The sequence below is a fragment of the Billgrantia hypersalina genome, assembly GCF_052584175.1.
The window spans coordinates 55669-113339 of sequence record NZ_JBMIQI010000020.1 but is presented as its reverse complement, the minus strand read 5'-3'; the positions used below and the strand labels follow the sequence as shown (position 1 = coordinate 113339).

At 64.9% G+C, this 57671-nt stretch carries 52 protein-coding genes (1 of these 52 running past the window's edge); 37 read left to right on the top strand and 15 right to left on the bottom strand.

Translation table 11 applies throughout. The features are described 5' to 3' along the window. The 20 genes from tagH to ACOJCM_RS19200 form a co-directional block, all read left to right on the top strand. Positions 1–101 carry the end of a type VI secretion system-associated FHA domain protein TagH gene (tagH, locus tag ACOJCM_RS19295; protein WP_445213710.1) on the top strand. Its footprint begins 1288 nt before the window's first position, so 101 of the gene's 1389 nt are visible here — the last part of the coding sequence; its start codon lies off the left edge, out of view; it ends in the stop codon at positions 99–101. Positions 102–127: 26 nt separating this feature from the next. Further along, the gene (gene tssJ / locus ACOJCM_RS19290) at positions 128–682 is read left to right on the top strand and encodes a type VI secretion system lipoprotein TssJ (protein ID WP_445213709.1); all 555 of its coding nucleotides are present in this window, start codon (positions 128–130) and stop codon (positions 680–682) included. Then, positions 682–2016: a type VI secretion system baseplate subunit TssK gene (tssK, locus tag ACOJCM_RS19285; protein WP_445213708.1), complete on the top strand. Its 1335-nt coding sequence runs from the start codon at positions 682–684 to the stop codon at positions 2014–2016. Before tssJ ends, tssK begins: the two co-directional genes overlap by 1 nt. Positions 2017–2019: 3 nt before the next feature. Next, the gene (gene icmH / locus ACOJCM_RS19280) at positions 2020–2865 is read left to right on the top strand and encodes a type IVB secretion system protein IcmH/DotU (RefSeq protein WP_445213707.1); all 846 of its coding nucleotides are present in this window, start codon (positions 2020–2022) and stop codon (positions 2863–2865) included. Between the two features lie 8 nt (positions 2866–2873). Then, entirely contained in the window at positions 2874–5546 is a 2673-nt protein-coding gene (tssH, locus tag ACOJCM_RS19275) for a type VI secretion system ATPase TssH (RefSeq protein WP_445213706.1), read from the top strand. A gap of 3 nt (positions 5547–5549) precedes the next feature. Further along, entirely contained in the window at positions 5550–7154 is a 1605-nt protein-coding gene (locus ACOJCM_RS19270; RefSeq protein ID WP_445213705.1) for a sigma-54 interaction domain-containing protein, read from the top strand. After that, positions 7151–7801, top strand: a complete 651-nt coding sequence (gene vasI, locus ACOJCM_RS19265; RefSeq protein WP_445213704.1) for a type VI secretion system-associated protein VasI — start codon at positions 7151–7153, stop codon at positions 7799–7801. Before ACOJCM_RS19270 ends, vasI begins: the two co-directional genes overlap by 4 nt. Before the next feature lie 7 nt (positions 7802–7808). Then, entirely contained in the window at positions 7809–9239 is a 1431-nt protein-coding gene (gene tssA / locus ACOJCM_RS19260; protein WP_445213703.1) for a type VI secretion system protein TssA, read from the top strand. Positions 9240–9327: 88 nt separating this feature from the next. Then, positions 9328–12993, top strand: a complete 3666-nt coding sequence (gene tssM, locus ACOJCM_RS19255; RefSeq protein ID WP_445213702.1) for a type VI secretion system membrane subunit TssM — start codon at positions 9328–9330, stop codon at positions 12991–12993. Then, the gene (locus tag ACOJCM_RS19250; protein WP_445213701.1) at positions 12977–13555 is read left to right on the top strand and encodes a GNAT family N-acetyltransferase; all 579 of its coding nucleotides are present in this window, start codon (positions 12977–12979) and stop codon (positions 13553–13555) included. The genes tssM and ACOJCM_RS19250 overlap by 17 nt, the downstream gene beginning before the upstream one ends. Positions 13556–13577: 22 nt before the next feature. Beyond that, a complete protein-coding gene (locus ACOJCM_RS19245; RefSeq protein ID WP_445213700.1) occupies positions 13578–14480 on the top strand; it encodes a type VI secretion system PAAR protein in 903 nt (300 codons plus the stop codon). Continuing rightward, positions 14480–14950, top strand: coding sequence for a hypothetical protein (locus ACOJCM_RS19240; protein ID WP_445213699.1), 471 nt, complete (start codon positions 14480–14482; stop codon positions 14948–14950). Before ACOJCM_RS19245 ends, ACOJCM_RS19240 begins: the two co-directional genes overlap by 1 nt. Positions 14951–15010: 60 nt before the next feature. Continuing rightward, complete coding sequence (locus ACOJCM_RS19235) at positions 15011–17071, top strand: type VI secretion system Vgr family protein (protein WP_445213698.1); 2061 nt, start codon at positions 15011–15013, stop codon at positions 17069–17071. After that, entirely contained in the window at positions 17064–18023 is a 960-nt protein-coding gene (locus tag ACOJCM_RS19230; protein WP_445213697.1) for a DUF4123 domain-containing protein, read from the top strand. Before ACOJCM_RS19235 ends, ACOJCM_RS19230 begins: the two co-directional genes overlap by 8 nt. Continuing rightward, on the top strand, positions 18016–21351 hold the full coding sequence (locus ACOJCM_RS19225) for a T6SS effector BTH_I2691 family protein (protein WP_445213696.1): 3336 nt from the start codon (positions 18016–18018) through the stop codon (positions 21349–21351). The genes ACOJCM_RS19230 and ACOJCM_RS19225 overlap by 8 nt, the downstream gene beginning before the upstream one ends. Positions 21352–21357: 6 nt before the next feature. Further along, positions 21358–22119 (top strand): hypothetical protein, encoded by a 762-nt coding sequence (locus ACOJCM_RS19220; RefSeq protein ID WP_445213695.1) that lies wholly within the window; start codon positions 21358–21360, stop codon positions 22117–22119. Between the two features lie 238 nt (positions 22120–22357). Then, positions 22358–22615, top strand: a complete 258-nt coding sequence (locus ACOJCM_RS19215; protein WP_445213694.1) for a hypothetical protein — start codon at positions 22358–22360, stop codon at positions 22613–22615. A 99-nt stretch (positions 22616–22714) separates the two neighbouring features. Then, entirely contained in the window at positions 22715–23116 is a 402-nt protein-coding gene (locus ACOJCM_RS19210; RefSeq protein ID WP_445213693.1) for a hypothetical protein, read from the top strand. 238 nt (positions 23117–23354) lie between these two features. Then, positions 23355–24119 carry a hypothetical protein gene (locus ACOJCM_RS19205; RefSeq protein ID WP_445213692.1) on the top strand — a complete coding sequence of 255 codons (765 nt, stop codon included), beginning with the start codon at positions 23355–23357 and terminating at the stop codon, positions 24117–24119. A 150-nt stretch (positions 24120–24269) separates the two neighbouring features. Beyond that, positions 24270–24452, top strand: coding sequence for a hypothetical protein (locus ACOJCM_RS19200; RefSeq protein WP_445213691.1), 183 nt, complete (start codon positions 24270–24272; stop codon positions 24450–24452). A 1164-nt stretch (positions 24453–25616) separates the two neighbouring features. Here the strand turns inward: ACOJCM_RS19200 and trhA are convergent. Then, complete coding sequence (gene trhA / locus ACOJCM_RS19195; protein WP_445213690.1) at positions 25617–26288, bottom strand: PAQR family membrane homeostasis protein TrhA; 672 nt, start codon at positions 26286–26288, stop codon at positions 25617–25619. A gap of 38 nt (positions 26289–26326) precedes the next feature. Further along, positions 26327–26962, bottom strand: coding sequence for a GTP cyclohydrolase II (ribA, locus tag ACOJCM_RS19190; protein ID WP_445213689.1), 636 nt, complete (start codon positions 26960–26962; stop codon positions 26327–26329). Positions 26963–27130: 168 nt separating this feature from the next. Here ribA and hemE point away from each other — a divergent pair, with 168 nt between their 5' ends. Together hemE and ACOJCM_RS19180 are read left to right on the top strand one after the other, a co-directional pair. Next, positions 27131–28213, top strand: coding sequence for a uroporphyrinogen decarboxylase (gene hemE, locus ACOJCM_RS19185; RefSeq protein ID WP_445213688.1), 1083 nt, complete (start codon positions 27131–27133; stop codon positions 28211–28213). After that, positions 28206–28598, top strand: a complete 393-nt coding sequence (locus ACOJCM_RS19180) for a VanZ family protein (protein WP_445213687.1) — start codon at positions 28206–28208, stop codon at positions 28596–28598. Before hemE ends, ACOJCM_RS19180 begins: the two co-directional genes overlap by 8 nt. Before the next feature lie 88 nt (positions 28599–28686). On the opposite strand, the gene ACOJCM_RS19175 is transcribed toward ACOJCM_RS19180, so the two are convergent. Next, positions 28687–29238 (bottom strand): peptidylprolyl isomerase, encoded by a 552-nt coding sequence (locus tag ACOJCM_RS19175; RefSeq protein WP_445213772.1) that lies wholly within the window; start codon positions 29236–29238, stop codon positions 28687–28689. 338 nt (positions 29239–29576) lie between these two features. Between ACOJCM_RS19175 and ACOJCM_RS19170 the strand changes: the two genes are divergently transcribed. From ACOJCM_RS19170 to ACOJCM_RS19130, 9 genes are all read left to right on the top strand, one after another. Beyond that, on the top strand, positions 29577–31574 hold the full coding sequence (locus tag ACOJCM_RS19170) for a heme lyase CcmF/NrfE family subunit (RefSeq protein WP_445213686.1): 1998 nt from the start codon (positions 29577–29579) through the stop codon (positions 31572–31574). Continuing rightward, positions 31574–32137 (top strand): DsbE family thiol:disulfide interchange protein, encoded by a 564-nt coding sequence (locus ACOJCM_RS19165; protein WP_445213685.1) that lies wholly within the window; start codon positions 31574–31576, stop codon positions 32135–32137. Before ACOJCM_RS19170 ends, ACOJCM_RS19165 begins: the two co-directional genes overlap by 1 nt. Beyond that, positions 32134–32625 carry a cytochrome c-type biogenesis protein gene (locus ACOJCM_RS19160; RefSeq protein ID WP_445213684.1) on the top strand — a complete coding sequence of 164 codons (492 nt, stop codon included), beginning with the start codon at positions 32134–32136 and terminating at the stop codon, positions 32623–32625. Before ACOJCM_RS19165 ends, ACOJCM_RS19160 begins: the two co-directional genes overlap by 4 nt. Beyond that, the gene (ccmI, locus tag ACOJCM_RS19155; protein WP_445213683.1) at positions 32622–33521 is read left to right on the top strand and encodes a c-type cytochrome biogenesis protein CcmI; all 900 of its coding nucleotides are present in this window, start codon (positions 32622–32624) and stop codon (positions 33519–33521) included. Before ACOJCM_RS19160 ends, ccmI begins: the two co-directional genes overlap by 4 nt. A 25-nt stretch (positions 33522–33546) precedes the next feature. Further along, positions 33547–34299, top strand: a complete 753-nt coding sequence (locus tag ACOJCM_RS19150; protein ID WP_445213682.1) for a Crp/Fnr family transcriptional regulator — start codon at positions 33547–33549, stop codon at positions 34297–34299. 256 nt (positions 34300–34555) lie between these two features. Then, a complete protein-coding gene (locus tag ACOJCM_RS19145; protein WP_445213681.1) occupies positions 34556–36166 on the top strand; it encodes a cytochrome D1 domain-containing protein in 1611 nt (536 codons plus the stop codon). Positions 36167–36326: 160 nt separating this feature from the next. Next, entirely contained in the window at positions 36327–38003 is a 1677-nt protein-coding gene (locus tag ACOJCM_RS19140; RefSeq protein WP_445213680.1) for a NapC/NirT family cytochrome c, read from the top strand. 25 nt (positions 38004–38028) lie between these two features. After that, positions 38029–38376: a cupredoxin domain-containing protein gene (locus ACOJCM_RS19135; RefSeq protein ID WP_445213679.1), complete on the top strand. Its 348-nt coding sequence runs from the start codon at positions 38029–38031 to the stop codon at positions 38374–38376. A 73-nt stretch (positions 38377–38449) separates the two neighbouring features. Further along, positions 38450–38995 (top strand): hypothetical protein, encoded by a 546-nt coding sequence (locus tag ACOJCM_RS19130; RefSeq protein ID WP_445213678.1) that lies wholly within the window; start codon positions 38450–38452, stop codon positions 38993–38995. Positions 38996–39053: 58 nt separating this feature from the next. Here the strand turns inward: ACOJCM_RS19130 and ACOJCM_RS19125 are convergent, their stop codons facing one another. The 11 genes from ACOJCM_RS19125 to ACOJCM_RS19075 all read right to left on the bottom strand — a co-directional run bounded on the left by ACOJCM_RS19125 (position 39054) and on the right by ACOJCM_RS19075 (position 49451). Continuing rightward, positions 39054–39434 carry a DUF6164 family protein gene (locus ACOJCM_RS19125; protein WP_445213677.1) on the bottom strand — a complete coding sequence of 127 codons (381 nt, stop codon included), beginning with the start codon at positions 39432–39434 and terminating at the stop codon, positions 39054–39056. Next, positions 39434–39976, bottom strand: coding sequence for a hypothetical protein (locus ACOJCM_RS19120; RefSeq protein ID WP_445213676.1), 543 nt, complete (start codon positions 39974–39976; stop codon positions 39434–39436). The genes ACOJCM_RS19125 and ACOJCM_RS19120 overlap by 1 nt, the downstream gene beginning before the upstream one ends. Before the next feature lie 64 nt (positions 39977–40040). After that, on the bottom strand, positions 40041–40622 hold the full coding sequence (locus ACOJCM_RS19115) for a nitrous oxide reductase accessory protein NosL (protein WP_445213675.1): 582 nt from the start codon (positions 40620–40622) through the stop codon (positions 40041–40043). Positions 40623–40651: 29 nt separating this feature from the next. Next, positions 40652–41476, bottom strand: coding sequence for an ABC transporter permease (locus ACOJCM_RS19110; protein WP_445213674.1), 825 nt, complete (start codon positions 41474–41476; stop codon positions 40652–40654). Next, a complete protein-coding gene (locus tag ACOJCM_RS19105; protein ID WP_445213673.1) occupies positions 41473–42408 on the bottom strand; it encodes an ABC transporter ATP-binding protein in 936 nt (311 codons plus the stop codon). The genes ACOJCM_RS19110 and ACOJCM_RS19105 overlap by 4 nt, the downstream gene beginning before the upstream one ends. Continuing rightward, complete coding sequence (locus ACOJCM_RS19100; protein WP_445213672.1) at positions 42405–43715, bottom strand: nitrous oxide reductase family maturation protein NosD; 1311 nt, start codon at positions 43713–43715, stop codon at positions 42405–42407. The genes ACOJCM_RS19105 and ACOJCM_RS19100 overlap by 4 nt, the downstream gene beginning before the upstream one ends. Before the next feature lie 105 nt (positions 43716–43820). Next, entirely contained in the window at positions 43821–45695 is a 1875-nt protein-coding gene (gene nosZ / locus ACOJCM_RS19095; protein ID WP_445213671.1) for a TAT-dependent nitrous-oxide reductase, read from the bottom strand. 4 nt (positions 45696–45699) lie between these two features. After that, positions 45700–47841, bottom strand: a complete 2142-nt coding sequence (gene nosR / locus ACOJCM_RS19090) for a transcriptional regulator NosR (protein WP_445213670.1) — start codon at positions 47839–47841, stop codon at positions 45700–45702. A gap of 283 nt (positions 47842–48124) precedes the next feature. Then, positions 48125–48436, bottom strand: a complete 312-nt coding sequence (locus ACOJCM_RS19085) for a c-type cytochrome (protein WP_445213669.1) — start codon at positions 48434–48436, stop codon at positions 48125–48127. Positions 48437–48539: 103 nt separating this feature from the next. Further along, positions 48540–48986 carry an Rrf2 family transcriptional regulator gene (locus ACOJCM_RS19080; protein ID WP_445213668.1) on the bottom strand — a complete coding sequence of 149 codons (447 nt, stop codon included), beginning with the start codon at positions 48984–48986 and terminating at the stop codon, positions 48540–48542. 42 nt (positions 48987–49028) lie between these two features. Beyond that, positions 49029–49451 (bottom strand): YbaN family protein, encoded by a 423-nt coding sequence (locus ACOJCM_RS19075; protein WP_445213667.1) that lies wholly within the window; start codon positions 49449–49451, stop codon positions 49029–49031. Between the two features lie 51 nt (positions 49452–49502). Here ACOJCM_RS19075 and ACOJCM_RS19070 point away from each other — a divergent pair, with 51 nt between their 5' ends. Together ACOJCM_RS19070 and hemN are read left to right on the top strand one after the other, a co-directional pair. Further along, the gene (locus ACOJCM_RS19070; RefSeq protein ID WP_445213666.1) at positions 49503–50687 is read left to right on the top strand and encodes an NnrS family protein; all 1185 of its coding nucleotides are present in this window, start codon (positions 49503–49505) and stop codon (positions 50685–50687) included. 98 nt (positions 50688–50785) lie between these two features. After that, positions 50786–52171, top strand: a complete 1386-nt coding sequence (gene hemN, locus ACOJCM_RS19065) for an oxygen-independent coproporphyrinogen III oxidase (protein ID WP_445213665.1) — start codon at positions 50786–50788, stop codon at positions 52169–52171. 150 nt (positions 52172–52321) lie between these two features. On the opposite strand, the gene ytfE is transcribed toward hemN, so the two are convergent. Beyond that, positions 52322–52975 (bottom strand): iron-sulfur cluster repair protein YtfE, encoded by a 654-nt coding sequence (ytfE, locus tag ACOJCM_RS19060; protein ID WP_445213664.1) that lies wholly within the window; start codon positions 52973–52975, stop codon positions 52322–52324. A 149-nt stretch (positions 52976–53124) separates the two neighbouring features. Here ytfE and norR point away from each other — a divergent pair, with 149 nt between their 5' ends. From norR to ACOJCM_RS19040, 4 genes are all read left to right on the top strand, one after another. Next, complete coding sequence (norR, locus tag ACOJCM_RS19055; RefSeq protein WP_445213663.1) at positions 53125–54654, top strand: nitric oxide reductase transcriptional regulator NorR; 1530 nt, start codon at positions 53125–53127, stop codon at positions 54652–54654. An 88-nt stretch (positions 54655–54742) separates the two neighbouring features. Beyond that, complete coding sequence (locus ACOJCM_RS19050) at positions 54743–55519, top strand: ABC transporter ATP-binding protein (protein WP_445213662.1); 777 nt, start codon at positions 54743–54745, stop codon at positions 55517–55519. Then, the gene (locus ACOJCM_RS19045; RefSeq protein WP_445213661.1) at positions 55516–56499 is read left to right on the top strand and encodes an ABC transporter substrate-binding protein; all 984 of its coding nucleotides are present in this window, start codon (positions 55516–55518) and stop codon (positions 56497–56499) included. The genes ACOJCM_RS19050 and ACOJCM_RS19045 overlap by 4 nt, the downstream gene beginning before the upstream one ends. Before the next feature lie 2 nt (positions 56500–56501). Next, positions 56502–57269 (top strand): ABC transporter permease, encoded by a 768-nt coding sequence (locus tag ACOJCM_RS19040; RefSeq protein WP_445213660.1) that lies wholly within the window; start codon positions 56502–56504, stop codon positions 57267–57269. Positions 57270–57671 lie beyond the last annotated feature (402 nt).

The window sequence follows — 57671 nt, the reverse complement described above, 5'->3', positions numbered from 1 at the left end:
TCAACTCAGGCCGTCAGCAAGGCTTCGCCAAGCTGTTCTGGGAGGTGTTCGAACAGGCGTACGACCAGTCGGTACGTCGTCAGCAGCGCGAAGCCAAGTGAACACAACAAGACGGGGCGCAGAAAACATGAACGATAGATTTTGGCGCACAAGCAAAACCCCGGCGCGCTCCTTGACGTGGCTGCCGGTGGTGCTGCTGGCGCTGGTGCTCAGTGGCTGCACCACCATAGGCAAGACCTGGCAAGTGATCCGTGACCCCTCGGTTCCGGTGGGCCATCCCGAAGAGCGACCGACCCGAGTCGACCTGGCCATGCTCGCCGAGCCCGACGTCAACCCCAACTTCGAGGGCGAGGGCACCCCGCTGCGCTTCCAGATTCTGCAGCTCAAGGACGACTCGATGCTGATGGCGGCTGACCACTACCAGTTGCGTAACGATCTGGAAGGCGCCCTGGGAACCAACTACCTGACTCACGACGACTTCACCCTGCTGCCGGGTCAGTGGAAGTTCTACGAGCCGTTCGAGATAGACGAGGAGACTCGTTACATCGGGCTGATCGCCTTCTACAGCAATCCCGACCAGGCCGAGTGGAAGAAGGTGGTTCGGGTCGCTTCGCGCAGCGAGGACTACCACCTTCTGGTGCACCTGCGCGCCGGCGAGGCCGAGCTGAGGAAGGAAGACTAATGGCCAGCCGCAACCGAGTGGTTTGGAGTGAAGGCCTGTTCATCAAGCCGCAGCACTTCCAGCAGCAGCAGCGCAGCCTCGAAGGTCTGCTCGAGGCGCGCCTGCGGGGCATCAGTCACGCCCTGTACGGCTTCCAGACCCTGGAGCTTAACGCCGAATACCTGAGCTTTGGGCGCATTGCCATCAGTCGCGCCAGCGGGGTGCTGCCCGACGGTACGGCCTTTCTACTGCCCGATGATGACATCGAGCCAAAGCCGCTGGAGATCGACGACGCCGGTATTGCCAACCAGCTCGTCTACCTGTGCCTGCCGCTGGCCACCGATGCGGTGGGCGAGGTTCGCTGGCCCGACGACGACCTGCCGACTCGCTACCGCCTGGCGCAACGCAGCGTTCGCGACCTGCACTCCCGCGATGGTGATACCGCGGTTCTCGATGTCGCCCGGGTCGCCCCCCGCCTGCTGCTCGAACGCGACGATCGCAGCGCCTACACCTGCCTGGCGGTGGCGCGCATCCATGAGCGGCGCCCCGACGGCAGTCTGGTGCTCGATGAACAGTTCATCCCCACGCTGCTTAACGTGCAGGCGGCGCCGGTGCTGCAGCGCTTCGTCGGCGAGATGGCCGGGCTAATGCGGGAACGTGCGCGCAACATCGCCCATCGCCTCGCCTCGCCGCACCAGGCCGGTGTGGCCGACGTTTCCGACTTCATGCTGCTGCAGCTGCTCAACCGCGCCCAGCCGCGCTTTCAGCACCTGGCGCGTCTGGGCCACCTGCACCCGGAGCGACTGTTCGCCACCATGCTGGAAACCGCCAGCGAGCTTACGACCTTCACCGACGAGTCGCGGCTACCGCCTGAGTGCCCGGCCTACGACCACGACCACCCCGAGCGGGCCTTCCGGCTGTTGATGCAGAGTCTGCGTCAATCGCTCTCCACCGTGCTCGAGCCGCGTGCGCTGGCGATCCAACTGCAGTCGCGACGCTACGGCCTGCTGGTGGCACCGTTGGCCGATCCGGCCCTACTCGAAAACGCCGATTTCATCCTTGCGGTGCGTGCCGACATGCCCCACGAGCGGCTGCGCAAGCTGTTTCTGCAGCAGACCAAGGTGGCCAGCGTGGAGCGCATCCGCGACCTCATCAGCCTGCAGCTGCCCGGTGTGCCGCTGGAGCCGCTACCGGTGGCCCCGCGCGAATTGCCCTACCACGCCGGCTACAGCTACTTCCGCCTCGACCGGCAGAGCCAGGCCTGGAGCATGCTCGACGGTGCCAGCGGTTTCGCCTTCCACGTGGCGGGCGAATTTCCCGGGCTCGAAATGCAGTTCTGGGCGATCAGGAGCTAAGCCATGCAAGAACTTGCCACCACGCGATACGAACCCGAGGCTGGCGCCGTGGCGCGCTATGCCCCCACCCGCCATGAGGACCGCATCGACGAGCGTGGGCTGGAGCGGTTGATCCACAGCCATGCCGAACAGCTCGACGCCGACGAGGAGTACTGGTTCCGCCTGCGCGGATACAACCTCAACCCGCTGGCCGACGCCGCCAGTTCGCTGCTAGGCATGGTGCTACGGGTGCGCCAGCTCGACGGCATGAGCGACCTCGACCGCCTTTACCGCCAGGTGGTCGACGAAATCGCGGCCATCGAGGTGGAGCTCACCGAGCAGGGCTACGATCGACCCACGCTGCTGGCCTTCCGCTACGTGCTCTGCTCGTTCGTCGACGAGGCGGTGATGGCCACTTCCTGGGGGCATCAAAGCAGCTGGGCCGAGCACTCGCTGCTGACGCGTTTCCACAACGAGACTTGGGGCGGCGAGAAGGTCTTTTCGATCCTCACCCGGCTGCAGCAGGAGCCGCAGCGCTACCGCGACATGCTCGAGTTCATCTACCTCTGCCTGTGCCTCGGCTTCGAAGGACGCTACAAGGTCATGGACCACGGCCGCGAGGAGTACGAGCACATCGTGCGCAGCCTCGGCGACCAGTTGGCGGCCCTCAGCGAAACACCGGAAGACAGCCTGACCCGGCCGCTCGACAACGTCATGCCGGGGCGACGCCACCGCGGTCGCGGCATGCCGGTCTGGGGTGTGTTCGCGCTGTTCGCCGTCGCCATGGTCGGCGCCTACCTGGGCTTCGCCTGGACGCTCGATCAGCAAGCGGCCCAGGTCGGTACCCTTCTCGATCAGATTTACCGTTAGGAGATCCCATGCTCAGGGTAGAGCTTCCCGCGCTCATCGGCCGTCTCAATACCGTTTCCCGTCAAGGCCTGGAGCAGGCTGCGGTGCTGTGCGCCGAGCAGCAGGCCCCTGAGGTCACCGCCGGCCACCTGCTGCTGGCGCTGATCGATCAGCCGCTGTGCGACCTGCGTTGTCTGCTCGAAGGGCAGGGCGTCGACCTTCACGAGCTGCGTGCGCGACTGGCCGAGGAGACCCGCCCGCCGCGGGACCTGGCCGTCACCACGCCGAGCTTCTCGCCGCTGCTGGTCGAGCTATTGCAGGACGCCTGGCTGCTGGCCACGACCGAGTTCAGCTATGACAGCCTGCGCAGCGGCCTGATCTTCACCGCCCTGCTGCACAACACCGGGCGCTATGTGGGGCCGCGCAGCGCCGCGCTGCTGGCCGAGATCAATCGCGAGGGGCTGCGCCGTGGCTTCGAGCGGCTGGCCGCCGACTCCGCCGAGGCGCCCCGCGCCGAGTCCGGTGACGCCGGTCGCCGCCCGGCCCAGGCCGTCCAGGGCGACAGCGCCCTGGCGCGATTCGCCACCTCCCTCACGGAGCAGGCCCGCCGCGGCGAGCTCGACCCGGTGCTGTGCCGCGACCCGGAAATCGACCAGATGCTCGACATCCTCGGTCGTCGGCGCAAGAACAACCCCATCGTCATCGGCGATGCCGGGGTGGGCAAGAGCGCCGTGGTGGAGGGCCTCGCCGCGCGCATCGTCGAGGGCCGCGTGCCGGCGGCGCTGGCCGACGTTGAGCTGATGAGCCTCGATCTCGGCGCGCTGCAGGCCGGTGCCGCGGTGAAGGGCGAATTTGAGAAGCGGCTCAAGGCGGTGATCGAGGAGGTCAAGGCTTCGCCGCGGCCGACCCTGCTGTTCATCGACGAGGCCCACACCCTGATCGGCGCCGGCAACCAGGAGGGCGGCGGCGACGCCGCCAACCTGCTCAAGCCGGCCCTGGCCCGCGGCGAGCTGCGCACCATTGCCGCCACCACCTGGCGCGAGTACAAGAAATACTTCGAGAAGGACCCGGCGCTGTCGCGGCGCTTCCAGCCGGTGGCCCTGGCCGAGCCCAGCGTCGACCAGGCGCTGGTGATCCTGCGCGGCCTGCGCGACACCTACGAGAACGCCCATGGCGTGCTGGTCGGCGACAGCGGCCTGCGCGCTGCCGCCGAGCTTTCGGCGCGTTACTTGGCCGGCCGCCAACTGCCTGACAAGGCCATTGACGTACTCGACACCGCTTGTGCACGTCTCTCCCAGGCGCTGGACACCCCACCGCGCCGGCTCAGTCACCTCAAGAGCGAGCACATCTCCGCCCGGCGCGAGCGGGAGCAGCTCGATCGTGAGCGTCTGTTGGGGCGCAGCCCCGACCCGGCCCGCGAAGCCGAGCTCGACACCCGTCTCGCACGTCTGGAGGAAGAGGTCGAGCGGCTCGAGGCGGCTTGGGTCGACCAGCGCGAGTGCGTCGACGCCATCATCGCCCTGCATCGTCAGCTGCTCAAAGCGGGCAACACCGAAGTCGAGCCTGCGGCTGCCGAGACCGACGTGGCTAGCGAAGGCGTGACGGCAGCGGATGCCGCCGTCGCAGCGGAGGACCCGCACGAAGCTCTGGCCCGCCACGAGGCGCGCCTGGCCGAGCTGCAGCAGGAGTTCGCCCTGGTCAACGCCAGCGTCGAGGAGGCGCAGATCGCTCAGGTCATCGGCGACTGGACCGGCGTGCCGGTGGAGCGCATGACCAGCGACGAGCTGACCCGTCTCACCGAGCTGCCTGAGCATCTCGGCCGGCTGGTGCAGGGTCAGGAGATGGCCATCGAGCGCGTGCATCGCCACCTGCTCACCGCCCGCGCCGACCTGCGTCGCCCCGGTCGCCCGCTGGGCGCCTTCCTGCTGGTCGGCCCCAGCGGCGTGGGCAAGACCGAGACCGTGGTGCAGATCGCCGAGCGCCTCTACGGCGGTCGTCAGTTCCTCACCACCATCAACATGTCCGAGTACCAGGAGAAGCACACCGTGTCGCGGCTGATCGGCTCGCCGCCGGGTTACGTGGGCTTCGGCGAGGGCGGCCTGCTGACCGAGGCGATCCGCCAGCGACCCTATTCGGTGGTGCTGCTCGACGAGATTGAGAAGGCCCATCCGGACGTGCTCAACCTGTTCTACCAAGCCTTCGACAAGGGCGAGCTAGCCGATGGGGAAGGGCGACTGATCGACTGCAAGAACGTGGTGTTCTTCCTTACCTCGAATCTGGGCTATGAGGCCATCGTCGCCCACGCCGAGGAGCCCGCAGCGCTGGACGACGCGCTCTACCCGGTGCTGGCGGGCTTCTTCAAGCCGGCGCTGCTGGCGCGTATGGAGGTGGTGCCCTACTTCCCGCTGGGCGCCGACACCTTGCGCGACATCGTGGCGGCCAAGCTCGACACCCTGGCCGAGCGTATCCGCTCGCGCCATCACCAGGCCGAAGTGGTGCTCGACGAGGCCCTGCGCGACGCCATCTGCATCCGTGCCACCCGCAGCGAGAACGGCGCGCGTATGCTCGAGTCGGTGATCGACGGCGAGCTGCTGCCGCCGGTGTCGCGGGCGCTGCTCGACCGCATGGCGCGGCGCGAGACGGTGGCCCGGGTGGCGCTGGGCGTCGACGAGGCGGGCGCCTTTACCGTGGAGGTAGTGTAGGCAATGACGGCGAAGGTGTTCGACACGCGCTGGTGCGAGGGCGACTTGCCGACGGCGCCCGGCCTCGACGGCATGGCGCGTGCGCTGGCGATGGTCGAAAGCGCCTCGCCCGCCGAGCTGCGCACTTGCGCCAGCGGCATTCTCCAGGCCAGCCACCAGTTGGCCTGGGTCAGCTGTCTCTATCTCGACGGCAGCGGCCGCTGGCTGGGCGGTGACGGCATTGATAGTCGCTTCGACTGCGACGACTTCCGCCATCCCTATGCCTATGCCATTCGCCAGGGCAAGCCGCTGCGTCTTGGCCTGCTGGAGGCGCGCTCGCGGCTCGACCACGCCGATTTCCAGGCCCAGGTGGGGAGGCTTCCCGGCGGGCTGCAGCTGGTGGTGCGTCCGCTGCGGGCGCTGGACAGGAAGCGTGAGTGGCTCGGTGCCCTGGCCATGGCCGGGGAAGCCGAACGCCTGGCCGTGCTCGAGGCGGATGGCGAGTTCGCTGCCTTCGAGGCGCTGCTGTGCCGGCTGTGGGCGGGGCTAACCCGCCACCAGGGCGAGCGTCAGCGTGAGGCGAGCCTGCGGCACTCATTGGCCCAATTGAGTGACGGCGCTCGTCGACAGGCGCTGGCCGCGCGGTTGGCCGCCGATCTACTGGGCGATTCGAAAGCCATGCAGGCGCTGCGCAGCCAGGTGGTACGGGCGGCGGAGACCAACCTGGCGGTGCTGCTTCAGGGTGAAACCGGCACCGGCAAGGACCGGGTGGCGCGTGCCATTCACCAACTCTCGGGACGGCGTGAGGGCGCCTTCATGGCGATCAACTGCGCGGCAATTCCCGAGTCGCTGCTGGAATCAGAGCTGTTCGGCCACGCCAAGGGCGCCTTCTCCGGCGCCGACCGGGCCCGGGAAGGGCTGATTAGCCAGGCCGACGGCGGCACCCTCTTCCTCGACGAGATCGGCGACATGCCGCTGCCGCTGCAGGCCAAGCTGTTGCGGGTGCTGGAGAACGGCGGCTATCGGCCGCTGGGATCGAGTGAGGAGCGCCGTGCCGACCTGCGCCTGGTGGCCGCCACGCACCAGCCGCTGCGCGAACGCATTCGCGATCAGCGCTTCCGCGCCGATCTCTACTACCGGCTGGGACAGTTCCCGCTGACCCTGCCGCCGCTGCGCGAACGCAGCGAGGACATTGCCGAGCTGGCCGAAGCCTTCATTGCCGATTTCTGTACCCGCGAGGGGCGCGATGAGATGGGCATCACCCCGGCCGCACTGCGCCAGCTGCGTGAGCGCGACTACCCGGGCAACGTGCGTGAGTTGAAGAACCTGATCGACTACGCCTGCGCCATGACTCGCCCCGGCGAGGATGTCGCCCCCGAGGCGCTGCCCGCCCAGGCCGATGCCGAGGCTCAGACCGATGACGATGTCAGTGCCGCGACAGCGCCCACCAAGGCAAACGACGCAAGCGTGAAGGACCTGCGTCGTGCCTTGCGCGAATACGAGGCGGAACTGATCCGCCAACGGCTGCAGCTGTTCGACGGCAACCGCGCCCTGGCGGCCGAGAGCCTCGGCCTGCCCAAGCGCACCCTGGCACACAGGTGCCGTTTGTTGGAACTGGACGCCAAATGAGTTCGACCACTGTTTTCTTTGCGCCGTGGCTGGCGCTGGCCATGAGTTTGATCCCAGTCGCCGACGCCTGGGGCGATGCCGCCGAGGCCGTAGTGGCCCAGGCCCACGAGTGTGCCGCCGAGCCCTCGCGCCTGGAGCGGCTGGGCTGCTACGACGCCCTGTTCCTTGCCCACGTCGAAGCGGCGGCAAGCGAGGATGTTCGTCCCGCGCTGTGGCATGCGATCAATGCACAGGAGGCCGAGCGCGACGGCGATGACATGGGTTTGTTGATCCGCGAGGACGGCGGGGGAGTGCAAATCAGCGTGCCGGCGCTGGGCAGTGTGCCGCCGCGACCACAGCTGGTGATCGCTTGCGAGAAGACCATTACCCGCTTCCAGTTCCACCTGCCCCAGGCGCTGCATGCCCCGCGGGTGCAGGTGCGTCTGCGAGCCGGTGGACGCGAGCTGGAACAGGTGTGGCAGGCCCGCGATGGAGGCTACGTGGTCAGCGGCGGCCGAGGCCTGCCGGCCATTGCTACGCTGCAGCAGCTGCTGGACGCCGACGAACTGGCGCTGGGCAGCGACCAGGCCGTCCTCGACGGCCTGCGCTTCGAAACCGCCGGGCTGCGCCAGGCGATTCAGCCGCTGCGCGACGCCTGTCGCTGGTGAGGTAGAGATGCGAATCGTCAACGAAGCACAGTTGAAAGGCTTGCTGGCTGCGCTCCCCCCGGAGGGTGTGGGTAGATCAGTAGTCGACAGCCCCGACTATGCCTGGCTCGACGAGGAGATGATGAAGATCGGCTCGCTGCAGCATGGCGGAGTCGATTGGGAAGGCGCCGAAATCCGCGCCGTGCGGTTGCTGAGTGAAACCGGCAAGGACCTCAAGGTGCTGGGCCACCTGCTGCACTGCCTACAGCGCGGCGGCGACGGCGTACGCTTCGCCCTCTCGCTGCGCCTGTTCGCCGGCAGTCTCGGAGGCTGGTGGAACCAGGCCTACCCCTACGGCGGCGTGCAGGGCGAGCGGCTGCGGCCGCGGCTGTTCCGCCAATTCGCCCAGCGTGCGCTGACGCTGGCGGAAACCCTCGACTTCGACAACGCCGCCGACGAGCACCAGGCCTGCGAGGCTGCCCTCGAGGCGCTGTTGGCGGCGGCCCGGGGGCTCGAGCTGCCCGACGAGCCGCTGGTGGACCTGCAGCGCCTGCTGCGTCAGGCCCGCCCCAGCCAGGCCGTGGCGGCCACCGCCGCGCCGACACGGGATGAGGCTTCACCACGAACCGCACCGGGCGGTGTCTCTACGCCTGCGGCCAAGCTGCCGGAAATGCGCCTGGAAGCGGGCAACGAGCGCGGCAACCGGCAGGCCCTGCTGAAGATGGCCGACTTCCTCAACGAGCAGAGTCCGAGCGACCCGCTCGGCTTTCGGCTTCGTCGCCACGCCATCTGGCATGCCATCCAGGCGCTGCCGGCAACCCGCGACGGCGTCCGCTCCGAGCTGGCACCCCCCGCCGCCGACCGGGTGGCGGAGTATCGCGAGGCGCTCTCACGCGGTGCCGATGCCGAGCTGTGGAAGCGCATCGAGAACAGCCTGGCGGTTAGCCCCTACTGGCTGGAGGGGCATCGTCTCAGCGCGAGTGCCGCCGAACGGCTCGGTCATCCGCGCTGCGCCGCGGCCATTCGCGACGAGGCGGGCCGCTTCGTCGAGCGACTGCCCGGCATCGAAGCGCTGACCTTCAACGACGGCAGCGCTTTCGTCGACGCGGAGACCCGCCAATGGTTGGAGGCCGCCGCGGGCGGTAGCGGCGGGGGCGTTCAGCAAGGCGTCGGCGATCCGTGGCAGGAGGGGCTCAGCGAGGCGCGAGAAAAACTCGATGCCGAGGGCCTCGAGGTGGCTCTGGCGGGGCTCGATCGCGGCCTGGCCGAGGCCCGCTCGCCGCGGGAGGTCGCCTACTGGCGGCTGGCCAGCGCCGATCTGCTGCGCGATGCCGGACTGGCGGCGATGGCCGGCCAGCACTATCGCGCGGTGCACGACTCGCTGGCAGGCCTTGGGTTGGAACAGTGGGAGCCGGCGCTGCTCGAGCGCCTCGAGCGGGCGGTGGGGAAGGGTGCATGACGGCGATACGAACACGAGCTGATCGGCACCCCAAGAAGGCCGCCAGCAGCATCACCATCAACATCGACAGGGACGAGGGCTAAGGCTCATGTGGAAAAGTGTGAAGTCCGGTCTGAGTCGCTGGGTACCCGGCGTCTCTCGGGCACAAAGCAACGTCAACCGGGCCAAGATGCATGGCAACAAGGCCCAGGGCATCGGTAAGCAGGCGAGTAAGCTAACCGCCGTGCTCTGGTGGCTGCTGCTGGCCGCGCTGGTCGTCGCCATCTGGTGGCTGGGGCCAATGTGGCAGGTCCGCGATAGCTACCCGCTGGCGCCCTGGCTCAACCGCCTGCTGGCCACCCTGGCCCTAGCCACCCTGGTGGCGGTGGTATGGGGGGTTCGCCTCGCTCGCCGGTTGCGTGAAGTGAGCAATGAGCATCACCACAACGAACAGCTTCAGCTCGACCCGGTGCTAGCCCAGGTAGAGCAGCAGGAAGCGACACTGAATGCCACCCTGCACGAGCTGCTCGACAATCTCGGTGCCGGCCTCGGGGCGCGCTACAAGCTGCCCTGGTACCTGGTGATGGGCGTAGAGAACGCGGGCAAGACCAGCCTGATCAACCGCTCGGGACAGAACTTCTCGCTGACCCAGGTGATGAAGGCATCCGGCCAGGGCAAGAAGGGCAATCAGTTCGGTTTCGACTGGTGGATCGGCGACAAGGCGGTGCTGATCGACCCCGACGGTGAGCTGCTGACCCAGGGTGCGCTGGAAGGTGGCGAACCCCAGGAGATGCAGAGCCGGCTGTGGGACCACTTCGTCGGCTGGCTCGAGCGCAACCGTGCCCAGCGTCCGCTGGATGGCGTGGTACTGGTACTCGATCTGGCGCGGCTGAGCGATGCCCGGGTGGCGGTGCGCAAGGCCTACGCCTCGCTGCTGCGTGCCCGCCTGCGCGAGCTGATGGAGCGCCACGGCACGCGGTTGCCGGTCTATGTCACCTTCAGCAAGATGGACCTACTGCACGGCTTCGACGACTTCTTCCGCCACTACTCCCGCGCCGCCCGCCGGGCGCCGCTGGGCTTCACCTTCAGCCCGGAGAGCGTCGAGCGTATCGACCAGTGGGCCGACGAGTTCGCCAACGCCTACGATGCCATGCTCGAACGGCTCAACCGCAGCCTGCCCACGCTGCTGGCCGAGTGCCGCGACCGCGAGGAGCGTGAATCGGTGTTCCGCTTCGTGCGCCAGCTCGCCGGCCTGCGGGACGTACTATTGGGCTTCCTGCGCGAAGCGCTCTCCAGCGACCGCTACTCCACTGCGGCCATGGTGCGCGGCACCTACTTCACCTCGGTGTATCAGCAGGGCGTGCCGGAGGACCCTTTCGTCGATGCTGCCGCGCGGCGCTACGGCATGGCCGACACTACACAGCCGGCTCATCGTGCCGCGCGCAGCGCGCTCTATTTTACCGAGGAGTTGTTCGAGAAGGTGATCTACCCCGAGGCAGGACTGGCCGGCGACAACGCTCGTGCCGCCCGGCGTCGGCGCCGCTTGCGGCGTACCAGCGCTTTTGCTTGTCTGCTGGCCGGGTTGGCGCTGGTGGGCGGCTGGAGCCACTTCTACCAGAAGAACACCCAGGCCTTGGCGGCGGTGGAGGAGAAGACCGAAGCGTTCCTCGCGGCCCAGCCCGACGAACTGCGCAGCGACGACCCGACCGGCTATGCGCTACTGGAGCCACTCGATCGCCTGCGCGCCACCACCCTGGAGTTCGGTGATTACCGCGAGCATTTGCCGTGGCTGGCCGATATGGGCCTCTACCAAGGACACGCCGTGGGTCGCCAGGTGGAAAATGCCTACCTGGCGATGCTCAGCTACCACTTTTTGCCTTCGCTGATGATCGGCATCATGGACGATATGAACCGCGCCGAGGCCGGCAGTAACGAGAAGCTGGCCCTGTTACGCGTGCTACGCATGATGTCCGACGCCAGCGGGCGGCAGCCCGAGCGGGTCGAAGCCTACATGGCGCGGCGCTGGCAACGCGCTTTCCCGCAGCGCGGCAGCGTGCAGGAGCGCCTGCTCGACCACCTCGCCTACGCCATGGTGCACACCGATCTCGAGGGCCGGGTAGCCGCCAGTGATCGTCACGCCGAGCAGGCCATGGCGGCACTGCGCGGCAGTCTGCAGGCCGCTCAGGAAGAGCTCTCGCGTCAGCCCATGGACGAGCGGGTCTATGCCACCCTCAAGGCGGAGAGCTCCACGCGCAGCGGTGCGGTACTCGAACTCCCGCAGGGCGTGGGGCCGTCGTTCAACGCCGTGTTCATGGCCCGCGGTGACGAGCTGGAGCGCTTGCAGCTACCCAGTCTGGTGACCCGCGACGGGTTCGAAGGCTACTTCCTCAAGGAGATCGAGCAAGCCACCGAACTGGCGATGATCGATCTCTGGGTGCTGGGCCAGCGTGACGACATCGCCTTCAGCGCCGCCGACGAGCGCCAGTTGCGCGATGCCCTGCACGAGCGCTACGTCAGCGACTACCACCTGACCTGGCGTCAGGTGCTCGACGACCTCTATCTGGTGCCGCTGCCCGACATCGACCAGGCTGTCTTCGTCGCGGATACCCTGCTCGGCGCCAGCCGACCGCTGGATCGCCTGCTCGGCGAAGTGGCGCGCCACACCCGCCTCTACCCCGAGCTGCCGGAAGACGACGAGACCGCGCGTCAGGCCCTGGAGCGCTCACCGCGCTACCGCCTGGCCGGCGAGATCGAGCGTCACTTCCGCGATCTTAACGGGTTACTCGACGACCGCGGCGGCAGTCCGGCCGACATCGCCGAGATCAAGATGGCCATCGGTGAACTGCGTGACTACCTGCGCCAGGTGCAGGGTGCCAGCGATCCGGGCCGTGCGGCCTTCGTCAACGCCCGCGACCGCCTGGCGCTGCGCGGCGGCGATCCCATCCACAACCTCAAGCGCATCGCCGAAAACACCCCGGCCCCGGTGGGCCGCATGCTCGACAGCCTGGCCGACCAGAGCTGGCAGCTGATGATGGCCAGTGCCATTCGTCACCTGGAGCATCAGTGGCTCGACGAGGTGGTGGGGCCGTTCCAGGAGCGCCTGGCGGGCCGTTACCCGCTGGTGCCCAGCGCCTCACGCGAGGTGGCGCTGGCTGACTTCGAAACCTTCTTCGCCGGCGGCGGCATTCTCGATCGCTTCTACCAGGACAACTTGCGCCCCTTTGTCGAAGAGGCGCCCGAGTTCCTGGTCGATGCCGAAGGCACACCGCTACTGCGTCAAAGCGTGTTCACCGCCTTCCAGCGCGCCGAGCAGATCCGCCAGGCCTACTTCGGCCGCGACGGCGTACTCGACGTGGAGTTCGCCCTGGAGCCGGTGAGCCTGAGCGCTGACAAGCGGCGCAGCGTGATCAACATCGACGGACAAATCATCGACTACGCCCATAGCGCCAGCTCGCGGGTATCGATGATCTGGCCCAATGCCCTACGCGGCGGTAACGAGAGTCGCATCACCCTGGTGCCGAGCCAAGTCAACCGCTCGCCGCGCAGCCTTAGCCGCGACGGCGCCTGGGCCTGGTTCCGCCTGCTCGACGAGGCGGAGATTACCAGCGCCGGCGAGCGCGATCTGGAGCTGCGCTTCCAGGTGGATGGCGGGACGGCGCGTTATCGACTGCATGCTACCGGCTCGCGCAATCCATTCACCCGCCCGCTGGTCGCTGGGTTCCAGCTGCCCACTGCGCTATACGCCGAAGGAGGTTTCGATGTTGGCAGCCGTTAAGCGCCTTTTCAGCGGAGAAAGCCGGAAGGCGGCGGCGCCTGCCAGCGCCAGCGAGGCGGTAAAAGGGCTGGAGGAGGCCTCGATGGAAGACATCGGCGCCTTTCTCGAGGCGGCCCGGCGCGCCGATACCAAAGGGCACTCGCCCTGGGTGCTGCGCGACGAGGCCCGCCTGACCACTCTGCGCCGGGCACTGGAATTCACCGTGCAACGCAGCCAGTGGCTGCAGCGTGACGATGGCAATGTTGCCCGCTGGCAGGGCCGTCTGCTCAAGCTGCGACATCGCGAAGGACCCACGCTGGGCATGCTGCTGGCGTGCCGGCCCGATGACGAGGCGGCCTGGCAGCTGCGCTTTTTCTTCGTCGAGCCCGAGTGGCAGGGCAGCGGCCACGGCGCCCGGCTGCTAGAGGCGGCGCGCCTCAGCCTGAATGGGGTGCCGCTCAATGCCCGGCTGCCACTGGCCTGCCAGGCGGCGGTACGCAGCCTGGAGCAGGCCGGCTTCGCGCGCATGCATGTCAACGCCTTCGACGTGGCCAGCTTCGAGGCGCCTGCGGAGTGGGACTAAGCCAGAACAGGGAGAGCGACTGATGGGACGCAATTTCGTACTCGTAGGTGACATCGGCACCGACCATGACGGTTTTCCGCCGACGCCGGTCACCGCCGGTAGCCCGACCGTGCTGATCGACGGCAAGGCCGCGGCTCGCCTGGGCGACCCCCTGGTTCCGCACGACAAGCCCAACCACCCTTCACATCCACGCGCCATAGCCGAAGGCTCAAGCACTATTTTGATCGACGGCAAGCCGGCGGCACTCACCGGTCACGCAGTGAGCTGTGGTGGCGTGGTAATAGGAGGGGCGAGCGCTGTTGGCGGTGAGTCGGGAGGAGGCCCGCTTGTCTCTGCGGTTACGGCATTGGCCGCTACAGCCCCGCAGGCTTCCGCTTCATCGGCTGCTGCAGCACCAGATAGCGCTGGGCTAGCTGGTGGCCAGCCAACGGAGCTCACCATGAGCGAAGCGGGAAAACAGTGGTTGAAGGAGGTCGAACAGCTGCGCTTGATGCCTTATGACGATCAGACCGGACGTGAGATTACATCATGGGTAGAAGGGGCCACGATTGGCTATGGGCATCTCATTGCCGCATCCAAGTGGCCTTTATATCAGCACGGTATCAATCGCGAGCAGGCTGAGCATATATTTGAAGAGCATCTGGAAGCTTATGTCGAGGCTGTGAAAAGAGAAATTGAGGCTGCTTTGGCGCAACATCAATTCGATGCGGCTGTCATTTTAGCATACAACATTGGGTTGCATGCTTTTGCTTCATCATCCGTAGTCAAGCTGATAAATGATGCCGATGCGGTGACGCCATATTCTAATCTAGAAGCGGCGTGGAAAGCCTGGAACAGATCGCAAGGCGTGGAAAACCGAGGCTTGGTTAATCGACGTGCTGCAGAATGGAATATGTTTTCCAACGGAGTGTATGAAAAATGGTAATGAGGGATTTTTTGGTACGATTGATCGGCGTATTATTGTTTATGCCGGCCGCTGCACTAGCAGATTGCGCTTGCTCTGACTTTCGAAAAGTACGAGGCGAGTATACTACAGTCGAAATAAGTCGCTATGGAGGAGGGCTGACACCTCGCGAAGAAGCCGTAGAGCGAATTGATAAGAAGGCTTTAATATCTCATGACCATTTTTCGCTTTGGGATGAGCTTCGATATGATTCTCCTAATTATAAAATAGATTGTCATCCTGTACCTCAAGAAGAGGGAGAGGTTCCATTACCTACAGAAAGGTGGGGAAACTTTTATGGCTACGGAATGGATAGGAATGTTATTGAGGTGTTTAGTATATTTCCCTCGAAACAAGAAGGCCCGCGCATTATTTTTGAAATCGTTGAGGATGAGTTGTGGTTTTTTTCAGATGGCTGGTTCTATCGAATGAAACGCGTTACTCACGATTGAGCGCACGGTAAATTAAGCATGGCTTCTGGCTCGGTGGAGCTCACATACGGGACGCTAAATATGAATGGGTTACAGTTTACTTTGCAGCTCGCCGGAGCCGACAGCGCCGAATTGGCCGTGGTCGATTTCTCTCTGGAAGAGGCGCTCTCCCAGCCCTTCACCCTCAAGGTGCGTTTCGCCAGCCGCGACGGCAGCCTTTCCGCCACCGCACTGCTCGATCGTCCGGTGAGCCTGACGATCTGGCAGGACGGCGAAGTACTGCGCCGGGTGCATGCCGTGGTTACCGAGTTCGGTCGCGGCGACCGCGGCCACCGCCGCACGCTCTACTCACTGTTGGCCCGCCCGGCGCTGTGGCGCCTGGGCCTGCGACACAACTCGCGCATCTTCCAGGAGGTCTCGCCGCTCACGGTCATCAACACACTGTGCGACGAGCGAAGCCTCACCGACGTGGCCTTCGCCGCCACCCGCGAACCCGTCGAGCGGGAGTACTGCGTTCAGTACCGCGAAACCGACCTCGCCTTCGTCGAGCGCCTGGCCGCGGAAGAGGGGCTGTTCTACTTCCACGAGTTCGAAGACGCGCCGAACGGCACCCACCGCCTGGTGTTCGCCGATGCGCCCCAGGCGCTGCCCCATCTGGGCGAGCGCAGCTACCACGGTCGCGCCGGCGGCACCCCGCCGAGCCGCCACGTGCGCAAGCTCGAACAGCTCGCCCGGGTCGCCCCGGCCTCGGTCACGCTCAAGGACTACTCGTTCAAGAACCCGGCCTATGCGCAGCTACACGAACACGCCGCAGGCGGTCTGGAAGAACACGCTCAACGGGACGACTACGAACACTACGACTACCCCGGCCGCTACAAGGCCGACGCCTCCGGCGACGCCTTCACCCGCATCCGCCTGGAACACCTGCGCAACGACGCCCTGACCTGCGGCGCCGAGAGCGACCTGCCCGAACTCGCCCCCGGCATCCGCTTCACCCTCACCGATCACGATCTCAGCGAGCTCAACCGCGACTGGCAGGTGGTGAAGGTCACGCACCGCGGCAGCCAGCCCCAGGCGCTGGAAGAGGATGGCATCACGCAAGGGGATGCGGTGGGCATGGGGCAGATGACTCGCTATCACAACGAACTGATCCTGACCCCCGCCGATCAGGCCTGGCGCCCCCAGCCCAAGCCCAACCCCAAGCCCCGCGTCGACGGCCCCCAGGTCGCCTTCGTGGTCGGCCCCGAGGGCGAAGAGATCTACTGCGACGAGCACGGCCGGGTCAAGGTGCAGTTCCCCTGGGATCGCTATGCCGAACCCAACGAAACGGCCAGCGCCTGGGTGCGTGTCAGCCAGGGCTGGGCCGGCGGCGGCTACGGTAGCATCGCCATCCCCCGGATCGGCCATGAGGTGATCGTCTCGTTCCTTGAGGGCGACCCCGATCAGCCGCTGATCACCGGGCGTACCTACCATGCGGTGAATACGCCGCCCTACGAGCTTCCGGCGCACAAGACCCGCACCGTCATCCGCACCCAGAGCCACAAGGGCGACGGCTTCAACGAGCTGCGCTTCGAGGACGAGGCCGGCCAGGAGCAGATCTGGCTGCACGCCCAGAAAGACCTGGAGCTGCTGACCCACAACGACCGCACCGAAGAGATCGGCAACGACAGCTTCCTCACCGTGCACCACGACCGTATCGGTGAGATTCATGCCGACGACCACCTGACGGTGCATAGAAGCTGCCACACCCAGATCGACGGCGACGACCACCTCATCGTCGACGCCAGCCGGCATGAGAAGTACGGCCGCGCCCAACTGGTCGAAGCCGGTCAGGAGATCCACCACAAGGCGGGGATGAAGGTGGTGATCGAAGCCGGCGCCGAGATCACCCTCAAGGCCGGCGGCAGCTTCGTCAAGCTCGACCCCAGCGGGGTCACCATTGTTGGCGCCCAGGTCAAGATCAACTCCGGAGGCAGCCCCGGCTCCGGCTCAGGCCAGGCCGCCCAGGGGCCGGCCCTGCCGAGGGAGGCGGTGGGGGAAATGCATGAGATCGTCGCCCCGATCAATCGCCCGGCTCAGCTCAAGGCCCTGCTCAAGGCCCCGGCCAGCTGTGAAATCTGCGAAGAAGCGGCCAATGGGTAAAGAGGCCGCTGAAATGGGCGATTTACGGGAAGTCACCCATGCGCTGGTAGACGGCGTACGCTATCCCCGAGCTTTTGTGCGCCTATACGACCGGGACGATATCGCCGATATCGAGCCGCTGTATCTGACAACCCGCTGGGCGTCGTTGGCAGAACAAGGGCCCATTCTGGTGCGCCTGCAGGGCGCGGGGCTGCGAGATGAAGTACTGCGCGAAACTCAAGGCGAGTGGCCACGGGCTCTGACATGGCTGCACAGCGATGTGAGCAGCACGGAATTGGCCGAGCATCTGCGCCAGTTCGTAACGCTCGAAGCGGCGGGCCAGGAAAAGCTGCTGCGCTTTGCCGACCCTCTGGTGACACGCCATTGGTTGGCCAGCTATGGCAATGCGGTGCCGGCTGACGTCATGGGGCCCATTCGAACCTGGTGGGTAGCGGAATGGCCGCTTAGCTGGGCTGCGGACTCGGTCCTTATCTGGAATGCCTTCCTGCCCGACGAGAGTTCCCGGTTCGGCGAGTACGATGAGTCTCCACTGAAGAGCTTCATGGGCGCGCCTCAGCTTGCGGCGCTTGAAGCGGTGACACGTTGGCAGTTCAAGGCGCGTCTGACCGAGCACTTCCAGGCCAATGCCAGCCAAACCTGGCAGGCGTTGCCTGCCGAAGGTCGGGGGCAGTGGATGGATGCGCGTATCGACGATGCGATGGCGTGGGGAGCCTCGACCGAGCGGCAGATAGCCATCTGGCTCGACCTGAGCCTGCATTGGGGCGAGGGCTTCATGAGTGCCAATGACGGTCTTTATCGGCATTGGGTTGCCTGCACCGAACAGAATGAGCCGCTACCGCGGCAGGAGCGCCTTTATGCGCTGGACGCTTGGAGCCGTACGCCTGAGGCCGTGGCTCTGCAGTGCAAAGCGAACTCACAAACAATATCCGTAAACGAGGTTTCTCATGACTGACAGGGACGTGCAGTGCCAACAACGCGACGCTCGCTTCGATGAGTCACCGCTGGGCAGTGGCATGTGTCCGCTACTGCTCGATGTCGCTATCTTTCCCGTTCGCTACGCCATCGATGAAGCGCCGAGGCAGGCCGGCGAGCCGGCACCGCATCCCCTGACATCACCCTGGCAGGGCCCGGATTATCCTGGGCTTCAGACTTGCAGCTACACACTGCGCCAACTCCGTGACGGTTGGGTGTACGTCTGGGTCGAGGAAGAGGGCGAGCAGCGCATCGATGAGCATCGGGTCGAAGGCGCCACCTTCGGCGGGCAACCCCATTTGACCTATTCCACCCAGGCGCGGCTTGCCCTGGCCTATTCCCCGGTGCAATGGACCGAACGTATCCAGGCCTACATGCTTGCCGATGCGCAGGTGCGTCAGCGCGTGATGCGATCCGTCGACCTGCTGGCCGCATTGACAGGCACGGCGCAGCCGGGTGGCGCCTTTCCCGCCCATATTGGCCCCATCACCCAGCTTGCCGAGCATGTGGCGGATATCACACCCAACGGCGCCGTCGATGGGTTCACCACGACCACCGTCTCGACGTCCGAGCGTGAAGGGGATATGGGGGAGGAGGATGACACTCTCTACGAAGTCCTCTCCGTCAGGCCGGAAATCACCCAGGACAGCGTACTGGCTCAAGTGGAGCGTCATGACGAAGCGCTCTTCGTCGCGCTGGATGACGATCTAGGCATCGTCAACGATCTGATCATGGCGCTGTTAGGCCGAGAAGCGGAGCTGGAAGCTTTCCTCGACGAGCATGGGCACAAGCTGGAAACAGCCCAGGTGACCCAGGCACTGTGCGGTCCTGACGACAGCGACCTACCGGAGGCGGTTCGCGACGACCCTGAGAGGTACCGTCAGGCTCAACGACTTCTCCAGCAGCGTTTGGAAGCGCAGGAGGCGCAAGAGTTCTCCACCGCAATGAACCGAGGCTCTCCCTTCGGTCGCGCTGGCTCTTCGTTGCAGCGCCAGCATGAGGAATGCATCGCTGCCATCGACTCCAATCTGGCTGCCATGGGCATCGAGCCGCCGAGTCGCGATGCTCGGGACGCATGGCGTAGCAAACGGCGTTGGCGAGACGATGTCGACTACGCCGGCGTGGTAAATTTCATCAACACTGAGCAGCCGCGGCTGGAACGGTTGCAAGCCCATGTTCAAGCCAGTCTTGAGGACGTCATAGTCTGGCTCGGGAGACTGCCCACCGATGGTGAGAGTCTCTGCTTCGATCTTTGCGACGAAGCACAATCGCAGACTTTATTGGAGTTCGCCGCTCTGGTCAGTGAAGCCCTGGGGGCCACTGCACAAGGCCGGCAATGGCTCACCGGGACCTTCCGGGAGCGCGACAGCCTGATCGGTACCGGACCTTTCAACTTCTCCCCCACGTTGGCTGCGGCCTTTGATGGTATCGCTCTGCAGTGGCTAGAGGGAGGAGCGGATGGCGCTGGCGGGCTTGGCGTCATGCCAAGCGATGTGGCCGGCTTTGCCGGTCATGTCGATACCGTGCTGAGGTTGGAGCACGTGCAGGAATCGGCACTATTCCTGGCATTGGCCCAGCCTGTGCAAGACACCTTTGCCACCTTGCAGAAGGTGGCAGCCGGCGCCGGCAGGCAAGCTTGGGAGGCGCTTGCCTATCAGGCGTTGCCTGCCGCAGGCGCTGGGGCTCAGGTGGCTGCTCAGCAAATTGCCAGGGGGGCTTCGATTGCCATGTTGGCGGCCTTCGTTCATCCCGATAATCAGGGCACTTTCTTGCAACGCAACGACGGGGCCTTGGCCCAGCAGCGCCATTGGCGTGCCGGTATGCTCCGCCTGTCGGTGCAGATCAAGGCCCAGCAGCTGTTGCTACGTGCACCTATGTCGTCTGGCCGGCGTGCCGAGGTATTTCGCACGCTGAGCTCGCTCGAAAACGACTATCAGGCCCTGGCACTGCAAGAGCCGAAGCGCTTTACCGCAGGCCCTGCTCAAGGCGCTGCGGCACCGCTCGCCACACTGGGCTTCGAAGAGCTACGCGAGCAGCATCGCCTTAGAATGCAGCATGGTGCAGGTAGTGCCGTGGCGGCTCGTCAGCGCATGGCTCAGTGGATGGAGAGCCGAGGAATCGGTGGATTGCCGCTGCTTATCGCCGCGCTCAACCTGGTAAACGTGGCCGACAGCGTTCGCAACGCCCAGCGGGATGGCATGAACCAGGCCGACCTGGAAAAGCTCGCCAGCCAGGCCAGCTACGCCACTGCCGCGGTCATGGCGCTATGGGTCATGCCCTATTGGCAGCGGCATGCCAATCAGACGGCCTCGCTGCGTGGGACTACGAGAAGCATAACCGGGGTAGGTGTAGCCAGGTGGCAAGCTGCCGGGCAGGCCAGCGCGGCACGAATCGCCGCCAAGCTATCCAGCCGTGTCGCGGGTATGGCCGTTTTTGCTGCTATCGGGGCGGGAGTTGAGTCATGGCAGATTTGGCAACAAACCAGTCGAACCACTAGCTCGGAGGAAAAAAATGCCCTGTGGGCAAAACTCGGTGCGACAGTGAGTATGTCTGTGATTGGTAGTGCTCAGCTAGGTGGGGCGCTGCTAGGTCGCTGGTTTGCTTTTGGCTGGATTTTGGCTCCTTGGGCCAGCTGGGCCCTTCTGGCTTTAAGCGTTGGCTATCTGATTGCTTCCATGCTGGCCGAGCACTATCGACGAGAGGGCGTTCGTCTATGGCTTTACCAAAGTACCTGGGGCAAGGCCAACAAGTGGTCCGATAGCGATGCCGATCGGGCCGCGGAACTGCGTGCGCTCAATGAAGCTCTTCTTGCTCCCTCGCTCAAACTGACGCCGGTTGTCAGGACCGAGTTCGATGTGTCTCGAACGTCTTCTCAGTTCTCGCCTGGCAGAAGGGTGGAAACGCTGCAGGGCTACTGGGTTCAACTGGCCCTGCCAGCCGTCCTGGGCGGCGAAAAAGTCTCGGTTTCCCAGAGCGCTATGGGAGGCTTCTGGGCACCGTCGGATAGTTTTACTGAGCGCCCTGCCACCGAGATCAATCGGGAATTACCTGAAGCCGCAACCTACCTCGAGGGTGACCCGCTGCGGGTGTGGCAAGCCTGGCTGTCTGCCGATCAGCTGCCCGACGGCCAGCCCTTTCTTTTCAAGGTAACCTATGACGAAGCCGTGTATGGCGATATCAGCGGTGGGCTCAGTTTTACTTTCTACAAGGCCGAGCCGAGGCGAGGCCGGCACGAGGTGGAAGTCGATGACCGATACCGTGGGTTATGCTCCTCGGCCACCGTCGCGCTGACCGTGCCGACCTCTTAGGAGACGATGACGATCATGTGGTTCATTCAACCCAAGCAGGACTATGTGGCGCAGATGCCATGGAAGCATACCGATGAGGCGGCTTTGGAGGCATGGCAAATACGTACGAGAAATTATTACACCTTGCCTGCGAATATACTTTTCGTAGTGATGCTGGCGATTTCGCTCGGAGCGGGCTATTTGCTTTCACATGCTGGAGAAGACTCTCTGCTGGCTTCTCTTCTATGGGGGGGGGGGATGTTCACCTTCTGCATTCTTATCACCATGAGCATGACTCACCAAACTGCCATTATCGTCTACCGTCTTACCGATAAGCGTATTGAGGTGTTTTCGTGGAAGCCCCAGATCGATTCGGTCAAGCCGGTGATGACTTGGACGGCCATTGGCTCCGGCGTGGTGGTGCTTTTTCTGGTATTCATCGATCCGGCCTTCCTCATTGCCGCTATCGGTCCCGTCGGTATAGGTATCGGCGCCGCGCTGATGGGCACGTCGAAAAATTATCGATCATTGGTGCGTGACGATCAGCACTATGAGATCGATTGGAAGAATGCTGAGGAAATCGCCGTATGGCGGGAGCGGGCTGTCATCGGCTTGCGCTTCACTTACCACAACGAAGACGGCTTTAGCTATCAAGCTTACAAGACGCTTTATTGCCACAAGAAAGAACTCGATGAGCGCATCGATTTCCTTCGAGAGAAGCTTCCCAACACCCCTTACCGTGAATGCAAGCTAGATGTCGACTCGGATGGAGCCTTTGCGGTGGATTAGGCTTGCTGCGGTGTGGCAAGCCTGGCTGTCGGCCGATCAACTACCGGACGGCCAGCCCTTCCTTTTCGAGGTAACCTATGACGAAGCCGTGTATGGCGATAGCAGTGGTGGGCTCAGCTTCACCTTTTACAAGGCCGAGCCAAGGTGGGGTAAGTACGAGGTAGAGGTCGATGACCGGTACCGTGGGTTGTGCTCCTCGGCCATCATTGAGCTGACCGTGCCTACCTCTTAGGAGAAGATGACGATCATGTGGTTTATCCAACCCAAGCAGGACTATGTGGTGCAGATGCCATGGAAATGTGCTGGTGAGCAGACCCTAATGACGTGGCAGATACGCACAAGGAACTACAATACCTTTGTTGCCAATGTGCTTTTTTTTATTATGTTGTTTGTGTGCTTGATTGTCGGGTTTTTATTGTTCATGGCTGAAGAAAAATTACTCCCCTCTCTATTAGGAGGGGGGGAATGTTTCTTTTTTGCGTGCTCATTACCATGAGTATGACACACCAAACTGCCATTATCGTCTACCGCCTTTCCGATAAGCGCATCGAAGTGTTTTCCTGGAAACCCCAGATCGATTCGGTCAAACCAGGTGATGACCTGGACGGCCATTGGCTCCGGCGTGGTGGTGCTCTTTCTGGTATTCATCGATCCGGCCTTTCTCATTGCCGCTATCGGCCCCGTCGGTATCGGGATTGCCGCCGCGCTGATGGGCACGTCGAAAAATTATCGATCATTGGTGCGTGACGATCAGCACTATGAAATCGATTGGAAGAACGCCGAGGAAATTGCCGTATGGCGGGAGCGGTCTGTTATCGGCTTGCGCTTCACCTACCACAACGAAGACGGCTTTAGCTATCAAGCCTACAAGACACTCTATTGCCACAAGAAAGAACTCGATGAGCGCATCGATTTTCTTCGTGAGAAGCTTCCCAACACGCCTTACCGTGAATGCAAGCTAGATGTCGACTCGGATGGTGCCTTTGCGGTCGATTAGGCTTGCTGCGGGGTGGTAAGCCTGGCTGTCTGCCGATCAACTGCCGGACGGCCAGCCCTTCCTTTTCAAGGTAACCTATGACGACGCCGTGTATGGCAATAGCAGCGGTGGGCTCAGTTTTACCTTGTACAAGGCCGAGCCAAGGCGAGGCCGGTACGAGGTAGAGGTCGATGACCGATATCGTGGGTTGTGCTCCTCGGCCACCGTCGAGCTGACCGTGCCGATCCCCTAGGAGAAGATGACGATCATGTGGTTTATCCAACCCAAGCAGGACTATGTGGCGCAGCTGCCATGGAAGCATGCCGATGAGGCGGCTTTGATAGCATGGCAGATTCGCGCTCGAAATTACTATGTGCTTGCAGCTAACTTACTCTTGGTGGTTATGACCGCCATCTCTATGGTAGCTGGCTTATGGTTTGCATTTGGGTGGGGGATTGAATCGATACTAGGTAGAGCTCTTGCTGGCGGTGGGGTTTTTTTGTTTGGCGTACTCATTACCATGAGTATGACTCACCAGACCGCCATTATCGTCTACCGTCTTACCGACAAGCGCATTGAGGTATTTTCCTGGAAACCCCAGATCGATTCGGTCAAGCCAATGATGACATCGACTGCCATCGGCTCGGGCGTGGTGGTGCTTTTCTTGGTATTCATCGATCCGGCCTTTCTCATTGCCGCTATCGGCCCCGTCGGTATCGGGATTGCCGCCGCGCTGATGGGCACGTCGGAAAACTACCGGTCGATGGTGCGTGACGATCAGCACTATGAAATTGATTGGAAGAATGCCGAGGAAATCGCCGTATGGCGGGAGCGGTCTGTTATCGGCTTGCGCTTTACCTACCACAACGAAGACGGTTTTAGCTATCAAGCCTACAAGACACTCTATTGCCACAAGAAAGAATTCGATGAGCGCATCGATTTCCTTCGAGAGAAGCTTCCTAACACCCCTTACCGTGAATGCAAGCTAGATGTCGACTCGGATGGTGCCTTTGCGGTGGATTAATTCGGACGACCCACCTTGGGAAGGCGTGCATACGCTGCGCAATGCACGTCGCCGGATCCACGAGCGCAGGGCCAACGGCGAAGTTGGCCCCATCTTTACTTTCTTCTGGTATGCCTACATGTCATCGAGCTATGGAGCCTTACCGGCTACTTGACGGAGTGGGAGGCCAAGCGGTTGAAGAAGAGCCGCCCCAAGCTGCGTCCGGCGAAATTGGAAGAGTTGTCCAAGCCCCTACCCAAGGAGCCGTGGGCCAAGCCCGGTGAGGAGCTGGTACGCCTGTCCGCCGAGGTGCGTAGAGTGCGCGAGGAAAACCAGAGCCAGCATATGCGCTAAGGCGTAGTCATTGAGTCATCACCAGGCCTTCACCAAGAAGGCCTTGGCCCCCTGTTGCCTGAAATCGCGCAGCGGGGCGGAAAAAGATCCTTTTCAGGGCGGGCATTGAGTGTCAGCCTCGGCGGTAGCGTGGGGGATACAGTGCCGCTGACAGAGATGTCGGGAGATATGTCGGATATCCTCAGTGTCGCTACGGGGAAGGCCCTATCCCCGCTGTTATGGGAAATTCCAGGGGCGGAAAAAACAGTCAGGGCAGGCCTCAGGGTTCACCTTAAAGAGCCATGCCTAGACTGATACCAAAAAAAGCCCGGCCGCTGGGGCCGGGCTTTCTCATCGACGCTTCCTTATCCAACTACCCTTGGGCTTCCTGCCCAAGCATCCTTGGTTCTGAGCAATCCCTTTGCTCGGTCTTCCCTGTAGGGCTCTCCGTAGCCCGTTGCGTGTAGGATGACAGCCCTGAGCGGGTCACGACATAACCTGTGTAAATTCCCGTGTAGGAGATTGCCGACAATGTCTGTAAGAGAGGTCGTCTCTCAATGATCTGGTCGGTCGGGCAACCCACAAGCCATAAAAAACCCGGCCACTGGGGCCGGGTTCTTTATCGATGCTTCCCTATCTGACTACCCTTGGGCTTCCTGCCCAAGCATCCTTGGTTCTGAGCAATCCGTTTGCTCGGTCTTCCCTGTAGGGCGTTCCGTCGCCCGATGTGTGTATGGTGGCAGACCTGAGCCGGGAACGAATTAACCTGGGATATCGAAACGTGTAAGAGATTGCCGACACAGCACGTAGGCGCATGGCCTTGGCTCAGCCGGTGGCGCGGAAACGAAAAGCCCGGCCTTGCGGCCGGGCTGGATCTTCGCTTCCTTACCTCCACCTCGAGCATCCTTCCGCTCGAGCATCCTTGGATAGTGAGTCCTCCTGACTCGGTCATCCCTGGCTGAGCCTCCGTGCTCAGTACGCCTCTACTTTGCCAAGCGAAGGGGCTTCCGACGTTAACTTGTGGCAAGCACCGCGTAAGAAATAGTCGATGCGTTTTGTAGGAAATATCTTACGAACAGGCCGGGCAGGGAGGGGTGTCGGCGGAACGCCATCTCCCTGGAGGGGCCCAGGGGAAGGGAAGAGGCGCGGGGTAGACCCCCGTGAGGGGGCTGTGCCTGGTGGCGCTCAGGTACCGAACGGCAACACCGCGGCATAGACCGCGAAGTAGTGGCAGGTGCTGCCGCCGAGCACGAACAGGTGCCAGATGGCATGGTTGAAGGGAATCGCGCTGATGGCGAAGAAGACCACGCCCAGGGTGTAAGTGATGCCACCGGCAGCCAGCAGGGCGATGCCGGCGGCGGGCAGGCTGGCGCTCATCTCGCCGCTGGCAAAGACGATCATCCAGCCCATGATCAGGTAGATTGCGACGCGCAACACGCTGAAGCGGTGCGGCCAGGCCAGCTTGCAGGCGATGCCGGCGAGCGCCAGGCTCCAGACGATGGCGAACAGCGTCCAGCCGGTGGGACTGCGCATGTTGACCAGCAGGAAGGGCGTGTAGGTGCCGGCGATCAGCAGGTAAATGGCGCAGTGATCCAGTTGCCGGAATACGCGCTTGAGCCGCGGATGACGCACGCCGTGGTAGAGGGTCGAGGCGGTATAGAGCAGCACCAGGGTCACGCCGTAGAGGCTGATGCCGACGATCTTCCAGGGATCGACATGTACGGCCATGCTGGCCAGCACCAGCAACACGATCACCCCGGCCAGGCTCAGCGCCGCGCCGATGCCGTGGCTGATGCTGTTGAGCAGTTCCTCGATGAGGTGGCGGCGATGTCCGGCTGTGGGGTCGCGGTAGGGCATGGGCTGTTTCCGTCAGGAGCGCCCCGATGCCTTGTCGCTCAGGGCTTGCGTTCGATATCCACGTCGCCGGCTTGGGTGAAATCGCCCAGCGCCATCATGTGGCCAAGCTTGCCGGCCTTGGTGGAGAGATATTGCTCGTTATGAGGATTGAGACCCGTGGTCAGCGGTACGCGTTCCGCAATGATGATGCCTTCTTTGGCCAGGGCATCGACCTTGCGCGGGTTGTTGGTCATCAGCCGCAGGCCGTGAATGCCCAGGTGCTCGAGCATGGGCACGCAGAGGTCGTAGCGGCGCAAGTCGGCGCCGAAGCCGAGCTGCTCGTTGGCTTCCACGGTATCGGCGCCCTGGTCCTGGAGGTGGTAGGCGCGGATCTTGTTGAGCAGGCCGATGCCGCGGCCCTCCTGGCGCAGGTAGAGCAGCACGCCACGGCCTTCGTCGGCGATGCGCTTGAGCGCTTCCTGCAGCTGGTAGCCGCAGTCGCAGCGCATGGAGAACAGCGCGTCGCCGGTCAGGCACTCCGAATGCACCCGGCCGAGTACCGGCTCGCCATCGGCCACGTCGCCCAGCGTCAGGGCGATATGATCCTTGCCGGTGGCCTCGTCCTCGAAGCCGTGCATGGTGAAGGTGGCCCAGGGGGTGGGCAGCCGGGAGGCGGCGATGAATCGAATCGTCACGGGGTACCTCGGTCAAGACCACGGCGATGCCGGAAGTGAATCCCGCATTCTAGCAGGAACGCCGGCCTGGCTCACGAATGTGCGGCGCCACCGATCTTGGCCGAGGTCAAGCCGCGCGAAAAATCATGCGCTACAATGGGCCGACATTTCCTGTGGATGACTGCCTGCATGGATCTCAAGAACGATCGTTTTCTGCGCGCCCTGATGCGTCAACCGGTGGACCGCACCCCGGTATGGATGATGCGCCAGGCCGGCCGCTACCTGCCGGAGTACCGCGCCACCCGCGCCGAAGCCGGTAATTTCATGGACCTGTGCCGCAACCACGACCTGGCCTGCGAAGTGACGCTGCAGCCGCTGGAGCGTTACCCGCTGGATGCCGCCATCCTGTTCTCGGATATCCTCACCATCCCCGACGCCATGGGGCTGGGGCTCTACTTCGAGACGGGTGAAGGGCCCAAGTTCCGCAAGCCGGTGCGCAGCGCCGAGGATGTCGCGGCGCTCACGGCGCCCGATGCCGAACGCGACCTCGACTACGTGATGCGGGCGGTGTCGACCATCCGCCGCGAACTCAACGGCCGGGTGCCGTTGATCGGCTTCTCGGGCAGCCCCTGGACGCTGGCCACCTATATGGTGGAGGGCAGCTCGAGCAAGGACTTCCGCCATGTGAAGACCATGCTCTACGACACGCCCAGCGTGATGCACGATCTGCTCGACATCCTGGCCGGCGCCGTGACCGATTACCTCAATGCACAGATCCGCGCCGGCGCCCAGGCGGTGCAGATCTTCGATACCTGGGGCGGCGCGCTCTCCACCCCGGCCTATCTCGAGTTCTCGCTGCGCTACATGGAGCAGATTGTCGCCGGCTTGATTCGCGAGCATGACGGGCGGCGCGTGCCGGTGATCCTGTTCACCAAGAACGGCGGCCAGTGGCTCGAGGACATCGCCCTGGCAGGCCCCGATGCCGTGGGCATCGACTGGACCACCGAGCTCTCCGACGCTCGCGCCCGGGTGGGCCACAAGGTAGCGCTGCAGGGCAACCTGGACCCCAACGTACTGTTCGCCCGCCCCGCGGCCATTCGTGCCGAGGTGGGGCGCGTTCTCGACAGCTACGGTCACGGGCCGGGGCACGTGTTCAACCTGGGGCACGGCATCAGCCAGTTCACCGACCCCGACAATGTCACCGCCTTCATGGAGGCGTTGCACGAGCTGAGCCCACGCTACCATCGTGCCATCCAGTACCAGAATGCCTGATACCGGCTGGCTGCGGCGGCTGGCCTGGGGTGAGGATAGAAAGCAACACCGCCTGTGGGCGGTGGTGGCCGTTCTGGCGGCCGTGGCGATTGCCGTCGGCAGCCTGACCCCGGGCGACGAGATGCCCCGCTCCCTGCCGTGGGACAAGCTCAACCACTTCGTGGGTTACGCCGGCCTGGCAGGTCTGGTCGGCCTGGCCGGGTTACCACTGGCACGCAGTTTCATCGCCGTGGTGCTATTCGGCATTGGCATCGAATACCTGCAGATTCCCGTGCCCGGGCGCAGCGGCGGCGATTGGGCCGATATCCTGGCCAATAGCCTGGGCGCGGCCGCGGCGGTGCTGGTGCTTCACGCCCTTCGCCGCTGGCTGATACGGCGACGCTAACGCAGCGCCGGCTCGAGACCGCCGCCAGTACGACGACGCCCCGTCATCGAAAGAGACGGGGCGTCGTTGTGTCTGGCCGGCGGTGTGCTCACTGCACTTCGGCGCGCTCGATAATCACGGGTTCGCGGGGCACGTCCTGGAAGGGGCCGCGGTTGCCGGTGGGCACCCGCTTAATGGCGTCGACTACGTCCATGCCCTCCACCACGCGCCCGAACACCGCGTAGCCCCAGGCCTGCCCGGAGTGGGTGCCCTGGTGATTGAGGAAGCCGTTGTCATTGACGTTGATGAAGAACTGCGAGGTAGCCGAGTGCGGGTCGCCGGTGCGCGCCATGGCCAGGGTGCCGCGCTCGTTGCGCAAGCCGTTGTCGGCCTCGTTGGTGATCGGCGCGCGGGTCGGCTTCTGGCGGAAGTCCTGATCGAAGCCGCCGCCCTGGACCATGAAGCCGTCGATCACGCGATGGAACAGGGTCCCGTCGTAGTGGCCCTCCTGCACGTAGGTGAGGAAGTTATTGACGCTTTCGGGGGCTTGCTCCTGGAACAGCTCGATGGCAATGGGGCCGTGGTTGGTATGCAGCACCACGTCTGCCGCGCTGGCGTTGGCGGCAGCCAGCGGCAGGGCGAGGGCGGCGAGCAGGGAGATAAGGGTTCGCTTCAGCACGGAAGGCTCCTGTTGTTCGCGATGAGGGGCGTCAAGAAAAACGGTGTGCCTAGATTACGTTCAGTTTCCCTTCTTGTCAGGCATTCGCTGCTCGGTCCGGGCCGCGACATCCCGCCACGCCGAATTGTTTGACATGGATCACACCCGGCTCGGGAAAAGAAGTATGGGGTATGGTCTTTTTACGGCGCCGGCCGGACCATTCGCTCATGCCGGCCGAGGTCGCCTTTTTTCATCAGCCTGATCGCCTCGGCCACGAACCGGATTCACTGACCGGCAGGCGCGCTCGGCGCCGGTGCCGCGAAGGCGTGAGGTGTCGGCCCATGATAGCGGAACTCGGAAACTTTGCCCTCGTGCTGGCGCTGTGCCTGGCGCTGGCCCAGAGCGTGCTGCCGCTGCTCGGCGTTCAGCTCGACGATGCCCGCCTGATGCGCAGCGCCCGCTTCTTGGCGACGGGCCAGTTCGTCTTTCTCGCGCTCTCGTTTGCCGTGCTGACCTGGGCTTTCGTCGTCGGCGACTTCACGGTGCGCTATGTGGCCGGCCACTCGAGTCTCGGCCAGCCGTTGATCTACAAGGTCACGGCGGTCTGGGGCGGGCACGAGGGCTCGCTGCTGCTATGGGTCCTGATCCTGGGAGCCTGGGGAGCGGCCGTGGCCGGCTTCAGCCAATCGCTGCCCCGCGAGATGCTGGCGCGTGTCCTCGCCGTGCTGGGTATGGTCGGCGTGGGCTTCATCGCCTTCACGCTCTTTACCTCCAACCCCTTCGAGCGAGTCATCCCCGGCCCCATGGACGGCCGCGGCATGAACCCGTTACTGCAGGACCCGGGCATGATCCTGCACCCACCGCTGCTCTACATGGGCTACGTGGGCACTGCGGTGATCTTCGCCTTTGCCGTTGCCGCGCTGCTCGGCGGCCGGCTTGATGCTGCCTGGGCGCGCTGGTCGCGGCCCTGGACCACGGTGGCCTGGGTGTTCCTCACCCTGGGCATCGCGGTGGGGGCCTGGTGGGCCTACTACGAGCTGGGCTGGGGCGGCTGGTGGTTCTGGGATCCGGTGGAGAACGCCTCCTTCCTGCCCTGGCTCACCGCCACGGCGCTGATGCACTCGCTGGCGGTGACCGAGAAGCGCGGCGGTTTCAAGGTCTGGACCCTGATGCTGGCGATCATCACCTTCGCCTTGACCGTGCTCGGCGCCTTCATCGTGCGCTCGGGCGTGATCACCTCGGTACACGCCTTCGCCACCGACCCGGAGCGTGGCGTCTTCCTTCTCGGCATGCTCACCTTGACCCTGCTTGGCTCGCTGACGCTCTACGCCTGGCGGGCGCCCCGGGTGGGGCTCGGCGGCGCCTTCGCCTGGTATTCGCGCGAGTCGCTGCTGCTGGCCAACAACGTGCTGCTGACGGTGGCCTGCGCGGCGGTGTTTATCGGCACGCTCTATCCGCTGGCGCTGGACGCCTTCGGCCTGGGCAAGATCTCGGTGGGCCCGCCCTACTTCGACGCGGTGTTCGCCCCGCTGATGCTGCCGCTGCTGCTGCTCGTCGGCCTCGCTCCGGCGGTGACGTGGAAACTGGCGAACCCCGGCGAAACCTTCCGCCAGCTGCGCTGGGCACTCGCGGTCAGCGTGGTGGCCGGCGGGGTATGGCCACTTGCGCTTGGCGCCTGGCATCCCATGACATCGCTTGCCCTGATGCTGGCCATCTGGATCGTGTTGACCGCGCTACTGGATATCCACAAGCGCATGGGGTCGGCGCGGCAGCCGCTGCGAGCGCGGTTGCGCAAGGTGACGCGCCCGAGCTTCCTGGGCATGCACCTGGCCCACATGGGGCTGGCACTGGTGGTGGTGGCGATCGCCATGGTCAACACCTACGAGGTCGAGCGCGACGTGCGCCTGGCACCGGGCCAGAGTGCTTCGGCGGCAGACTTCGACTTTACCCTGCTGCGCATGGAGCGCGTGCAAGGCCCCAACTGGGAAGCCGATCAGGCGGTGGTAGAGGTGACCAAGGAGGGTCGTTCGGTCGCCGTGTTGCAGCCGCAGCGACGCTACTACCAGACCCATGCCCAGATGCCCATGAACCAGGCCTCGCTGCATCGTGCCGCCACCCGCGATGTCTACGTCTCGCTGGGCGAGCGGCTGGAGGGCGACGCCTGGAGCTTCCGGCTCTACTACAAGCCCTACATGCTGTGGATGTGGTTCGGTGCCATTCTGCTGGCCCTGGGTGGCCTGCTGGCCGCCGCCGACAAGCGCTATCGCCTGGCCAGGCAGCGCCATGCCCGCCCGCAGCAAGCACCAGCCGCCGGTCGGCCACGGGAGGTGACAAGCTGATGAAACTTCGCCTGATCATACCGCTCGTAGCCACGATTGCCCTGCTCGGCCTGCTGTTCGTGGGCCTGGGCATGAACTCCCGTGACCTGCCTTCGCCGCTGGTCGGCAAGCCGGCCCCGCCATTCATGCTGGAATCGCTGCAGGACGCCAGTATTACCCTCACCGAGCAGGACTTCATCGGCGAGGTGGCCCTGGTCAATGTCTGGGCCACCTGGTGCAGCACCTGTCGCTCCGAGAAGCCGCTGCTGATGGAACTGGCACAAGGCGGCATTCCCATCCACGCCTTCAACTACCGTGACGAGCGCGATTCGGCGCTGCGCTACCTCAGCGTCAGCGACAATCCGTACCGCACCATTGCCTACGACCCCCAGGGCGATGCCGGTATCGACTGGGGCGTCTACGCCACGCCGGAAACCTACGTGCTCGATGCCGAGGGCGTGATTCGCTACAAGCGCATCGGCCCACTTACGCGCCAGCTGCTGCTCGACGAGGTGCTGCCGCTGATCGAGACACTGCGCGCCGAGCAGCGTGCCGGCGAAGGCAGGGGGGTGGCGCAATCATGACGCGACGCATCCTCCCCCTCATGGCAGGCATCGCGCTGTGGCTGTCGGCGGGCCTGGCCATGGCATTGGCCATCGGACAGCCGCTGGAGTTCGCCAGCGAGGCCCAGCAGCGCCAGTACGACTCGCTGGTGCGCGAGCTGCGCTGCACGGTGTGCCAGAGCGAAACCATCCATGAATCCAATGCCGAGCTGGCCGCCGACATGCGTCGTCGGGTCTACGACATGACCCTGGCCGGGCATGACGCCGAGGCCATCGTCGAGTTCATGGTCCAGCGCTACGGCGACTACGTGCGTTACCGGCCGCCGCTGCAGGCCAATACCGCGCTGCTTTGGGCCAGCCCCTTGCTGCTGCTGGTGTTCGGCGTCATCTGTTGGTGGCGCATCGTCGCGGGCCGTCCGAGGGTGGCGCAGCACCCCGAATTCACCGCGCGGGAGCGCGCCTTGCTCGACCGATTCCATACGGGCGATGACACCGGGAGACAACCATGAACGGACTGTTCCTGCTGCTGGCCATGGGCCTGTGCGCCCTGGCGCTAGGCTTCGTACTCTATCCGCTGCTGCGTACCTCACCCCGGGAGCAGGGACAGTCGTCGCGGGCGCTCACCCTGGCGCTGCACCGGGACAGGTTGAGCGAGCTGGACCAGGACCTGGCGGCGGGCACCCTGACCCAGGCCCAGTACGACACCGCCCTGGCCGACCTGGAGCGCGAACTGCTCGACAGCGGTGCCGTGGACCCCGACGACCCGCGGGCCGCCGCGGGGCTCGGCGTACGGCGAGCCCCGCTGGTCGCCGCCTGCCTCAGTGTGGCCGCGCTGCCGTTCCTCGCCACGGGGCTCTACCTCACGGTCGGCCATGCCGAGGACGTCTTCGCCGCTCAGATACCGGCGGGTACGCCACCGCCACTCGAGGTCGAATCCGAACCGCGCTCCGAAGCCGGCCTGCAGCGCGAATTCCAGCACTTGGCGCAGCAGCTGCAGGGGCGCCTGGCCCAGGAACCCGGCGATGTCGAGAGCTGGGTCCTGCTGGGGCGTACCTTGGCCTTCCTGAAGGATCTTGAAGCCGCCGAGCGCGCCTTCCGCGAGGCCATGGTGCACGGTGGCGACCGTGACCCCGACCTGTTGGCGCGCTACGCGGACGTCATCGCCGAGCGCCAGGGCAGCCTGGCCGGCGAGCCCCAGCGCCTGATCGCGCGCGCCCTGGACATCGACCCCGAACACGTCCAGGGGCTGTGGCTGGCGGGCTCGCTGGCCCTCCAGCAGGCCGACGAAAGCGCGGCGCGGGACTATTGGGAGCGCCTGCTCGGGGTGCTGCCACAGGGATCGCCCGAGGCGGAGGTGATCGAGGGCAACCTGAAGCAGTTGGACCAGACGGCGGCTGCCGAATGAGACAAGACAGAGAAGGAGGTATCGCATGAAGTCGCCGCTGAGTCGCGAGTCCCTGCAGGCCGTTCGTCAAGTGCCGCTGTTCGCCGGGCTGGAGCAGGAGACCCTGGCGCTGCTGACCGAGGGGGCCGTGGAGCGCAGCTACCGCCGAGGCACGCTGCTGTTCAGCAAGGGCGAGCTGGCGGATCGCTTTTACGTGGTGCTCGGTGGCTGGGTCAAGCTGTTCCGCGAGAGCCCCGACGGCAATGAATGCATGGTGGGGCTGTTCACCCGTGGTGAGTCTTTTGCCGAGGCGGCGATGTTCGACCGGCTGGGATTTCCGGTCAATGCGGCGGTGGCCGAGGATGCCCGGCTGCTGGTCTTTCCTGCCGAGCACTTCCTTACCACCCTGGAACGCAACCACGGCCTGGCGCTCAATTTGCTGGCCAACCTTTCCGGCATGCTGCGCTCCCTGGTGCGCCAGCTCGACCAGTTGACGTTGCAGCCCACCTACCAGCGCCTCGCGGCCTTCATCGTCTCGCTGTGTCCCGACGAGGACGGCCCGGTCAGCGTCTGCCTGCCCTGCGACAAGTTGCTGATCGCCGGCCGGCTGGGCATGAAGCCCGAAAGCTTCTCGCGCGCGCTGGCGCGGCTGCGCGAGGTCGGTGTCAGCTGCGAGCGCAACTTCGTTCATGTCGAGGATATCGCCGGCCTGCGGCGCTTCGCCAATGCCGCCGACGAGGCGGCTGTCATCCTTCCGAGCTGCGGCGTCTCCGCCGCCGGCCTGCGCCCCTGCCGCTGATCCGCCGGCTTCCCTACCTTCCTACGCCACGCCGCGGCCCACGCCAATGGGCCACGGCTTTTTCTCGAAGCAGTTGTGACATAAGTCAACTCTCGGATGCATCAATTGACAATGGTCAAGTGAGCCGAAAGGCAAAGCTGCTCTACTGGCCCCAGGTGGGGGGTGGCTGAGAGTCATGGTCGCTGAGCACAGAAGAAAAGGTCATGTCGGGCACCCGCCAGCCACTACCCGAAGGGGAAACCAAGCGAGGCACGTTATGCACAAGAGAGCATTGAGCAAGGGGATCTTCGCCCTCAGCTTCCCACTGGCCGCCATGATCGGAACCGCCCACGCCGCAGCACCGGAGCTGAGCGATGAGGAGATGGATCGCGCCAACACCATCTACTTCCAGCGCTGTGCCGGCTGCCACGGTACCCTGCGCAACGGCGCCACCGGCCCGAACTTGCTGCCCGAAACCACGCAGGAGTTGGGTCAGCGTCGCCTGGAGAGCATCATCACGCTGGGCACCGAGGGTGGCATGAACAACTTCGATGGCATCCTCTCCGCGGATGACATCACGTTGATCTCGAAGTACATCCAGCACGATCCGGTCGACCCGCCTGAAATGTCGTTGGCGGACATGAAGGAGCGCTGGCAGGTCTTCGTCGCGCCCGAGGATCTTCCCACCGAGCCCCAGCACGATCTCAACTGGGAAAACTTCATGGTCACCATCCTGCGTGACCGTGGCGCCATGGGCATCATCGACGGCGACACCAAGGAGCTGGTCACCGAAGTCGAGACCGGCTATGCGGTGCACGTGGCCAAGGAGAGCTCAGACGGCCGCTTCTGGTACGTCCAGGGCCGTGACGGTCGTCTTTCCAAGATCGACCTGTGGATGGACCCGCCGCAGGTCACCGCCGAAGTGTTCATCGGCTACGACGCCCGCGACGTGGCGGTGTCCCACTACGGCGAGTGGAAGGACAAGTACGTCATTGGTGGCGCCTACTGGCCGCCGCACTTCGTGATCGCCGATGCCGAAACCATGGAGCCGCTCAAGGTCGTCTCGACCCGCAGCTACGACACCGAGGGCAACTTCCGCAACGAGGCCCGCGTCGCGGCGCTCTACAACACCCCGCATGCGCCCACCTTCCTGGTCAACGTCAAGGAATCCGGCCAGGTCTGGCAGGTCGACTACAGCGACATCGACAACCTGCGCATCGACCAGATGGAAACCGCCGAGTACCTGCACGACGGCTTCTTCGATCCCACCGGTCGCTACTTCCAGATCGCCGCCAACATGAGCGACAAGATGGTGTTCATCGACACCGAGACGCGCAAGTTGATCAGCATGCTGGAAACCGGCATCAAGCCGCACCCGGGCCCGGGTGCCAACTGGGTCGACCCCGAGTGCGGCCCGGTGGCCGGTACCACCCACCTGGGCGAAGGCCTGCTGACCTTCTGGGGCAACGATCCCGAAGGGCATCCCGACCAGGCCTGGCAGATCTGCGACCAGATCGAGACCGACGGCCCCGGGCTCTTCGTGCGCACGCACCCCGATTCCGACAACGTCTGGATCGACCAGGCCATGCACCCCGAGCCCGACGTCAACCAGTGGGTCATGGTCATGAACAAGGAGACCCGTGAGCTGACGCCGATTCATGTCGCCGATCGTCCCCTGGAGCACGATGCCGTGGCGGTGCACATGGAGTACGACCAGACCGGCACCGAGGTATGGGTCTCCATCTGGGCACGCGGTGAAGGCCACCAGGAAGACGGCGCCATTGTCGTCTTTGACGACAAGACCCTGGAAGTGAAGGCGGTCGTCGAGGGCCTCAACACGCCGACCGGCAAGTTCAACGTCTACAACCGCAAGAAGCACGTCGGCTGAGGACCAGCCGCTAGCGCCGGGGGCCCCAGTGGGGCGCCCGGCCTCTTCCCCCGCCGTTTCGCCCTGGTGGAGCGGCGGGGGAAGGGGCCGGCACAACAGCACAACCAGGCGGCGGCCGTCGAGAGCAAGCACCGCGTCATGACATCTTGGGAGAAAGACCATGGGGGAGCGACCACGCAATTGGCGCAGAATCACCATCCTGGGGGCATCGCTGGGTGCCGCCGTACTTTTTTTTATCGCCGGCATCATCTTCTGGGGCGGCTTCAATACCGTGATGGAGGCGACCAACAGTTACAAGTTCTGCAGCACCTCCTGCCATGAGATGAGCTGGGTCCACGAGGAGTATCAAGAGCGCCCGCACTACCAGAACGCCACTGGCGTGGGTGCGGCCTGTTCCGATTGCCACGTACCGGACGCCTGGGGACCCAAGATGATTCGCAAGATCCAGGCCAGCCGCGAGGTGTGGCACTGGATGCTGGGTTCGATCGATACCCAGGAGGAGTTCGAGGCCAAGCGTATTCACCTGGCCGAGAACGTCTGGCGCTCGATGCTCAAGACCGACTCCCGCGAATGCCGCAACTGCCATGACTGGTCGGCGATGGACCTGGAGCAGCAGGCTGCGCGCGCTTCCCGCGAGCATGCCCGCGCCTTCGACCAGGGCATGACGTGTATCGAGTGCCACCAGGGCATCGCCCACCAGCTCCCTGAAGCCTGGGATGAATCACCGGTCTGGGCAGGCCGCTTCGAGGTCGCCGACGAGGAAGCGGGAGACGAGGGAGCGCCTGTCGCGCCGCTCGAGAACGAAGATCTGGGCGAAGCCGCCTCCGTCAGCGAGAACCTTGCCGCCGCCCTCGACTGGGATGACGTGCCGGCCATCGACCTGACGCTGTTCCTGCCCGGCCAGGCTTCCATCGAGTGGATCCAGGACGGCAGCTCTCACGGGGGCGGGCGTGCCTTCAGCTTCGGCGACCGCTGCCTCTGGTGCCACCAGGGCGAAGAGGCCGACATCGGTGCGCTGGCCGTCGCCGGCGAGAAGATCGAAACCTACGACCTGGGCGACAAGCGCGGCCATGTGCCGATGAGCGTCAAGGCTGCCTTCGACGACGAATACCTCTACATGCAGTTCCAGTGGGAGGCCGGCGAGCATGCGCCGCTGCCCTTCGTCGAGGGCGGCGTGATGGATCCGGACAACCCCTTCAAGCTGACCGTCAGCCTCTCCGATGACCGCGTCGACATGGCCGAGCGGGCGGGCTGCTGGGCGAGCTGCCACCACGACTCCGCCTATATGCCCGATGCCCCTGAAGCCGAGGCGCTGGCGGCGAGCGAGCTCACCGAACGACTCGACTTCATGAGCGGCAACGGCGTCACCAAGTACCTCTCCGAGAGCCGCACCGAGATCGAGATCAAGGGACGACGTGGCGCGGCCCGCGGCGGCTGGGACAAGCTCAAGGAGGAGAGTGAGATCCAGGAGTTGCTCGATGGCGGCGCCTATCTCGACCTGGCGCGCTACAACAGCGGCGACGGCTCCGTCGAATCGGGCTATGTCCTCGACGAGCGCCACTTCAGCGATAGTGAAGCTATCGCCTTCAGCGCCGAGGAACAGGACGGCGTGTGGACCGCCTACCTGACGCGTGCACTCAAGACCGGCACGCAGGGCGACAAGCCGCTCGACCTGGCGCGACTCTACAGCCTCAACGTGGCGCTGCACGACGACCATGCCGACTCACGCTTCCACCACGTCTCCTTCCAGTACGGCCTGGCCTTCGGTGTCGAGAACCCCGAGGAGGCCTTCGGCGAGGACATGGTGGAGATCAATGCCACGCGCGTCACTCATTGACCTGATGACCAGGGAGGAAACGCTCATGCAACAGCGTATCGGACGAACGTTCGGCGCGACCGCCCTGGCCACCCTGCTGCTGGGCGGGGTGGTCCAGGCCGGCGACGATGTGGTCGAAGTGGAAATGCGCGACTACGGTTATCACCCCGCCAGCATCGAGGTGGAAGTCGGCACCACGGTACGCTGGGTCAATACCGAGAAACGTACCAGTCACGACGTTTATTTCCATGAAGAAGACCTCGGCTCGGAGCGACTGTTTCCCGAAGAGCGCTGGGAGCGCACCTTCGACGAGCCCGGCACCTACGCCTACCGCTGCCGCCCCCATGAGAATCGCGACATGACGGGGGTGATCACGGTGGTGCCGGCCGAGTGACCCGAGGCATACGTCAACCTGAGCGATCGCCGGCATGCACGGCGGTCGCCCCCACCATCCTGGAGTAACATCAATGGGACGATTCATTCACGCCTCGACCTGGCTCGGCGGCGGCCTGGCGGCCCTGGTCTTCTCCGCCGCCCTGGCGGCGGATGCGCCCACGGGCTATCGCAGCGCCGAGTTCGGCATGTCGTCCGAGGAGGTGATGGCCGTACTCGAGCGCGATGCCGTGACCCAGGTCGAGGCCCAGGAGACCGAAGCGGGCGATCTCATCATCGACGGGGAGCTGCTAGCCCAGGACGAGCCGGAAACGGACCTGCGCTACGTGTTCCCTGCCGGCAGCGACCAGCTCGCCCTGGTGGTGTCGTTCCATCCCGACGTGGCACAGCGCGAGCGGATCGTCGAACAGCTCGTGGCAAGCCACGGCGAGCCCTGGGCGGAGGAGATGTCTGCCTGGTGGTACGAGCAGCTCCAGGGCGACATGCCCGAAACGCCGCAGAGTCTGATGGTGTGGGGGGGCGAAGGCGACGAGGCGACACAGCGCGGGCGCTTCGTGCGGCTGTGGACGTTCGAGGACTATCTCTCGGTCGAGTATCTGGATACGCAGCGGTTTCGTTGAATGCCACCGCCTTCAATGGCCGCCTCGGGGCGACCATTCTGCTTGGCGGGGAAAACCTCTAGTGGCTGTCGAAATTCTCGATCAGCCCCAGGAAGGGCACTAGCGTGAGCGCCAGGATGGCAAGCACGGCCAGGGCTACCAGCAGCATCTGCACGGGATGGTGGCGCAGGCGTCGCCACAGGGTCGGTGCTTCACCCTGCGCGACCCGTTCAGCGTGCGCCTGCTGCTCGCGCGCTTGACGCTCTGCCTGGTAGCGCTCGAGGACCTCTCGCGCCGCCTCCAACTGTGCGGCGTCACGCAGCCAGATGGCATCGACGCCCAGGCGCCAGAAGCCGGCCTGGGTCTCGTAGGTGTCGAAGCCGTGCTCGTCGAGCAGCCGGCGCACTTCCCAGGCTTCCTCTTCGCTGACGTTGGCCAGCCGGAACAGCAGCGTCGCCATCAGTTGGCGGCCTCACACAGCCCTTCGGCCCGGGCCATGGCCGCGTCGGCCCCCGTCAGGTCGAAGCTCATGAACCAATAGTCCTCGTCGCCGCGGTCGAATCGCAGCCGTAGCGTCTCGCCGCCACGCATCTCGTCGAGCAGCAGCGCCTGGGTATCGAGGTAGAAATTGACGTAGAAGCCACGGTCGCCGCGCTGGGTGATGAATTCCGCCATGCCGCTGTGGATGGTCTCATAATCGACTCGCAGGTCGCCGGGGACCAGGTTGGCCACGCGGCTCTCCGGCTGGTGCTCGTCGAGCTCGACGCGCACCTCGAGCCACGGCAGGTCGCAGACGCCTGCAGAGTAGTTGACGCTCAGGATCGCGTCGCTGTAGCTCGTCTGCTCGAGGGCGCGAAAGTGACGCTCCTCGCCCAGCGTGAGCGTCACGGAGTGCCAATTCTCGTGCTGCTCGGCATCGCTGACATTGTAGTTGGTGGCGAAGGCCGGCCCGGCCAGGGCCAAGCCGACCAGTATGGCAGCGAGTGGAGAGGGGAGGCGCATGCGGGTTCCTCGCAAATCGATGCGCCCGAGCCTAGCATGCGGTGCGGTGGCTGTCCCGTCGGGCTCAGTGCCCGCCGTGGCTCCCTTGGCGATTGGCATGGTCGTTACCGTGCCCGCTCATGCCACCCATGGTATCGCCGCCGAGTTCGCCGCGGCTCAGGCGGGCCAGCAGGTCGAGATCGATCTCTTCGAAGCTGTACAGTTCGCCGCCGTGGGTCTCGGCAAAGGCCTCGGCGTGGTGGCGCTCCTTGAAGGAGGCCAGGGTATGGCCCATGGAGCCGCGCTGGTCGTGGCCCGCCACGTACCACGCCTCGCTGGCGAGAATGAAGGCGCCGTCGTCGGGCCTGGGCCAGGGCGCGGCGGCGACGTCGTGCACGTAGGCGTGGGAGAGGCGGCTCTCATTCTCCGGCTGGCGCAGGAAGGCGAACAGCTCTGTGGTAGAGCAGAACTTCAACGCCGAGGTCCCCTTGTCGAGGAAGGCCTCGCCCTTGGGGCCGGGGTGTTCGTCGATCAGCATGCCGCAGACGTGGCAGCTGTCGCCGGATTCGATGGGCTCGGCGGCGGCCAGGACGACGGGCTCCGACTCGCCGCAGCCGGCGAGCAGCAGCGGCAGCAGGAGCAGGGGCAGCAGCAAGAAACGGCGCATGGCGGGGACTCCAAAAGCAGTAAGCGGGCTCAAGCCGAACGGTGGCGGAAACGCAGCAGCGCCAGGCCCAGGGGCACCAGCACCCAGGCGGCCAGCAGCGGCAGCAGCACGGTGGGGCGGAAGGCAGCGCCCTCGGCGATCGAAGTCAGGCCGGTGTAGCTGCGTGCCGCCTCGAAGCCGGCCAGGTTGATCAGGCGAAACAGCTCGGTGGGGTTGAGCAGCAGCAGCCAGGGCAGCCAGTCGCCGCCCTGCTTGATGCTGACCAGCAGCGCCAGCAGGCCCAGGTCGAATACCAGTACGAACAGGAACCACACCACTAGCGCCAAGCCCGCGGCGCGGGCCTTCTCGCTCACCCAGACGCTGATCAGGTAGGCGAAGGCGATGAACACCCAGCCCAGCAGCACGCTGCTGGCGATCAGCAGACCCATGCCGGCGGCCAGTTCGCTCAGCGCGACACCTTCGGCGCCGACGGCGATCACCGCGCCGGCGATGCCGAACCCCAGCGCCGTGGCGCTACCGAGTATCAGGCCGTGGCCGAGGAACTTGCCCAGTAGCAGCGCGGTGCGGCTGACGGGATAGGTGAGCAGCAGCAGCAGGGTGCCGGCTTCCTGCTCGCCGACCACGGCATCGTAGGCCAGCAGCAGGGCGATCAGCGGGATGAGGAATACCGCCAGGGTGGCCAGGCTGACCAGGGTGGTGGCGAGCGAGGTGAAGCCCAGTCCACCGCTCGCGGCGGCGCCGAACCAGGCAATGCCCACGGCAAGCAGGGCCAGCACCAGGGTGATCGCCAGCACCCAGCGATTGCGCATGCCGTCGCGAAATTCCTTGCCGGCCAGCGTCAGGATGGCGTTCATCGGGCGTCTCCTCCCTCGCGGGGCGCGAGCCCGGCGGAGAAATGGGTATAGAGGTGCTCCAGCGTTGGCGGCAGCACGTCGATGTCCTCGACCCCAGGATGCGCCGACAGATGGCGCAGCACGGCGAGCTTGGCGTCGCCGGGCACGGAGAGCGTCACTTCGTGGCCGTTGAGCGGCCGCGCTTCGATGCGCGCATCGTTCCAGGGCCGCTGCCAGTCGGCGCCCTCGAGGCGGCCGCGGGCGCGAATGGTCATCGGCAGCGCGGCCTCGGCGCGTAGCGCCTCCAGGCTGCCCAGCGCCAGGCGCCGTCCGCCGCCGAGGATCAGCGCACGGTCGATGTAGGGCTCCACCCCCGGCAGTACGTGGGAGGAGAGCAACACCGTGCAGCCGCGCTCGCGCAATTCTCGAACCGTGTCGTAAAAGTCGCGGGTAGCGGCGGGGTCGAGCCCGGTGGTGGGCTCGTCGAGCAGCAGCAGGCGTGGCTCGCCGAGCAGTGCCTGGGCCAGGCCCAGGCGCTGGCGCATGCCCTTGGAGTAGGTCTTCACGCGGCGCTTGGCGGCCGCGCCCAGGCCCACCCGGTCGAGCAGTTCGTTGACCTGACGACGGTCGACGCGCTTGAGCCGGGCGAAGAAATCGAGCACCTCGCGACCGCTGAGTTGTTCGTAGAAGCTGACGTTCTCGGGCAGGTAGCCCAGGTGGCGGCGCAGCGTCTCGGCATGGGCGCCGTCCGGGGCGCCGCCGAGCACGGAGAGCTTGCCGGCGCTGGGCGAGAGCAGCCCCAGGATCAGCTTCATGGTGGTGGTCTTGCCGGCGCCGTTATGGCCCAGCAGGGCGAGTACCTCGCCCTCGCTGACCGAGAGGTCGAGGGCGTCGAGGCGCACCACGTCGCCGTCGCGCCGGGTCACGCCGTGGAATTCGATCACCGCGTTCATGTGTCGGTGTCTCCGGAATCGGGTTCTGTCATCAGGGGGGCGCTGTCCTTCACGCCCTGTGGGCGGAAGACGGGGAACTGGCGCTGCACCCAGCGCAGGGTCAGCACCGCGGGGCTGTGCATCAGCAGCCGCGCCGCGGGAAAACGCCACAGCAGGCGGTCCATGGCGTCGTTGGGCTCGTAGGGGGTGTCGCCGGTACCGTCGCCGGCCAGGTCCCAGCCCAGGTAGTCGCTCCAGTAGTTGCCGTGGCCGTCTTCCGACCACTCCTGGGTGCGGGTAGCGACATACATCACCTGCTGGCGATTGTCGACGAAGGCGTTGCCCACCACGCCGTTATCCTCGGAGCCGGCAGTGAGGTGGATGCCGATGTCGCTGTCGGCCAGGCGGTTGCCCTCGAAGCGGTTGAACTGGGCGTTGTAGACGAACAGTGCCTTGCCCTCGCTGCCGCTGACCAGCGCCTGTCCGCCTGAGTCCGCTGCCGCACGCACGCCCTCGACGCGGTTGCCGCTCAGCGTCGAGTAGGTGATGTTGTTCATCAGGATGCCGTAGTTGAGGTCGCCCTCGGAGCGGTTGCCGACTACCGTCAGGTGGCGCGACTGCATCAGCGCATAGCCGGTGCGGGTATTGCGGGTCAGGTTCTCTTCCAGGCGGTTGTCGTGGGCGTACATGTAGTGCACGCCATAGCGCAGGTCCTGCATCACGTTGCGTCGCAGCAGGCTCTGGCTGCTGCTGTCGATGTAGATACCGTCGCGTACCTCGCGGATGTCGTTGCCCTCCACCCGTGCGCCCTGCACGTTGTACAGGTGAATGCCGTTGCCGCGGTCCTGCGAGCGCAGCGAGGTGTCGCCGCGTATGACGTTGTCCTGCACCGCCACCTCGTTGGCGGAGTCGAGACGAATGCCGAAGCCGGGACCGGTGAGATGCGAGTGGCGAATGACGCTGCCGGTGGCGCTGCGCTCCACCAGGATGCCGCTGTCCATGGTGGTGAGGTCGCGTCCCCAGTTCTCCACGGTGAGGCCGTCGATCACGCTGCCGGGGGCGGTAACGATGACGCCATGGCCACTGCCGCCAGCGTCGAGCACGGCGCCGGGCTCGGCCTCGACGGTCAGGGTGCGGTCGATCGTGAGCGGGCCAGGATAGCGGCCCGCAGGCAATAGCAGGCGGTCGCCGTCGCTGGCGCGTTCGACCAGCGGCTGCAGCGATTCGCCCGGGCTGGCCTGCCAGTCGGCAGCCAGCAGCACGCCCGGCATGGCCAGCCAGGCGGCAAGAATCGGGATCAGGACGCCGAAAATCGGTCGTCGGGTCATGCATTTCTCCAGATACTATGGGGCTGTGCCGGAACCAGGAACACCTTCTGATCCTGGTTCCGGCGCCCCTCAAGGCAACCAGGGATTACCTGATCGCGATGCCTGTCAGGCCTTCTCGACCAGCATGCGGCCGGTCATCTCCATGTGCATGGCGTGGCAGAACCAGCTGCAGTAGTACCAGTACACACCGGGCTTGTCGGCGACAAAGGTGATGCTGGCGGTCTGCTGCGGGCCGATTTCCATCTGCGCCCCGTGGTTGACCATGCAGAAGCCATGGGTAAGATCCTCCACCTGGTCGAGGTTGGTGATCACCACGGTGACTTCGTCGCCCTGCTTGACCTTGAACTCGGTCAGGCCGAAGGTCGGCGCCACGGAGGTCATGTAGACACGCACCTTGTTACCGTCGCGGATCACCTTGTTGTCGCGCTCGACATTGACGCCGTCGGCTTCGGCCATGGCAATGGTATCGGCGAAGAAGGGATCGTCACGCCGCCACACGCGCAGCGGGTTGATCTGGTCGGCACGCGCCAGAACGCAGTCGTGCGGCTCGGCGTAGGTCGGGCCGTCGTGCACCAGCTTCATCTCGTCGCCGCTGATGTCGATCAACTGGTCGTTCTCGGGGCGCAGCGGGCCCACGGGCAGGAAGCGGTCCTTGGAGAACTTGCACAGCACCACCAGCCACTTGCCGTCGGCATCGCGTGATTCAGTGAGGCTGGCGTGGTTGTGGCCGGGCTGGTAATGCACGTCCAGCTTCTGGCGGATGTAGTTCACCTCCTCGCCGTTGTAGTGGCGAATGGCATCTTCGATGTGCCACTTGGCCACCTGGCTGTCGATGAACAGCGTGGTGTAGGCGTAACCGCGGCCATCGAAGGTGGTGTGAAGCGGCCCCAGGCCCAGTTCGGGCTCGCCGACCACGGTGTCGCGCGGCTCGATGGCATCGCTGAACAGGTCGGGCAGGCGGTCGATTGCGATGATGGTCACGGTCGGCGACAGCTTGCCGTTGGCCATGAAGTACTTGCCGTCCGGCGAGGTGTTCAGGCCGTGCGGGTTCTTGGGCACCGGGATGTAGCGCGTCAGTTGAGAACCCTTGCGGCCGTCGAGCACCGGCACCGGCGAATCGCCCAGGGTCTCGTACTGGCCGGCGGCGACAGCGGCTTCGATCGCCTCGACGTCGAATACCACCACCCAGTCACGCTCGGCGCTCATGGTTTCGGAGAGCGTCACGCCCTTTTCGGAGTTATAGCAAGTGGCGGCGACGAAGCGGCCGGTGTAGTCGGCGTCGGTGTTGTCGAGGTTACCGTCGACGATCACCTGCCAGGCCACGTCCATGCTCTCGGCATCCACTGCGTTGAACATGGTCCAGTAGTTTTCCGGATTCTCCAGATCGCGACCGTCGTTGACCTGCGGGATCGGCAACTCACCGTTGCAGAACACGTACTTGGTGTGTGGCACCTTCTGCAGGCGCAGGCCGTGAATCGCCTGCACGTTGGGCACGGTAGTGATCTTGTCCGTCTTCATGATGTCCAGACGGATGCGTGCCACGCGGGTATTGGATTTATCATTGATAAACAGATACTTGCCGTCGTATCGGCCATCGGTCATCGAGATGTGCGGGTGGTGGGTGTCGCCATTGTGGAAGCGCGCAGACTCGCCCAGGATGCGCTTGGACTCGTTGGTGAGGCCCCAGCCGGTGGCGCTGTCAGTATTGAAGACGGGGATGCGCATCAGCTCACGCATGGAGGGTACGCCCAGCACGCGCACCTCGCCGGAGTGGCCGCCGCTCCAAAAGCCGTAGTATTCGTCGAGTTCGCCCGGTGCCACGCTGCCTTCAGCGGCGCTGGCGGCCTGGGCCTGACGGCTGCCCATCAGCGCGCTGGCGCCGAAACCGCTGGCCAGGCCGGCCCCGGCAACACCGGTCACCGCGCTGTTGCGCAGGAAGTGCCGGCGGCCGAGATTCTCGATCTGCTTCTTGTCACTCATTTTTTCAGTCCTCTTGGTGGGTCGGTATGCGCTGCAGCCGCTCGACGGCGTTGGCGGGTTCATGGAACTCGACGTGACCTTTGCCACCCGATACGCGCGCCGCCTTCTCGTAGCGCTTGCGGCGCTTGATCATCGGTGGGCAGCGGCGGTCGTCGTGGTAGGTGATCTGGCAGTCGAGGCAGTAGTGACACTCGTTGGCATTGATGTGGCCGTCGGGATGGATGGCAGCCACTTCGCATTCGTTGGCGCAGATCTGGCAGGGCGTGCCGCAGCTGCCGCGGTGGCGCTTGAGCCAGTCGAACAGGCGCAGGCGGGCAGGAATGGCGAGCCCCGCGCCCAGCGGGCAGACGTAGCGGCAGTAGGCCTTGTGGGTGAAGGCCGAGATCGCGACCAGGCCCAGTGCGTAGAGCAGAAAGCCCCACTCGCGCTGGAAACGCAGGGTAATGGCGGTCTTGAACGGTTCCACCTCGGCATAGCGCTCGGCCTGCCCCAGCGAATGCAGCGAGACGGCGAACAGGGCGAGCAGAATGATGTACTTGATGGCCCACAGCCGCTCGTGCAGGCCGAAGGGCACTTCGTACTGCTTGACGCCCAGCTTGCGCGCGGCCTTGTTGACCAGGTCCTGCAGGGCGCCGAAGGGACACAGCCAGCCGCAGAAGACGCCGCGGCCCCACAGCAGCAGGCTCACCGCCACGAACGACCAGAGGATGAACATCATCGGGTCGATCAAAAACGACTCCCAGCTGAAGCCGGTGATCAACGAGTTGGTGAAGGTGAGCACGTTGACCACGGAGAGCTGGGCCAGGGAATACCAGCCGATGAAGACCAGCGTGTAGACGAGAAAGCCGAGGCGAAGCGGGCGCATGATGCGCGGGTAGCGTACCAACACGTCCTGGAACAGCATGACGCCGGTCAGGACCACCAGGCCCGCGCCCAGCACGGCAATCTGGAAGGCCTTGTCACGCCACACCTGGACCCAGATCGGTTCCTCCTGGGGCGGCTCCGGGCGTTCGATATAGGCCTCGGGTACGCTGTAGTCGGCGCTGAAGCGGCTGAACTCGGTATCCAGCGGGCCGGAAGCGCGGCGCACCAGCAGCTCCAGCTGCCAGGGCTGGCCCGGGTCGAAGGCGGCATGCTCGCGCACGATGAAGATGTCGCGCTCGACGAAGTCGGGGGCCCCCTCGATGGAGAGGCTGCCCAGGCGAATGTGATCGCTGTCGTGAAAACTGACGGTGGTGTTGCCCTGGCTGAGTTCAAGGCGGTCGAAGATGCCGCCGCGCACGTAGCCCGAGCCCTTGAAGGAGTAGTCGCCGCGGCCCATCACGGCGATGGCGTGCTCGCCCTCGTCGAGCTCGGTCATCAGCCGCTCGTAGCCACCGTCGCCCAGCAGGTTTCGGCCGGCGGTGGGCGGGTTGAGGTAGGTGTAGAAGAGCTCGATGAAGGTGCGCTCCGCCGGCTGGGGCGTGTGCAGGTAGTTCTCGGCGGGGGTTCCGACAAACGCTTCGTCCACTTCGCCGTGGGACAGATGCAGCCGACGAATGGTGCCGTCGCCGGTCAGAGCCTCCCAGTCGGCAGGGGTGTAAACGTCCTCGAGCACCCGGGCTGCCGGCATGGCGGAGGGATCGTCGATCAGCCCCTGTTCGGCGGCCACCTGGCGCGCCGCGCGCAGGATAGTATCGCTGACCACGATGACGGTGACCGTGGCGCCGGAGATGGCGTCCAGGTTGTCGCCGACCTTGAGCCGGTCGCTGACGTGGGCGCCCACGTGGGCATCGGCGAAGCCCTCCAGCTTCGCCTCGGGGATACCCACCAGCATGATGGGCTCCTCGTGGCCGAGGATATCGGCCAGTACGATGCGCCCTTCCAGGTCGATACCCACCAGCAGGTTGACCGGCTTGCCCGAATAAGCGGGGATGGGGGCGATATCGACACTCTCGAAGACGTAGCCCAGCGGCTCTCCCGCGTCATCCAGTACCGCCATGGTGGGAAGGGTGCCCTCGGCCTCGCTCAACCGGGTCGCTTCGGGGAAACCGGGGCGAACCTGCTCCAGCTCGATGGCCGAGGCCGGCAGGGTGAAGAGCAGGATCAGCAGACCGATCAGCCAGGTAGGAGCCAGGAGAGACGGGGCGCTGCGCCGGGTAGGCATGGGCTTTCCTTGTTGCCGAACCTGTATGACCTCGAGCGATGGTTTAACAGGTATGCGAAATATGACTTTTGCTGCTGAGACCTATCATGCCAGTTGCTCCTGGGGCGGGAATTGACATGGGTCATGAGCCGAGCGGCACGGCACGAAGCGGAGGGAGTAACCCTTAAGTAGTAGGGGAGGCGCTAGTGGGGGGGGAACGAAAAAGGCGGGACGCTTCGCCGCACTTGCGACTTTGCGTCCCGCCTTGTCGGCGGGAGGTCCCGCCAGAGTAGGGTAATTAGAGTTAAAGCACCGGCTCGAGCATGAAGTCGACGGCGGCCTGTACTTCCTCGTCGCTCAGGTTCATGTGGCCACCCTTGGGCGGCATGGCGCCGATGCCCTCGATGGCGTGCGCATAGAGTGTGTCGACGCCTTGGTCCAGGCGCTCGGCCCAGGCGTCTGCATCGCCACGGATCGGGGCGCCGGCGGCGCCGGTCATGTGGCACGCCATGCAGGCCTGGTTGTATACGGCCTCGCCGTCGGCGTCCGCCTGGGCGGAAGCGGCGAAGGCCAGGGTTGCGGCACCGGCGAGCAGGGCGGCAGTCAACTTCTTCATGGTGTTCTCCAGATGCTTTTAGTCACGGTGAAGCCAGTAGGGAGCGAATGAATTCCACTTGGCGCCTGGCCTCGATAAGGAGCCAAAGTGGATTTTGGCACATTCAGGCCGGGCTGGTAGCGATCTGCATCAAGTGGGCAAGCTGCGGCTGTCGGAAGCTGAGCATGTCGGCCAGGGTATATCGATCCAGTACGGCCAGGAAGGCGCCCAGCGCCTCGTTGAAGATCGGCTTGAGCCGGCAGGCTGGAGTGATGACGCAGTCGTTATTGTCGCGAAAGCACTCCACCAGACCGAGCTCGTGTTCGGTGTCGCGTACCAATCCGCCGAGAGAAATCTCCTCGGGAGCGCGATTGAGCAACAGGCCGCCGTTCTTGCCGCGAATGGTGGTGATATAGCCGCGATGGCTGAGATCCTGCACCACTTTCATCAGATGATTGCGCGAGACGCCGAAGCTCTCCGCGATCTCATGGATCGTTGAGCGCTCCTCGCCCTTGACGGCGAGATAGATCAGCACGCGCAACGCATAGTCGGTGTAGCGGGTCAGGTGCATGGCAAGTCCAGCAATGGCTTGATAAGCAACAGTTAAAGTACGCTAAAACCTTCGTATCATAGCAGTACACACCTTATGGCGTTCGCTGTCCCGAGGTGTGGCATCGGGTCGCGTCAGCACGAAGGCGGTCACGCCGCAGAACAGCGCCGCCGTCGCGGCCAGAACAAGACCGGGGGCCCCGCTCAGCCACAGCATCAGCCAGCTCAGGGCCAGCATCAGTGCCGCCATCCGCTTGGCTCGCCTGGGGATGGCGCGCTGTCGCTGCCAGGCCAGCAGGCACGGCCCCAGCCGCGGATGCTGCATCAGCCAGCGGGCCAGGCGCGGCGAGCCCTTGGGTGCGGCCCAGGCGGCGAGCAGCAGGAAAGGCGTGGTCGGCAACAGGGGCAACACGGCGCCAGCGGCCCCCAAACCGATACAGCCGTAGGCCAGGGTGCGCCAGGCCAGGCGAATCAGGTCTTCTCTCATGCCTCCCTCGCGACGGTTTCCAGCAACGATACTAAGTAGTATTTTATATACATGTTTAGAACGGTTGCCAAGCCCGGCGATAACGCAACCGCCGGCCCTACGACTCATCGGCTCCCCGCCTGGCGCTGGCTGTTCCCGCTGGCAGCGCTGCATGCCGCCTTGATGGCGCCGCTCTCGCTGCTGGCGCTCTTTCACCGCTGGGAGCCGGTGCAGCTGGCGTCGCCTGTCGTGCACGCGCGCGAAATGCTGTTCGGTTTCGCCCTTGCGGTGATTGCCGGCTATCTGCTGGGGCCCGTGCCGCGGCGTCAGTTGAGCATGCTGGTGGCGCTGTGGCTGATGGGGCGGCTGGGCGTGCTGGACTGGCCCGGTGCGGTAGTGGCTTCGCTGGCCGACGGGCTATTTGCGCTTTGGGTGGCCGCGCAACTGGTGCCGCGCTTCATCGCCGCCAAGAAGTGGCGCAATCGGCTGCTCTCGCCACTTCTTGGCATGATATGCCTGCTCGCCGTGGTGACCCTGGCCTGGCGCCATCTCGACGGCATGCCGAACACGGCTCCCTTGATGCACCTGGGCGTGCTGTGGCTGGCGCTGCTGATGACCTTCATGGGCGGTCGCGTCATTGCACCGGCGGTCAACGGCTATCTGATGCGGGCGTCCCGTCAGGCCAGTGCCGGCGTGCAGCCGCGTATCGAGGGGGCGCTTATCGTGCTGCTGGGGCTGGCGCCCTTGATGATGCTGTGGACGACGCTGAGGCCGCTGGCGGCTCTGATGGTCCTGGCGGCGGGGCTCCTCGTGCTGTGGCGCATCCGCGGCTGGAAGCCGCTGCTGTGTCGCGGCAGGCCGGACCTTCAGATGCTGATGCTGGGCTACGCCTGGATCGCCATCGGGCTCATTCTGCTGGCGCGCCACTGGTGGGTATCGCAGCACGCCAGCACAACGCTTCATGCCTTGACCGTGGGAGCGCTGGGTACGCTTGCCAGCGGTATCATGCTGCGCCACGCGATCCTGCGCGCAAAACGACGCCCCGAGCAGGAAGGGGCACTGCTTCCGCTGGCCGGGCTGTTTGCCGTGGCGACGATGCTACGGCTGGGGGCGTTCGAAGCCGGCAGCGCCTGGCTGGTGCTGCTTTGGTTGTCGGCCGCGGCATGGAGCCTGGGCTGGCTGGTGGTGGCCTGGCGGCTGACCGTCTGGAGCCCCCTGGCGCTGCGCGAGCCGGGCAAACTTGACCGGGGACAATAGAGGGGCGCGCTGTCGAGACGCTGATTCATAGCGAGTGTCATACTGTCGGGCATGAGGCATGGCTTGCCACGCCGACGTTTCAAGAGGCTGTTTCAATCATGCAAGATGATCTGCTGTTCAACCGCCCGCTGGTGGAGAAATACGACCGCCCAGGCCCCCGCTACACGTCCTACCCGACAGCACCGCAATTTCACGCGGCCTTCGCCGAGGACGACTACCGCGCCGCCGCCGAGCGCAGCAACCGCGTCGCTTCGCCCAAGCCGCTATCGGTCTATGTACACATCCCGTTCTGCAAGAGCCTTTGCTACTACTGCGCCTGCAACAAGATCATCACCCACAACACCGAGCGGGCAGCCGAGTACCTCGAGTGGCTGAAGCAGGAGATCCGCGTACAGGGCGCCCTGTTCGACGAAGGGCGGCGCATGACCCAGCTGCACCTGGGCGGCGGCACGCCCACCTACCTGAGCAACGCCCAGCTCGGCGAGCTGATGGCGGCCCTCGACGAGGCCTTCCACTTCGCCAAGCCCGAGGCGCGCGAGTTCTCGCTGGAGGTCGATCCGCGCACGGTCACGCCGGTACAGATTCACGAGTTGCATGCGCTGGGCTTCAACCGCCTGAGCTTCGGCGTGCAGGATTTCGACCCCGACGTGCAGAAGGCGGTCAACCGGGTGCAGAGCGAGGCCCAGGTGGTGGAGCTGGTCGAGGCAGCCCGCGAGGCCGGCTTCCAGTCGGTCAGCGTCGACCTGATCTACGGCCTGCCGTTGCAGACGGTGGCGAGCTTCGATGCCACGCTGGACAAGATCATCGCGCTGCGGCCCGACCGCATCGCCGCCTACAGCTACGCGCACCTGCCCGAGCTGTTCAAGGCCCAGCGGCTGATCCGCCCCGAGGACATGCCGCCACCGGAGCGCAAGCTGGAACTGCTGGAACTGACCATCCGCCGGCTGACGGCGGCCGGCTACGTCTACATCGGCATGGACCACTTCGCCCTGCCCGACGACGAGCTGACCCTGGCCAAGGAGAACGGCACCCTGCAGCGCAACTTCCAGGGCTATTCCACCCACGCCGACTGCGACATGATCGGCCTGGGCATCACCTCCATCGGCAAGGTGGGCGACAGCTACAGCCAGAACGTCAAGGAGACCGCCCAGTACCAGCACCGCCTGGAGGGCGACCGCCTGCCGGTGATGCGTGGCTATCGCCTCAACGACGACGACCGCCTGCGCCGCGACGTGATCAACGCCCTGATGTGTCACGGACGCATCGACTTCGCCGCCATCGAGGCGCGTCACGAGATCGCCTTCCGCGACTACTTCGCCGATGCGCTCGAGCAGCTCGAGGAGATGCAGGCGGATGGCCTGCTGACGATCCGCAGCGGCGCGATCGACGTGCTGCCCGCCGGGCGCCTGATGATGCGCAACATGGCGATGGCCTTCGACGCCTACCTCAAGCCTGAAGAGAACCGCTACTCGCGCACTGTCTGAACGCCTCCCCGAATGCAAACGGCGCCCCACGGGGCGCCGTTTTGCGTTAGACCGCGGTGGTCTCAAGCGGGGGCGGGAAGCGAGCAGGGCTTTTCCTGCCGGGGCGAAGCCGCGCCCTTCATCTCTAGCGCGGGCGGCGCTGTGCAGAAATCAGACGCGCTCGAACAGCAGGTTGTTTTCCAGGTGAATATGCTCCATCAGGTCCTCGCGGAATTCGCGCAGGCCGGTATAAAGGGCACGCCAAGTGGTACAGGCGCCCTTGGGCGGGGTGATGTCGTTGGTCAGCTGCATCACCTGCTCCAGGTTCTCGCCATGGTCGTCGTGCTCGTGGCGCATCACCGCGATCGGCCCCTGGGCCTGGGCGCCCATGCCTCGCCGCAGCATGGGGAACAGAATCTGCTCCTCCTTCTGCATGTGGCTCTCCATCTCCTGGTAGATGACCAGCAGCAGGTCGGCGAGACCGTTGGGGCAACTGTCGCGGTCGCCGTGGACCTGCTCGACCCGGCGCGCCATGCGGATCAGCTCGGGAAGCTGCTCGCGATGAACGTCGTGGTAGCGGGTCAGGATGTGATCGATCAGCTCGTCATTGCTGGCCTCGCGCCAGTCGCGCTGTTCGCTGCTGACAGCCGGCAGCGCCTCGAGCTCGGCGACCAGCCGATCCACATGCAGGCCGGCACGCTCGGCGGCCTGGCGCAGGCTGATGCGCCCGCCGCAGCAGAAGTCGATATTATGTCCATGAAAGATACGGGTGGCACCGGGCAGCGACAGGGCAATGCGGCCGACGGTCTGTTCCAGCAGGCTCATGCGGTAATCCTCGGTGTTGGTTGACATCTTGTAGGAGCAAGCGCCGTGCCAAGAATGTGACCGCTTTGATTTCAAAGAGTTAACTTTACGATGGTAATAAATACCCTGGTCGGGTAGGGTTGTTTAGACCCTTTGAGGTAAATAACACCATGCTCGATCACTCCCTGCTTGCCGATCTCGCCGCCGACCTGCCCAGTGCCGTGCGCCTGCAGCGTCTGGTGCGCACCTTGCGCGAGGGCTTTCGCTGCGGCGCGGTCTGTCTGCTGCGCCTCCAGGAAGGCGTGCTGGCGCCGGTCGCCGTGGACGGCCTGGTACGCGAGGCGCTGGGGCGCCGCTTCGAGGTGGCCCGTCATCCACGCCTGGCCACCATCCTCACCAGCCGCCGCTCGACGCTGTTCCCGCCGGACTCGACCCTGCCCGACCCCTACGACGGCCTGGTCGAGCAGCAGCCGGACGAACCGCTGCACGTTCACGACTGCATGGGCATCAGCCTGCACGTCGAGGGGGAGCCCTGGGGCGTGCTGACGCTGGATGCGCTCGTGGCCGGCACCTTCGACGAGGCGTCGCGCACGTCGCTTGAGCGCTATGCCTTGCTGGTCGAGGCCGCTGTACGGGTCTCGCGCCTCGAGCAGGAGGTACGCGCGCTGCGCATGGCACGCCAGGGCGCACTCATACATGCCGCACCGGGGGACGGAGGCGAGATCCTCGGCCACAGCGCGGTGCTGCAACGTTTGCTGCATGAGCTCGACGTGGTCGCCGAGGCCGACCTGCCGGTACTGCTCAGCGGCGAGACCGGCGTGGGCAAGGAGCTTTTCGCCCGACGCCTGCACCAGCGCTCACCACGACGAGAGCAGGCACTGGTGCAGGTCAACTGCGCGGCGCTGCCGGAGACACTGGCCGAGAGCGAGCTGTTCGGTCACGTGAAGGGAGCCTTCTCGGGCGCCACGGCCGATCGGGCGGGGCGCTTCGAGGCCGCCGACGGCGGCACGCTGTTTCTCGACGAGGTGGGCGAGCTGCCGCTGGCAATCCAGGCCAAGCTGCTGCGTGCACTGCAGAACGGCGAGGTACAGCGCTTGGGAGAGGACACCCCGCGGCGGGTCGACGTGCGTATCATCGCCGCCACCAACCGCCACCTGGCCGACAGCGTGCGCGACGGCCATTTTCGCGCCGACCTCTATCACCGTCTGTCGGTGTATCCGGTAGCGATCCCGCCGCTGCGCGAGCGTGACAGCGACGTGCTGGTACTGGCCGGCCACTTCCTCGAGATCAACCGTGCCCGGCTCGGCGTACGCAGCCTGCGCCTGGCACCGGCGGCCGAGGCGGCGCTGCTCGATTACGCCTGGCCCGGCAATGTGCGCGAGCTGGAGCATGTCATCAGCCGGGCGGCGATCAAGGCGCTGGGGCACGGCGCCCGGCGCGACGACATCGTCACTCTCGAGCCGGAATGGCTCGATCTGCCCCATGCTCGAGCGTTGAGAACCACGCAGGACGAAGCGAGCGAGCCTGACGCCGCCCCTGCCCGCGGGCAACCGCTGCGCAGCCAGGTCGAATCCGCCCAGCGAAGCGCCATTCGTCAGGCCCTGGCGGCCTGCAACGGCAGCTGGGCGAGTGCCGCCCGGCGGCTCGACGTCGATCCCAGCAACCTGCACAAGTTGGCCCGCCGCTTGGGTATCAAGTAGCCTTCGGCTTTTCAAACCTGCCAAGTTGGTTATATAATGAACAGTCTAGTATTCCTTTTTTGAATATATACTTGTTCCGAGTGCTTCTATGCAGCTTCAGTTCGAGCGGGTTGCCAAGACCTTTAGCGACCTGAGGGTCATCGACTCCTTCGACACCACCATTCGCGACGGCGAGATCGTGGCCCTCGTCGGTCCGTCCGGCTGCGGCAAGTCGACCCTGCTGCACATGGTCGCGGGCCTGCAGCATGCTACCGAGGGGCTGGTAAAGGCGGACGGACGTCAGGTCGAGCGTCCCGCTCCCGAGCGCACCCTGGTGTTCCAGGAGCACGCCCTATACCCCTGGATGACGCTCAAGGAGAACGTCGCCCTGGCGCTGGAGTTCCAGGGGAGGCCGGCGACCGAGGCGCGCCAGCAGGCCATCCAGTGGCTGGCTCGGGTCAAGCTCGACGGCTTCGAGGGCTACTACCCGCACCAGGTATCCGGCGGCATGCGTCAACGCTGTGCCCTGGCCAGGGCCTTCATTGCCCGGCCCAAGGTGCTGCTGCTCGACGAACCGTTCGGCGCCCTCGACGCGCTGACCCGCTTGACGCTGCAGAGCGTGCTCAAGGACTTGATCGAGGAGGAGCGGCCCACCGTGGTGCTGGTCACTCACGACGTGGACGAAGCGCTCTATCTCGCCGATCGCGTGCTGGTGTTCAGCCAGCGCCCGGCGCGGGTGCTCGAGGAGTTCACCCTCGGCCATATCCCCAAGACCCATGACCTCACCGCCTTCGCCGATGTTCGCCGGGAGGTGCTCTCCCTGCTTGGCATCGATACGCAGGCCCAGGAAACCGAACGTCAAACCGAGAAAGGAGACGTGCAATGACACGCTGGCTCATCGCTCCCCTGCTGTCCCTGCTGCTCGCCGCCCCGCTATCCGCCAACGAACCGTTCCGGGTCGGTTACGTGCGTGTGATGGACGACGCCCAGGTCATGCTCGCCCAGGAGGCGGGACTCTACGAGAAGTACGGACTCGATGCCGAGCTGATCGAGTTCAGCTCGGGCACCGACTTGATCAAGGGGATCGTTGGCGGCCAGCTCGACATCGGCGTGCTGGGCTTCTCCAACGCCTTCACCTGGGCCGGTCGCGGAGCCGACCTGCGCATCGTCGGCGGCGCCCAGCGCGGCTACCATGCCCTGCTGGCCCATGAAGACGCGGGCATTGACGAGGTCGCTGACCTCGCCGGCAAGAGCCTTGCGTCGCAGAAGCAGGGCAGCACCGCCGATATCGTGCTCAAGGGCGTGACCCTGGCCGACGCCGGCCTGAGCGAGGATGACCTCAACATCATGGGCGTGGCCCCCTCGGTGGCGGTTCAGTCGCTGGCTGGCGGCCGCGTGGACGCCGCCTTCCTGTTCGAGCCCTACGCCCGACTCGCCCAGCTGCAGGCGCCGGTCAAGGAAATCTACGAGATCGGTGAAGTCTGGCCTTTCCCGTGCATGGTGGTGATCACCTCGGCCGAAACCCTGGAGAACCGTCGTGACGTGCTGTGGGCGGCGATGGACGCCCAGCGCGAAGCGATCGACATGCTCGAGAACTCGCCCGAAGAAGCGGCGCCCTACATCACCCACTACTTCATCAACGACGAAGTAGTCGAAGCGCGTGACGGCAGCACGGTTCCCAGCGTGGAAGTCATCGAACAGGCGATCGCCACCAATGACTTCAGCGCCAAGCTCACCGAAGACGACGTTGCGCGCATGAAGGAGCTGGCCGAGATCATGCAGACCCAGGGCATCCTCGAGGGTGAGGCCGTGTTCGACGTCGATGCGCTGCTCGACCTTTCCTGGCAGGAAGAGCGCGAACTTTGAGCATGGGCAATACCGCAACCGGCGTGGCCAGCAAGCGTGCCTATGTGCTGGCCATCGTCTTCATCCTGTTCTTCTGGCAGGTCGCCGCCTGGTTCCTGCCCAGCTTCCTCATGCCCGACGTGCATGTGGCCCTGATGCGCCTGTGGCGCGAGCTGGGCAGCGCCCAGTTCTACCAGGGGCTCGGCAATAGCATGGGACGGCTGGGAGCGGGCTACGGCGCGGCCCTGTTGGCCGGCATCGTGCTGGGACTGGTCGGCGGTACGTTGAATCCGGTTCGCAGCACCCTCAAGGCCGCCATCATCATCCTGCAATCGATTCCTTCGATCGCCTGGGTGCCGTTGTTCCTGATCCTGATGGGATTCGGCAACATGCCGATTATCGTGGTGGTGGCCGTGGGCGCCTTCTTCCCCACGGCGCTGAGTGTGATGAACGCCACCGAGAGCGTCGAGCGTGTGCATATCGATGCCGCGAGGGTCATGGGCGCCTCGCGCACGCAGATGCTCAAGCGCGTCTACTTCCCGGCGGTCACCCCGGAGCTGATCACCGGCGCCCAGCTCGCCTTCGGCAACGCCTGGCGGGCGCTGATCTCGGCCGAGATGATCGTCGGCTTCAGCGCCGGGCTCGGCAAGTCGCTGGCCTACTCGGGTGAGATCGCCGACATGACTGGCGTGATGACCAACATCCTGGTAATCGCCGTGCTCGCGGCCGTGATCGACCAGGTCATCCTCGAGCGCATCAAGTATCGCCTGCTGCGCTACCAGTACCTCTAACGCCTTTGTTTGGGGCTGGACGGGCCGAAGCGCCACATCGCGGCGCTTCGGCTTTACTTTTCAGCGGCCACGATACCGCTCTCCTTTAATCTCGAATCCCTCCCTCGGTCGTTCCTGAGCTTCATTCAGCGGGTCTCGATGAGCCCGTTTACCGCCACTGTCACGCAGCCGGCGTGCCAACCTCCGAAGCTGCCGCTTGGCGATCAAATAGTTACTGCAATGCAAGTGCTACCGTTAAAAATAAAAGCTACATGTGGTGCTTGATCCGCCAGGCTTGTCTATATATGGTGGCCGAGGCCCCGGTCGGGGCATTGGCACGAGCTTGACGCATATCAGTGCAGGCAGGCGGCGTCGAGCTTAGGATGAACGGTTTTCGTGGCCCTGTGCCGCACCGAATCCAAC

Coding starts and splice junctions, on each gene's coding strand:
- hemE (WP_445213688.1), top strand. CDS start 27,131: ATGGATCTCAAGAACGATCGTTTTCTGCGCGCCCTGATGCGTCAACCG.
- ACOJCM_RS19205 (WP_445213692.1), top strand. CDS start 23,355: ATGACGATCATGTGGTTTATCCAACCCAAGCAGGACTATGTGGCGCAG.
- ytfE (WP_445213664.1), bottom strand. CDS start 52,975: ATGAGCCTGCTGGAACAGACCGTCGGCCGCATTGCCCTGTCGCTGCCC.
- ACOJCM_RS19165 (WP_445213685.1), top strand. CDS start 31,574: ATGAAACTTCGCCTGATCATACCGCTCGTAGCCACGATTGCCCTGCTC.
- ACOJCM_RS19070 (WP_445213666.1), top strand. CDS start 49,503: ATGTTTAGAACGGTTGCCAAGCCCGGCGATAACGCAACCGCCGGCCCT.
- ACOJCM_RS19110 (WP_445213674.1), bottom strand. CDS start 41,476: ATGAACGCCATCCTGACGCTGGCCGGCAAGGAATTTCGCGACGGCATG.
- ACOJCM_RS19150 (WP_445213682.1), top strand. CDS start 33,547: ATGAAGTCGCCGCTGAGTCGCGAGTCCCTGCAGGCCGTTCGTCAAGTG.
- nosZ (WP_445213671.1), bottom strand. CDS start 45,695: ATGAGTGACAAGAAGCAGATCGAGAATCTCGGCCGCCGGCACTTCCTG.
- ACOJCM_RS19100 (WP_445213672.1), bottom strand. CDS start 43,715: ATGACCCGACGACCGATTTTCGGCGTCCTGATCCCGATTCTTGCCGCC.
- vasI (WP_445213704.1), top strand. CDS start 7,151: ATGAGTTCGACCACTGTTTTCTTTGCGCCGTGGCTGGCGCTGGCCATG.
- ACOJCM_RS19220 (WP_445213695.1), top strand. CDS start 21,358: ATGACGATCATGTGGTTCATTCAACCCAAGCAGGACTATGTGGCGCAG.
- ACOJCM_RS19050 (WP_445213662.1), top strand. CDS start 54,743: ATGCAGCTTCAGTTCGAGCGGGTTGCCAAGACCTTTAGCGACCTGAGG.
- ACOJCM_RS19235 (WP_445213698.1), top strand. CDS start 15,011: ATGAATGGGTTACAGTTTACTTTGCAGCTCGCCGGAGCCGACAGCGCC.
- tssA (WP_445213703.1), top strand. CDS start 7,809: ATGCGAATCGTCAACGAAGCACAGTTGAAAGGCTTGCTGGCTGCGCTC.
- tssK (WP_445213708.1), top strand. CDS start 682: ATGGCCAGCCGCAACCGAGTGGTTTGGAGTGAAGGCCTGTTCATCAAG.
- ACOJCM_RS19115 (WP_445213675.1), bottom strand. CDS start 40,622: ATGCGCCGTTTCTTGCTGCTGCCCCTGCTCCTGCTGCCGCTGCTGCTC.
- ACOJCM_RS19120 (WP_445213676.1), bottom strand. CDS start 39,976: ATGCGCCTCCCCTCTCCACTCGCTGCCATACTGGTCGGCTTGGCCCTG.
- ACOJCM_RS19040 (WP_445213660.1), top strand. CDS start 56,502: ATGGGCAATACCGCAACCGGCGTGGCCAGCAAGCGTGCCTATGTGCTG.
- ACOJCM_RS19180 (WP_445213687.1), top strand. CDS start 28,206: ATGCCTGATACCGGCTGGCTGCGGCGGCTGGCCTGGGGTGAGGATAGA.
- ACOJCM_RS19085 (WP_445213669.1), bottom strand. CDS start 48,436: ATGAAGAAGTTGACTGCCGCCCTGCTCGCCGGTGCCGCAACCCTGGCC.
- ACOJCM_RS19105 (WP_445213673.1), bottom strand. CDS start 42,408: ATGAACGCGGTGATCGAATTCCACGGCGTGACCCGGCGCGACGGCGAC.
- ACOJCM_RS19145 (WP_445213681.1), top strand. CDS start 34,556: ATGCACAAGAGAGCATTGAGCAAGGGGATCTTCGCCCTCAGCTTCCCA.
- ACOJCM_RS19225 (WP_445213696.1), top strand. CDS start 18,016: ATGACTGACAGGGACGTGCAGTGCCAACAACGCGACGCTCGCTTCGAT.
- ACOJCM_RS19130 (WP_445213678.1), top strand. CDS start 38,450: ATGGGACGATTCATTCACGCCTCGACCTGGCTCGGCGGCGGCCTGGCG.
- ACOJCM_RS19140 (WP_445213680.1), top strand. CDS start 36,327: ATGGGGGAGCGACCACGCAATTGGCGCAGAATCACCATCCTGGGGGCA.
- ACOJCM_RS19125 (WP_445213677.1), bottom strand. CDS start 39,434: ATGGCGACGCTGCTGTTCCGGCTGGCCAACGTCAGCGAAGAGGAAGCC.
- ACOJCM_RS19160 (WP_445213684.1), top strand. CDS start 32,134: ATGACGCGACGCATCCTCCCCCTCATGGCAGGCATCGCGCTGTGGCTG.
- ccmI (WP_445213683.1), top strand. CDS start 32,622: ATGAACGGACTGTTCCTGCTGCTGGCCATGGGCCTGTGCGCCCTGGCG.
- ACOJCM_RS19245 (WP_445213700.1), top strand. CDS start 13,578: ATGGGACGCAATTTCGTACTCGTAGGTGACATCGGCACCGACCATGAC.
- tssM (WP_445213702.1), top strand. CDS start 9,328: ATGTGGAAAAGTGTGAAGTCCGGTCTGAGTCGCTGGGTACCCGGCGTC.
- ACOJCM_RS19215 (WP_445213694.1), top strand. CDS start 22,358: ATGACGATCATGTGGTTTATCCAACCCAAGCAGGACTATGTGGTGCAG.
- nosR (WP_445213670.1), bottom strand. CDS start 47,841: ATGCCTACCCGGCGCAGCGCCCCGTCTCTCCTGGCTCCTACCTGGCTG.
- ACOJCM_RS19270 (WP_445213705.1), top strand. CDS start 5,550: ATGACGGCGAAGGTGTTCGACACGCGCTGGTGCGAGGGCGACTTGCCG.
- hemN (WP_445213665.1), top strand. CDS start 50,786: ATGCAAGATGATCTGCTGTTCAACCGCCCGCTGGTGGAGAAATACGAC.
- ACOJCM_RS19250 (WP_445213701.1), top strand. CDS start 12,977: ATGTTGGCAGCCGTTAAGCGCCTTTTCAGCGGAGAAAGCCGGAAGGCG.
- norR (WP_445213663.1), top strand. CDS start 53,125: ATGCTCGATCACTCCCTGCTTGCCGATCTCGCCGCCGACCTGCCCAGT.
- tssJ (WP_445213709.1), top strand. CDS start 128: ATGAACGATAGATTTTGGCGCACAAGCAAAACCCCGGCGCGCTCCTTG.
- ACOJCM_RS19230 (WP_445213697.1), top strand. CDS start 17,064: ATGGGTAAAGAGGCCGCTGAAATGGGCGATTTACGGGAAGTCACCCAT.
- ACOJCM_RS19210 (WP_445213693.1), top strand. CDS start 22,715: ATGACCTGGACGGCCATTGGCTCCGGCGTGGTGGTGCTCTTTCTGGTA.
- ACOJCM_RS19135 (WP_445213679.1), top strand. CDS start 38,029: ATGCAACAGCGTATCGGACGAACGTTCGGCGCGACCGCCCTGGCCACC.
- ACOJCM_RS19080 (WP_445213668.1), bottom strand. CDS start 48,986: ATGCACCTGACCCGCTACACCGACTATGCGTTGCGCGTGCTGATCTAT.
- ACOJCM_RS19075 (WP_445213667.1), bottom strand. CDS start 49,451: ATGAGAGAAGACCTGATTCGCCTGGCCTGGCGCACCCTGGCCTACGGC.
- ACOJCM_RS19240 (WP_445213699.1), top strand. CDS start 14,480: ATGAGGGATTTTTTGGTACGATTGATCGGCGTATTATTGTTTATGCCG.
- ACOJCM_RS19170 (WP_445213686.1), top strand. CDS start 29,577: ATGATAGCGGAACTCGGAAACTTTGCCCTCGTGCTGGCGCTGTGCCTG.
- trhA (WP_445213690.1), bottom strand. CDS start 26,288: ATGCCCTACCGCGACCCCACAGCCGGACATCGCCGCCACCTCATCGAG.
- icmH (WP_445213707.1), top strand. CDS start 2,020: ATGCAAGAACTTGCCACCACGCGATACGAACCCGAGGCTGGCGCCGTG.
- ACOJCM_RS19045 (WP_445213661.1), top strand. CDS start 55,516: ATGACACGCTGGCTCATCGCTCCCCTGCTGTCCCTGCTGCTCGCCGCC.
- tssH (WP_445213706.1), top strand. CDS start 2,874: ATGCTCAGGGTAGAGCTTCCCGCGCTCATCGGCCGTCTCAATACCGTT.